The organism is Achromobacter sp. ESBL13 (assembly GCF_036668755.1).
Classification (GTDB): Bacteria; Pseudomonadota; Gammaproteobacteria; order Burkholderiales; family Burkholderiaceae_B; genus Achromobacter.
In genome coordinates, this window is record NZ_JAZEVT010000010.1 from 1 (window position 1) to 56,366 (window position 56,366).

At 64.7% G+C, this 56,366-nt stretch carries 51 protein-coding genes and 5 tRNA genes (1 of these 56 running past the window's edge); 37 read left to right on the forward strand and 19 right to left on the reverse strand.

The genetic code is table 11. The annotated features are described in order from the left end of the window. Positions 1-114: 114 nt before the first annotated feature. The 3 genes from V6F88_RS27225 to egtD all read right to left on the reverse strand — a co-directional run bounded on the left by V6F88_RS27225 (position 115) and on the right by egtD (position 2,660). Positions 115-191 (reverse strand) — tRNA-Met (locus V6F88_RS27225). A 139-nt stretch (positions 192-330) separates the two neighbouring features. Next, positions 331-1,647 carry an ergothioneine biosynthesis protein EgtB gene (gene egtB / locus V6F88_RS27230; protein WP_332613435.1) on the reverse strand — a complete coding sequence of 439 codons (1,317 nt, stop codon included), beginning with the start codon at positions 1,645-1,647 and terminating at the stop codon, positions 331-333. 35 nt (positions 1,648-1,682) lie between these two features. Next, entirely contained in the window at positions 1,683-2,660 is a 978-nt protein-coding gene (gene egtD / locus V6F88_RS27235) for an L-histidine N(alpha)-methyltransferase (RefSeq protein WP_332613436.1), read from the reverse strand. A 343-nt stretch (positions 2,661-3,003) separates the two neighbouring features. Between egtD and V6F88_RS27240 the strand changes: the two genes are divergently transcribed. Further along, positions 3,004-3,336 (forward strand): DUF883 family protein, encoded by a 333-nt coding sequence (locus V6F88_RS27240; protein ID WP_046805506.1) that lies wholly within the window; start codon positions 3,004-3,006, stop codon positions 3,334-3,336. 12 nt (positions 3,337-3,348) lie between these two features. Beyond that, positions 3,349-4,914: a phospholipase D-like domain-containing protein gene (locus V6F88_RS27245; protein ID WP_332613437.1), complete on the forward strand. Its 1,566-nt coding sequence runs from the start codon at positions 3,349-3,351 to the stop codon at positions 4,912-4,914. Between the two features lie 47 nt (positions 4,915-4,961). On the opposite strand, the gene V6F88_RS27250 is transcribed toward V6F88_RS27245, so the two are convergent. The 5 genes from V6F88_RS27250 to V6F88_RS27270 all read right to left on the reverse strand — a co-directional run bounded on the left by V6F88_RS27250 (position 4,962) and on the right by V6F88_RS27270 (position 11,276). Continuing rightward, positions 4,962-6,602 (reverse strand): FMN-binding glutamate synthase family protein, encoded by a 1,641-nt coding sequence (locus V6F88_RS27250; protein WP_332613438.1) that lies wholly within the window; start codon positions 6,600-6,602, stop codon positions 4,962-4,964. 115 nt (positions 6,603-6,717) lie between these two features. Then, entirely contained in the window at positions 6,718-7,941 is a 1,224-nt protein-coding gene (locus V6F88_RS27255) for a YeeE/YedE family protein (protein ID WP_332613439.1), read from the reverse strand. 163 nt (positions 7,942-8,104) lie between these two features. Continuing rightward, entirely contained in the window at positions 8,105-9,385 is a 1,281-nt protein-coding gene (locus tag V6F88_RS27260; protein WP_332613440.1) for an arsenic transporter, read from the reverse strand. A gap of 9 nt (positions 9,386-9,394) precedes the next feature. Then, positions 9,395-10,339: an AEC family transporter gene (locus V6F88_RS27265; protein WP_332613441.1), complete on the reverse strand. Its 945-nt coding sequence runs from the start codon at positions 10,337-10,339 to the stop codon at positions 9,395-9,397. A 40-nt stretch (positions 10,340-10,379) separates the two neighbouring features. Next, positions 10,380-11,276, reverse strand: coding sequence for a DMT family transporter (locus V6F88_RS27270; protein ID WP_332613442.1), 897 nt, complete (start codon positions 11,274-11,276; stop codon positions 10,380-10,382). A 120-nt stretch (positions 11,277-11,396) separates the two neighbouring features. Between V6F88_RS27270 and V6F88_RS27275 the strand changes: the two genes are divergently transcribed. Next, on the forward strand, positions 11,397-11,840 hold the full coding sequence (locus V6F88_RS27275) for a GNAT family N-acetyltransferase (RefSeq protein WP_046805555.1): 444 nt from the start codon (positions 11,397-11,399) through the stop codon (positions 11,838-11,840). A 124-nt stretch (positions 11,841-11,964) separates the two neighbouring features. Here V6F88_RS27275 and V6F88_RS27280 read toward each other — a convergent pair. Next, positions 11,965-12,049 (reverse strand) — tRNA-Leu (locus V6F88_RS27280). A 161-nt stretch (positions 12,050-12,210) separates the two neighbouring features. Here V6F88_RS27280 and V6F88_RS27285 point away from each other — a divergent pair. Beyond that, positions 12,211-12,822, forward strand: coding sequence for a tRNA-uridine aminocarboxypropyltransferase (locus V6F88_RS27285; protein WP_332613443.1), 612 nt, complete (start codon positions 12,211-12,213; stop codon positions 12,820-12,822). A 256-nt stretch (positions 12,823-13,078) separates the two neighbouring features. Here the strand turns inward: V6F88_RS27285 and V6F88_RS27290 are convergent. Next, positions 13,079-13,163: transfer RNA gene (locus V6F88_RS27290), tRNA-Leu, on the reverse strand. Positions 13,164-13,294: 131 nt separating this feature from the next. Next, positions 13,295-13,379: transfer RNA gene (locus tag V6F88_RS27295), tRNA-Leu, on the reverse strand. Between the two features lie 287 nt (positions 13,380-13,666). Between V6F88_RS27295 and rnr the strand changes: the two genes are divergently transcribed. From rnr to V6F88_RS27355, 12 genes are all read left to right on the forward strand, one after another. Then, on the forward strand, positions 13,667-16,132 hold the full coding sequence (rnr, locus tag V6F88_RS27300) for a ribonuclease R (protein WP_046805501.1): 2,466 nt from the start codon (positions 13,667-13,669) through the stop codon (positions 16,130-16,132). A 141-nt stretch (positions 16,133-16,273) separates the two neighbouring features. Then, on the forward strand, positions 16,274-17,011 hold the full coding sequence (gene rlmB / locus V6F88_RS27305; RefSeq protein WP_046805500.1) for a 23S rRNA (guanosine(2251)-2'-O)-methyltransferase RlmB: 738 nt from the start codon (positions 16,274-16,276) through the stop codon (positions 17,009-17,011). A 52-nt stretch (positions 17,012-17,063) separates the two neighbouring features. Continuing rightward, on the forward strand, positions 17,064-18,308 hold the full coding sequence (locus V6F88_RS27310) for a cystathionine gamma-synthase family protein (protein ID WP_332613444.1): 1,245 nt from the start codon (positions 17,064-17,066) through the stop codon (positions 18,306-18,308). A 20-nt stretch (positions 18,309-18,328) separates the two neighbouring features. Beyond that, positions 18,329-19,009 carry a Fe2+-dependent dioxygenase gene (locus V6F88_RS27315; protein WP_332613445.1) on the forward strand — a complete coding sequence of 227 codons (681 nt, stop codon included), beginning with the start codon at positions 18,329-18,331 and terminating at the stop codon, positions 19,007-19,009. A gap of 359 nt (positions 19,010-19,368) precedes the next feature. Then, positions 19,369-19,641: an HU family DNA-binding protein gene (locus V6F88_RS27320; RefSeq protein ID WP_003812968.1), complete on the forward strand. Its 273-nt coding sequence runs from the start codon at positions 19,369-19,371 to the stop codon at positions 19,639-19,641. 169 nt (positions 19,642-19,810) lie between these two features. After that, positions 19,811-19,886 (forward strand) — tRNA-Val (locus V6F88_RS27325). Between the two features lie 363 nt (positions 19,887-20,249). Beyond that, entirely contained in the window at positions 20,250-21,050 is an 801-nt protein-coding gene (locus V6F88_RS27330) for an energy transducer TonB (RefSeq protein ID WP_332613446.1), read from the forward strand. Position 21,051: 1 nt separating this feature from the next. Beyond that, complete coding sequence (locus tag V6F88_RS27335) at positions 21,052-21,990, forward strand: MotA/TolQ/ExbB proton channel family protein (RefSeq protein ID WP_332613447.1); 939 nt, start codon at positions 21,052-21,054, stop codon at positions 21,988-21,990. Next, the gene (locus V6F88_RS27340) at positions 21,990-22,487 is read left to right on the forward strand and encodes an ExbD/TolR family protein (RefSeq protein WP_332613448.1); all 498 of its coding nucleotides are present in this window, start codon (positions 21,990-21,992) and stop codon (positions 22,485-22,487) included. The genes V6F88_RS27335 and V6F88_RS27340 overlap by 1 nt, the downstream gene beginning before the upstream one ends. A 65-nt stretch (positions 22,488-22,552) precedes the next feature. Beyond that, positions 22,553-23,224, forward strand: coding sequence for a response regulator transcription factor (locus V6F88_RS27345; RefSeq protein ID WP_332613449.1), 672 nt, complete (start codon positions 22,553-22,555; stop codon positions 23,222-23,224). Positions 23,225-23,380: 156 nt separating this feature from the next. Next, positions 23,381-24,406: a sensor histidine kinase gene (locus tag V6F88_RS27350; protein WP_442880414.1), complete on the forward strand. Its 1,026-nt coding sequence runs from the start codon at positions 23,381-23,383 to the stop codon at positions 24,404-24,406. Continuing rightward, the gene (locus V6F88_RS27355) at positions 24,403-26,331 is read left to right on the forward strand and encodes a potassium transporter Kup (protein ID WP_332613451.1); all 1,929 of its coding nucleotides are present in this window, start codon (positions 24,403-24,405) and stop codon (positions 26,329-26,331) included. The genes V6F88_RS27350 and V6F88_RS27355 overlap by 4 nt, the downstream gene beginning before the upstream one ends. Before the next feature lie 73 nt (positions 26,332-26,404). On the opposite strand, the gene argG is transcribed toward V6F88_RS27355, so the two are convergent. Continuing rightward, entirely contained in the window at positions 26,405-27,745 is a 1,341-nt protein-coding gene (gene argG / locus V6F88_RS27360; RefSeq protein WP_046805493.1) for an argininosuccinate synthase, read from the reverse strand. A 123-nt stretch (positions 27,746-27,868) separates the two neighbouring features. Further along, positions 27,869-28,777 carry a LysR substrate-binding domain-containing protein gene (locus V6F88_RS27365; protein WP_332613452.1) on the reverse strand — a complete coding sequence of 303 codons (909 nt, stop codon included), beginning with the start codon at positions 28,775-28,777 and terminating at the stop codon, positions 27,869-27,871. 109 nt (positions 28,778-28,886) lie between these two features. Between V6F88_RS27365 and V6F88_RS27370 the strand changes: the two genes are divergently transcribed. Genes V6F88_RS27370 through V6F88_RS27390 form a run of 5 tightly spaced genes read left to right on the forward strand, consistent with a single transcriptional unit; the run spans position 28,887 to position 32,753 of the window. Beyond that, positions 28,887-29,753: an amidohydrolase family protein gene (locus tag V6F88_RS27370; RefSeq protein WP_332613453.1), complete on the forward strand. Its 867-nt coding sequence runs from the start codon at positions 28,887-28,889 to the stop codon at positions 29,751-29,753. Between the two features lie 52 nt (positions 29,754-29,805). Then, positions 29,806-30,759, forward strand: coding sequence for a Bug family tripartite tricarboxylate transporter substrate binding protein (locus tag V6F88_RS27375; protein ID WP_332613454.1), 954 nt, complete (start codon positions 29,806-29,808; stop codon positions 30,757-30,759). A gap of 2 nt (positions 30,760-30,761) precedes the next feature. After that, positions 30,762-31,292 (forward strand): carboxymuconolactone decarboxylase family protein, encoded by a 531-nt coding sequence (locus V6F88_RS27380; protein WP_332613455.1) that lies wholly within the window; start codon positions 30,762-30,764, stop codon positions 31,290-31,292. 11 nt (positions 31,293-31,303) lie between these two features. Beyond that, on the forward strand, positions 31,304-31,867 hold the full coding sequence (locus V6F88_RS27385) for a hypothetical protein (RefSeq protein WP_332613456.1): 564 nt from the start codon (positions 31,304-31,306) through the stop codon (positions 31,865-31,867). A gap of 34 nt (positions 31,868-31,901) precedes the next feature. Beyond that, entirely contained in the window at positions 31,902-32,753 is an 852-nt protein-coding gene (locus tag V6F88_RS27390) for an alpha/beta fold hydrolase (protein WP_332613457.1), read from the forward strand. Positions 32,754-32,890: 137 nt separating this feature from the next. Here V6F88_RS27390 and argF read toward each other — a convergent pair whose 3' ends face one another. Continuing rightward, entirely contained in the window at positions 32,891-33,832 is a 942-nt protein-coding gene (gene argF / locus V6F88_RS27395; protein WP_046805553.1) for an ornithine carbamoyltransferase, read from the reverse strand. 56 nt (positions 33,833-33,888) lie between these two features. Further along, positions 33,889-35,070: an aspartate aminotransferase family protein gene (locus V6F88_RS27400; protein ID WP_332613458.1), complete on the reverse strand. Its 1,182-nt coding sequence runs from the start codon at positions 35,068-35,070 to the stop codon at positions 33,889-33,891. A gap of 200 nt (positions 35,071-35,270) precedes the next feature. Here V6F88_RS27400 and V6F88_RS27405 point away from each other — a divergent pair, with 200 nt between their 5' ends. Then, positions 35,271-35,561: a DUF3579 domain-containing protein gene (locus V6F88_RS27405; RefSeq protein ID WP_013392635.1), complete on the forward strand. Its 291-nt coding sequence runs from the start codon at positions 35,271-35,273 to the stop codon at positions 35,559-35,561. A 116-nt stretch (positions 35,562-35,677) separates the two neighbouring features. On the opposite strand, the gene V6F88_RS27410 is transcribed toward V6F88_RS27405, so the two are convergent. Continuing rightward, complete coding sequence (locus tag V6F88_RS27410; protein ID WP_104143274.1) at positions 35,678-36,397, reverse strand: GntR family transcriptional regulator; 720 nt, start codon at positions 36,395-36,397, stop codon at positions 35,678-35,680. A 249-nt stretch (positions 36,398-36,646) separates the two neighbouring features. Here V6F88_RS27410 and V6F88_RS27415 point away from each other — a divergent pair, with 249 nt between their 5' ends. From V6F88_RS27415 to V6F88_RS27450, 8 genes are all read left to right on the forward strand, one after another. Continuing rightward, positions 36,647-37,393 (forward strand): aspartate/glutamate racemase family protein, encoded by a 747-nt coding sequence (locus tag V6F88_RS27415; protein WP_332613459.1) that lies wholly within the window; start codon positions 36,647-36,649, stop codon positions 37,391-37,393. A 94-nt stretch (positions 37,394-37,487) separates the two neighbouring features. Beyond that, on the forward strand, positions 37,488-39,065 hold the full coding sequence (locus V6F88_RS27420) for an ABC transporter substrate-binding protein (RefSeq protein WP_332613460.1): 1,578 nt from the start codon (positions 37,488-37,490) through the stop codon (positions 39,063-39,065). Positions 39,066-39,148: 83 nt separating this feature from the next. Further along, complete coding sequence (locus V6F88_RS27425) at positions 39,149-40,141, forward strand: ABC transporter permease (RefSeq protein WP_332613461.1); 993 nt, start codon at positions 39,149-39,151, stop codon at positions 40,139-40,141. Positions 40,142-40,157: 16 nt separating this feature from the next. Then, positions 40,158-41,108: an ABC transporter permease gene (locus V6F88_RS27430; protein WP_332613501.1), complete on the forward strand. Its 951-nt coding sequence runs from the start codon at positions 40,158-40,160 to the stop codon at positions 41,106-41,108. 27 nt (positions 41,109-41,135) lie between these two features. Then, positions 41,136-42,329, forward strand: coding sequence for an amidohydrolase family protein (locus V6F88_RS27435; RefSeq protein WP_332613462.1), 1,194 nt, complete (start codon positions 41,136-41,138; stop codon positions 42,327-42,329). Further along, entirely contained in the window at positions 42,326-43,834 is a 1,509-nt protein-coding gene (locus tag V6F88_RS27440) for an amidohydrolase family protein (protein ID WP_332613463.1), read from the forward strand. The genes V6F88_RS27435 and V6F88_RS27440 overlap by 4 nt, the downstream gene beginning before the upstream one ends. Then, positions 43,831-44,850, forward strand: a complete 1,020-nt coding sequence (locus tag V6F88_RS27445) for an ABC transporter ATP-binding protein (RefSeq protein WP_332613464.1) — start codon at positions 43,831-43,833, stop codon at positions 44,848-44,850. Before V6F88_RS27440 ends, V6F88_RS27445 begins: the two co-directional genes overlap by 4 nt. Beyond that, a complete protein-coding gene (locus V6F88_RS27450; protein WP_332613465.1) occupies positions 44,840-45,868 on the forward strand; it encodes an ABC transporter ATP-binding protein in 1,029 nt (342 codons plus the stop codon). Before V6F88_RS27445 ends, V6F88_RS27450 begins: the two co-directional genes overlap by 11 nt. A 60-nt stretch (positions 45,869-45,928) precedes the next feature. On the opposite strand, the gene V6F88_RS27455 is transcribed toward V6F88_RS27450, so the two are convergent. The 3 genes from V6F88_RS27455 to V6F88_RS27465 form a co-directional block, all read right to left on the reverse strand. Beyond that, positions 45,929-47,206, reverse strand: coding sequence for a TRAP transporter large permease (locus V6F88_RS27455; RefSeq protein ID WP_332613466.1), 1,278 nt, complete (start codon positions 47,204-47,206; stop codon positions 45,929-45,931). A 36-nt stretch (positions 47,207-47,242) separates the two neighbouring features. After that, entirely contained in the window at positions 47,243-47,743 is a 501-nt protein-coding gene (locus tag V6F88_RS27460) for a TRAP transporter small permease (protein ID WP_332613467.1), read from the reverse strand. A 103-nt stretch (positions 47,744-47,846) separates the two neighbouring features. Beyond that, positions 47,847-48,821, reverse strand: a complete 975-nt coding sequence (locus tag V6F88_RS27465) for a TRAP transporter substrate-binding protein (RefSeq protein ID WP_332613468.1) — start codon at positions 48,819-48,821, stop codon at positions 47,847-47,849. 101 nt (positions 48,822-48,922) lie between these two features. On the opposite strand from V6F88_RS27465, the gene V6F88_RS27470 reads away from it, so the two are divergent. The 7 genes from V6F88_RS27470 to V6F88_RS27500 form a co-directional block, all read left to right on the forward strand. Then, entirely contained in the window at positions 48,923-51,454 is a 2,532-nt protein-coding gene (locus V6F88_RS27470; protein WP_332613469.1) for an ABC transporter permease, read from the forward strand. Beyond that, positions 51,454-51,876 (forward strand): group II truncated hemoglobin, encoded by a 423-nt coding sequence (locus V6F88_RS27475; protein WP_332613470.1) that lies wholly within the window; start codon positions 51,454-51,456, stop codon positions 51,874-51,876. Before V6F88_RS27470 ends, V6F88_RS27475 begins: the two co-directional genes overlap by 1 nt. Beyond that, positions 51,866-52,597 (forward strand): 3-deoxy-D-manno-octulosonic acid kinase, encoded by a 732-nt coding sequence (locus tag V6F88_RS27480; RefSeq protein ID WP_332613471.1) that lies wholly within the window; start codon positions 51,866-51,868, stop codon positions 52,595-52,597. Before V6F88_RS27475 ends, V6F88_RS27480 begins: the two co-directional genes overlap by 11 nt. Before the next feature lie 140 nt (positions 52,598-52,737). Continuing rightward, positions 52,738-53,841 (forward strand): polyamine ABC transporter substrate-binding protein, encoded by a 1,104-nt coding sequence (locus tag V6F88_RS27485; RefSeq protein WP_104143288.1) that lies wholly within the window; start codon positions 52,738-52,740, stop codon positions 53,839-53,841. A 3-nt stretch (positions 53,842-53,844) separates the two neighbouring features. Next, positions 53,845-54,972, forward strand: coding sequence for an ABC transporter ATP-binding protein (locus tag V6F88_RS27490; protein WP_332613472.1), 1,128 nt, complete (start codon positions 53,845-53,847; stop codon positions 54,970-54,972). Next, positions 54,969-55,889: an ABC transporter permease subunit gene (locus V6F88_RS27495; RefSeq protein WP_332613473.1), complete on the forward strand. Its 921-nt coding sequence runs from the start codon at positions 54,969-54,971 to the stop codon at positions 55,887-55,889. Before V6F88_RS27490 ends, V6F88_RS27495 begins: the two co-directional genes overlap by 4 nt. Further along, a protein-coding gene (locus tag V6F88_RS27500; protein ID WP_332613474.1) for an ABC transporter permease subunit crosses the window boundary here: on the forward strand, positions 55,886-56,366 show its 5' portion. Its footprint extends 329 nt past the window's final position; the window shows 481 of its 810 coding nt (coding positions 1-481); the start codon lies at positions 55,886-55,888; the stop codon falls past the right edge of the window. Before V6F88_RS27495 ends, V6F88_RS27500 begins: the two co-directional genes overlap by 4 nt.

Here is a 56,366-nt window from a genome sequence, read left to right on the forward strand (position 1 = left end):
CCCCCGCCCCATACCCATACCCATACCCATACCCATACCCATACCCATACCCATACCCATACCCATACCCGCAATGCAAAAGGCCCTCACCGAAGTGAGGGCCTTTTTAAATTCTGGTGGCGCATCCCTGATTCGAACAGGGGACCTGCGGATTATGATTCCGTCGCTCTAACCGGCTGAGCTAATGCGCCAACTTCTTTCCTGCTTTCTTCGCTTTTCAGTGCCCGGTTTGTTTCCAAATCCGTGTCGCTGATCAACGAAGAACGAAATTCTAGCATAAAACTTTTTTCGCGTGCAAGCGGGCGGCAAGCTAAACATCAGCAACTCGCGTCACGCATCCCTCGCCAGCCGAATGCCCGAAAATTGCCAGCGTGCTTCCGGTGGAAAAAAGTTGCGGTAGCTGGCCCGGACATGGTCGCGTGGCGTCACGCACGAGCCGCCGCGCAACACGTATTGGTTGCACATGAACTTGCCGTTGTATTCGCCGACCGCGCCCGCATCGGGCTTGTAGCCGGGATAGGCGTCGTACGAACTTGCCGTCCATTCCCAGGTGTCGCCAAAGAGCTGAACCGGTCCGCCGGACGCATTGCGGGCGGGGGCGGGACGCGGGTCCAGGTGGCCGTTTTCCAGCATGTTGGCGCGGCCCGGAAATACCGGGTCGGTTTGCTGGCGCGCGGCGTGTTCCCATTCCGCTTCGCGCGGCAGGCGCACGCGGGCCCAGCGCGCATAGGCGTCGGCTTCGTAATAGCTGACGTGCGTGACGGGCGCCTGCAATTCCACTTCCCGCAGGCCGCGTAGCGTGAAGACCTGCCAGTCGTCGCGTTGGCCTTGCCAGTAAAGTGGTGCGCGCCAGCCCTCGGCGCACACGCGGTCCCAACCGGCCGATAGCCACAATTCGGGCCGCTTGTAGCCGCCGTCGCGGATGAATTCCAGGAACTCGTGTTGGGTGACCAGGCGGTCGGCCAGGTAGTAAGGCCCCAACAAGACTTCATGCGCCGGGCCTTCGTTATCAAAACCGAAACCTCGGCCGTCGTGGCCAATGCGCGTGATGCCACCGCCATAGCGTGTCCAACCGGCCGGCGTGGCCGGTGGCAGTGCGGGCGAGCCCGGCGCCACGTACGCGGGCTTGAGCGGGTTGAAGGACAGCATGTGTTTCAGGTCCGTCAGGATCAGTTCCTGATGTTGCTGTTCATGGTTCAAGCCCAGGTCAAGCAGCGCATCAAACGCCGGGTCATTGCCGCCCAGCCGCGAGATCAGGTCGTGCATGGCCGCATCGACATGCTGGCGATATTGCTGGACTTCGGACAGGCCTGGGCGCGACAGCAGCCCCCGCTGCGGTCGCGGATGCTTGGCGCCGATGGCGTTGTAGTAGGAATTGAACAGCATCCGGTACTGCGGGTGAAACACGCTGTAGGCCGGGTGGAAATGCGTTAGCAGAAAGGTCTCGAAGAACCACGTGGTATGCGCCAGGTGCCACTTGACGGGGCTACAGTCCGGCATGGACTGCACCTGGCAGTCTTCAGGGCTGAGCGGCGCCGCAAGCGCGGTGCTGGTGGACCGCACCGCGTCGTAGCGGTCATGCTGGCCGGCCTGCCCGCTTGCGTAGGGTCCGGTGGCGGGGTGAGTCAGCAGGCAGGCAGGTTCCATGGCGATCCTCCAGTGGCGTTGATGAACTGCCCGCGTCATGCACGGGCGCTGAAAACCGAAAACCAGCCGCGCGAATCCGACCAGTGGGCAATGTCGCCAAAGCCCGCGCGTTGCAGCAGGTCCGAGAACGCTTGCGGCGTGAATTTGTAGGAATTTTCGGTGTGGATGCGTTCACCCGCCCGAAATTCGCGCTGACCGCCGGGCCATGACACACGCACCGCGCGTAGCGCTTCCAGATGCATTTCCACACGGGACCGGGCGCTGTTGAACAAGGCGACGTGGCGCCAATCGGCCACGTCGAAATCGCTGTCCAGCACGCTGTTCACATGCCGCAGCAAATTAAGGTTGAACGCCGCGGTCAAGTGCAGCGCATCGTCATAAGCGGGCTCAAGCACCTGCTTGGGCTTGACCCGGTCCACGCCCACCAGCAGTCCGCCGCCGGCGCATTGCGCCCGGATGCGCTTGAGCATGGCAAGCGCATCATCGGGATTCAGGTTGCCGATGCTGGAACCGGGATAGAAGAACAGGCGCTGCGCTGCGGGAACGCCCGCCGGTAGCGCAAGAATTTGTGAAAAATCCTGGCCGACCGGGGTCACCTCCAGGTCGGGGTACGACAAGCACAGGCGTTCCACGGCGGCTTGAAGATAGTCGGCCGAGATATCGATGGGGATGTAGTGCTTGGGGCGCAAGCGCGCGAACAGGCGCTCGGCCTTGACGCAATCGCCCGCGCCCAGGTCGATCATTGATTGCACCGGCCCGATGTGGCGGGCGATGTCCTGCGCGTGATGTTGAAAAATCTCGGCTTCGCAGCGCGTCGGGTAGTACTCGGGCAGTTGGGTAATGGCCGTGAACAGCGACGAGCCCAGCGCGTCGTACAGAAACTTGGGATCGATATGCGCCGGATCGTCCAGCAGGCCGTCCCGCAGCTCTGCCTGTTCGGAACGGGTGGGCTGGGCCTCGTGCGCCACGAAAGACGGCGCTACGGGGGCAAGCATTGCGGAAGGGGAAACCATGCGTTCATTCCTTTTTTGAGGCAGTTGAAGCGCATTGCAAGGGGGTTATTGTGGCGGCCAGGGGGGCTGCGGTGTCAAGCGCTAAGCCGCTGAATGCAATGGACTTTTACGAAATCGAAGCAGCGGGCCGAATCGGGGATGCCGCATGCCCGGCGCTTCGCGGTAGCCCTACAGCAAGTTTCGGGCCGCTGAAATATCGGATTACGGCTGGTTGCGAAAGCTGGAGCGGCGACGCGAAATGATCGGCACAATGGGGACATGGTCAACGGGGTGGCGTCGTTGACGTTGCGACAACGCGGCGTAGCCTTCCACCCTTGCGACCCCAATCTTCAAAGGAGCGACTATGAATCGAAAGCACCAACGCGCCGAGATGGCTCTGCACCGTGACCGGGTCAACGATAGCTTCCGCGATCTGCTCTCTGGAACCGAGGACCTCTTGCGTTCGACGGCTTCTTATACGGGCTCCGAGATTGAATCCGCCCGTGCTCGGCTGAAGTCGCAACTTGCCGAAGCCCGCCACCATGCGGGTGACTGGGAAGGCGCTGCACGCGAACGTGCTTATCGCGCCAAGGCGTACGCCGATGAATACGTGCACGAGCACGCCTGGAAGTCGGTGGGCGTGGCGGCATTGGTAGGCGCCTTGCTGGGCTGCCTGGTGGCCAGCGGCCGGCGTTAAGCCGCGGTCGCCATGAGACCACCACCGGCCTTGGGCCGGGTAGTACGCGCGCCGGGCGCGCCTTCGTGGCTGCCCGGCGCGCGCCGTTGGGCCCACGCATTGGTGCTGGCTTGCGCGGCCACGCTGCTTGCGGCCTGCGCCCGCGTGCCGGACGCCGACGAACGCCAGGCCCGTAAAGAACAGGCTGGGCTGTCGGCCGAAGCGGCGCGCGAAAGTTATCGGCGCGGGCAGGGCATTGTTGCCGACCCCAACACGCCGAAAGACGATTTCCTGGCGCGGCACCTGGCGGTCGAGCAGGCTGTCAGCGGCGCGCCGCTGTCGCCCGGCAACCAAGTGAAATTGCTTGCCGACGGGCCCACCACCTATCAGGCGATGCTGAAGTCCATTGCACAGGCGCGCCGCTATGTGCACATGGAAACCTATATCTTTGAAGACGACGCCGAAGGCGCACGCTTCGCGCAAGCGCTGATCGCCGCGCGCAACCGCGGCGCCGAAGTGTTATTGATGGTCGACGCGGTGGGCACCATCAAGACGCCCGACGCCTTGTTTCAACGCTTGCGCGACGCGGGCGTTCAAGTGGCGGTGTTCAACCCCGTCAACCCGGTGGCCGCGCGCGCGGGGTGGTCGCCAAACCAGCGTAATCACCGCAAGGTGCTGGTGGTGGACGGCAAGGTCGGCTACCTGGGCGGCATCAACGTCAGCAGCGTCTATGAATCGTCGCCCGGGTCCGCCTCGGGCTCCAGCCCCGGGTCGGGCGGCGGGTCCGGTGCCGCTTCGGGTAGCGGATCCAATGGTGGCTCAGGCAGCGGCGCCGGCAAAAAAGAAACCGATGCCAATCCGGACGACGCAAAGCAGGACGGCCCCAAGGCCAAGGGCGACGCCAAGGCCGCGCCATGGCGCGATACGCACCTGCGCATCGAAGGGCCGGCCGTGGCTCAGTTGGAACAGGTGATTCAAGCCGGGTGGGCGTCGCAATCGGATGAACCTATCAAGGGCGGCGGCACGCATGTCGCACCGCCGATGGGATCGACCACCGTGCGCATCCTGGCGAATCAACCTGATCGCAGCGACGGCTATACCGTCTATCTGACGCTGATGTCGGCGTTTGAAAGCGCGCAGAAATCGATCCACATCACGATGGCGTACTTTGTGCCTGACCCGGCCTTCATCGAGGTGTTGTCGGCGGCCGCGCGGCGCGGTGTCGATGTGGTGTTGGTGTTGCCGGGCTTCAGTGATTCGTCGCTGGTCTTTAACGCCGGCCGCTCGCATTACACCGATCTGCTGGAAGCCGGCGTCAAACTCTACGAGCGGCGCGATGCCTTGCTGCATGCCAAGACGGCGGTGGTGGACGGCGTCTGGTCCACGGTGGGGTCCAGCAATATGGACTGGCGCAGTTTTGCGTTGAACTACGAAATCAATGCGGTCGTGCTGGGCCCGGAATTCGCCGGCGAAATGGAAGCGCTGTTCCAGCGCGATGTTGCCGATTCCGTGCCCATCACCAAAGAAACGTGGCGCCGGCGTGGCGTGGACGACCGGTTCATGGAGTTCTTTTCGCGGATGTTCGAACGCTGGCTGTAGCGCCCGCGTTCGAACACTGAGCCGCCCACGCGGTCAGCGCCGCGCGGCTACGCGCGGTGCTCGGCCAACGCCGTGGTGATGTCTTGCGTGGGTTGGAACGATTGCGCCTGGGCCATGGCCCAGCCCACGCGGAACACCTGATGCCGGAACTCGCCTCGCAGCAGTTCACCCGGCGCCAACTCCGGAAACAGTGCCGACAACAAGCGGATTTCGCTGGACGAAATGCGGCGCGCGATGTGATGCGGGCGCAGCTGGCCCGGGTGCGTCAGGCCCGCCGCTGCCAGAAGTTCGGCCAGCGCGTGCAGCGTATTGTGATGGAAGTTGGCCACGCGCTGGGCCTTGTCAGGCACTACCAGCGCACGTTGCCGCAACGGGTCTTGCGTGGTGACGCCGGTGGGGCATTTGCCGGTGTGGCATGCCTGGGCCTGGATGCAGCCAATGGCAAACATGAAGCCGCGAGCCGCATTGCACCAGTCGGCGCCCATGGCCATGACGCGTGCCATGTCGAAGGCCGTAATGATCTTTCCGGATGCGCCGATCTTGATGCGGTCGCGCAGGTTCACGCCGATCAAGGTGTTGTGCACCAGGCGCAACGCTTCGCGCAGCGGCGTGCCCACGTGGTCCACGAATTCGACCGGCGCCGCGCCCGTGCCGCCTTCCGCGCCGTCCACTACGATGAAGTCCGGCGTAATGTCGGTTTCCAGCATGGCCTTGACGATGGCGAACCATTCCCACGGGTGGCCCACGCAGAACTTGAATCCCACCGGTTTGCCGCCGGACAATTCGCGCAGCCGCGCCACGAATTTCATCAAGCCGATAGGCGTGTCGAAAGCCGAATGGCTGGCTGGGGAATTGCAGTCCTGCCACGCGGCCACGCCGCGCGCCTCGGCAATTTCCGGCGTGACCTTGCCGGCGGGCAAGATGCCGCCATGGCCCGGCTTGGCGCCCTGCGACAGCTTGATTTCAATCATCTTCACCTGCGGCGTACAGGCGTTCTTGATGAAGGCTTCTTCGGAAAACGCCCCTTGTTCGTCGCGGCATCCGAAGTAACCCGAGCCAATGTTCCACACCAGGCTGCCACCCGGCTGGCGATGGTAGCGGCTGATTCCGCCTTCGCCGGTGTCATGCGCAAAATCCCCTTGGCGCGCGCCTTCGTTCAAGGCCAGCACCGCATTCGCGGACAGGGCGCCAAAACTCATTGCCGACACGTTGAAGGCGGACATGGAATAGGGCTGCGTGCAGTCCGGGCCGCCCACTGTGACGCGAAAGTCCGTGTCATTGATGTGCGAGGGCGACATGGAATGGTTGATCCATTCGTAGCGGTCGCCGTATACGTCTTCCTGCGTGCCGAAGGGCCGCTTGTCGATTTCGCGCTTGGCGCGCTGATAAACAATGGAACGCTGCGCGCGCGAGAAAGGCGCGGCCTGCGTGTCGTCTTCCAGGAAATACTGGCGGATCTCGGGCCGGATGAACTCGAACAGAAAGCGCAGGTTACCGATCACGGGATAGTTGCGCCGGATGGCGTGGCGCGTCTGGATCAGGTCGTAGACGCCAAGCGCGCCCAGCATCGCCAGCGGAATAGCGGCCCATAGCCACCACAGCGAATCCGTAGCCGCCAGGACGGCGGTGACGGCAGCGCCGGCCAGGGTCAATAAAAAGGCCGTGTAACGGCCAAGCATCCAGCTCATGTTCTCTCCGGGGTGCGCAAGTGACGCCACCATACACCAGCCGGCGCGGCCAAAATAAGAAAAGCCCCCTGAAAAGGGGGCGATTCGTGGAACACAGTTTTTCAGCGGCGGGCTATCAGCAGCTGGATGCCGGTGGCGTTTTCTCGACGGCCAGGCCGAAGGCGGGGCGCAGGCGCACGCCCAGCGCGCTGCCCGCGAAGGCGGCCGGCAGCCACAGCCAGGCATGCAGGCTGCCCGACAGAATGCCGCTGAAGTACGCGCCGATGTTGCAGCCGAAAGCCAGGCGAGCGCCATAGCCCAGCAGCAGGCCGCCGATGATGGCGCCGGCGAGCGAGCGCGCGGGCACCTTCCAGACGGGGGCAAATTTACCGGCGGCGCTGGCGGCCGCCAAGGCGCCAAGCATCAGGCCGATGTCCATCACGGTGGTGACGTCCTGGCGCAACGGCGCGCCCAGCGACGGCTGCTTGCTCCAGTACGTCCAGCTGGCCACATCGCCGCTGACGGCATTCAAGGCTTTGGCGCCCCACAAGGCAAAGGCGGACGTGATGCCCCAGGGGCGGCCGGCCAGCGCCAGCGTGGCGAAGTTCAGCACAACCAGCGCAACGCCGCCCCAGATCAGCGGCCACGGGCCTTGCAGCAGGGAAACGGGGCGCGCGGTGCGCGAAGCGAAGGAAATCACATGGCCGTGGCGACGCTTTTCAAGCGCGGTGGCGCCCCAGGCAATCAATGCAAACACCACCAGGTTGGCCATCAACGCGGGTGCCAGGCCCCAGGTCTTGATCAGCGATGTGGGCGCCAATGCGGGCAGTGTCGACCACCAGCTGAAATTGGCCGTGGCAATGACCGAGCCCACGATGAAGAACAGCAGCGTGACCAGCATGCGCGTGTTGCCGCCGCCCACCGCGAACAGCGTGCCGGACGCACAACCGCCGCCCAGCTGCATGCCGATGCCGAACAGGAACGCGCCCAGCACCACGGACACGCCGGGGGGCGATACGAAGCCCGTGACGGGCTGGCCGAACAGTGTGCCGGCGGCCAGGAACGGGAAGAACAGCAGCACGCCCACGCCCAGCATGAACATTTGTGCGCGCAGGCCCGCGCCGCGTCGGTCGGACACGAACACGCGCCAGGCCTGCGTGAAGCCGAAAGACGCGTGATACAGCGTGACGCCCAGCAACGCGCCGATCATCCACAGCGCACCCTGGCGCCAGCTGACGGTTTGAAGCAGATAGAGCGCGCCGGCCAGCAACAGCAGCAGTGCGACCCACAAGGGCTTGCGGTTGATGTGCAGGGGCGGCAGGGCCGAGGGCAGGGGCAAGGTCGAGGCGTTGGAACTCATGGGGCATCCCGGCGGGATCGAATCGGTTCAAAGCAAACGGGCGCGTGTAGGGGCGCCCGTGGAGATGCTTGAAAGTTTACGGCGGCGCTCTAATGGCTCAAACCATCAATTTATGCTTGAATAATAACTAAAAGTTATTAAGCGCCGCGGGCAAATTTGTGCGCTATTGCAGCCGCCACACCAGCGCGGCCAGCGTGAGCAGCAGCACCGGCAACGTCAGCACAATGCCCACCTTGAAGTAATACCCCCACGTGATCCGCAGCCCTTTGCGCGCCAGCACGTGCAGCCACAGCAGCGTTGCCAGGCTGCCGATCGGGGTGATCTTCGGGCCCAGGTCGCTGCCGATGATGTTGGCGTAGATCATGGCGTCTTTCAGCGGACCCGTGGCGCTGGTGTCCGCAATGGACAGCGCGCCCACCAGCACCGTGGGCAGGTTGTTCATGACCGACGACAGGAACGCGGTGATCAGGCCCGTGCCCATTGCGGCGCCCCACAGCCCGTATTCAGCGCAGCGGTCCAGCACCTGGGCCAGGTGCGCGGTCAGGCCGGCGTTGCGCAGGCCGTACACGACCAGGTACATGCCCAACGAAAAAATCACGATGTGCCAGGGCGCCTCGCGCATGATCTTGCGCGTGCCCACGATGTGCTGGCGGCCGGCGATGACCAGCAGGCCCAGCGCACCGGCCGCAGCGATGGCGCTGACCGGGATGCCCATGGGTTCCAGCACGAAGAAGCCCGCAAGCAACAAGGCCAGCACGATCCAGCCCGCGCGAAAGGTGATGGGGTCGCGAATGGCGGACGCGGGGCTGGGCAATTGGCTGACGTCGTAGCGTGGCGGAATGCTCTTGCGGAAAAACAGCAGCAGCACCACCAGCGTGGAGCCCACGGCCATCAGGTTGACGGGCAGCATCACCGACGCATATTCGCCAAAGCCGATGCCGAAGAAGTCGGCCGACACGATGTTCACCAGATTCGACACAATGAGCGCGATGCTGCCGGTGTCGGCAATGAACCCCGCGGCCATCACAAAGGCCAGTGAGGCGCCCGGCCCGAAGCCCAGCGCAAGCAGCATTTCCATGACGATAGGCGTCAGGATCAGCGCCGCGCCGTCATTAGCGAACAGCGCGGACACCGCGGCGCCCAGCAGCACGATCAACACGAACAGCAGCCGTCCCCGCCCGCCGCCCCAACGCGCGACGTGCAAGGCCGACCATTCGAAGAAGCCGGCTTCGTCCAGGATCAGGCTGGTGACGATGATGGCGATAAAGGTGGCGGTGGCGTTCCAGACGATGCGCCAGACGTCAGCGATATCGGCCAGGTGCACTACGCCCGTGGCCAGCGCCAGGCCGGCGCCGATGACGGCGCTCCAGCCGATGGATAAGCCTTTCGGCTGCCAGATGACCAGGGTGATGGTTAGAACGAAGATGGCGGCGGCAAGCAGCATGACGATCAATCAGGAAATGGGGTGGGCGCTGATCCAGGCGACCAGCAGGCTGACGGTCAGCACGGAGGCTACGGTGGAAACCAGAATGGCGCGCGAAGTCAGGCGGGCATCGCGCCCGTACATCTTGGCCAGCATGAAGGGGCCGGTGCCGATGGGCAGCGCGCTCATCAGCACGGCCGTCCATGCCCACAGCGGCGGCATCGAAAAAACATAAAAGGCCAGCACCGCGGTGACGGCCGGTTGCAGCAGCAGCTTGCCGGTCACCAGGCGCAGCACGCCGGGGCCGGCCGTGGCAGTTTCGGTCTGCGCCAGGAACAGGCCGATGGTGACCAGCGCGCACGGACTGGCGGACGCGCCCAGCAGCGCCACGTAGCGGTCGATGCCTTCGGGCAGGGCCAGGCCGGTGGCGGCCCATGCCAGCCCGAGGATAGGCGCGGCCAGCAAGGGGTTGCGCATCAAGGCACGGCCCACCTTCAACAGCGTGGCGGCGGGGTTGGGGGCTTGTTGCCGGTCGAACTCGATCAGCGCGATGGCAAAGCCGAACAGCACGCTGGCGGTCAGCAGGGTGGTGAAGGCGGCCGGCGCCAGGCTTTCCGCGCCGAACAGCGCCACGCACAACGGAATGCCCATGTAGCCGGCATTCGCATACGACGCGGCCAGGCCTTCGATGCTGCGGTCGGTCAGTGCGCGGCGTCCGCCACGGCCAGGCAGGAAAGACACCAGGAAGGTAACGGCGATGCCGCCCGCGAAGGCGGCGACAAAACCCCAATGCGCCATGTGCGTCAGGTCCACCTGCGTCATTGCGCGAAACAGCAGCGCCGGCAACGACAGGTAGACGACATAGCGGTTCAGCGCGTCGGTGGCGCCGGGCCCCAGCACCTTGCCGCGAGCGGCAAGCCAGCCGGTCAGGATCAGCGCAAAGACCGGCAGGGCGGCGGTAATGACGGCGTTCATCGGTGGGGTGTGGGTGGCGGGGGCAGGCGCGGGAAGGCGCTCATTCTACTTGGCGCGCGCGCGGGCTGCGGGTGACCAGCAGGATGCCCAATGCGGCCAGCGCCATGCCGGGCCACGCCAATACGGGTATCGGTTCGCCCAGGGCTAGCAACGCAAAAACGGCGGTGCAGGGCGGCACCATGAAGAAAAGGGCGGACACGCGGGACGCTTCGCCGTGGCGGATCATGGTCAACAACAAGGTGATGGCGACCAGCGAATTGCCCACCACCAGATAAGCCAACGCGGCAAGCAGCGGACCGGTCCATTCGATGCGCATGGGTTCCAGCCAGAACGCCAGCGGCGCGGTCACCGCCAGGCCGACGGCGTATTGCAGCAGGTTGGACGTGACCGGATGCGTGGCCACGCCAAAACGCTTTTCGTAAAGCGTGCCGCTGGTAATGCAAAGCAGCGCGCCCACGGCGAACAGCAGCCCAAGTGGCGCCAGCACGTCGATGGACGCCTTGGCCATGATTACCAGCACCGCGCCCGCCACGCCCAGCCCCAGGCCCGCCCAGCGCCGCGCATCGACGCGCTCGTGAGCGATCAACGGGGCCAGCAGGCCGATCAAAATGGGTTGCAATGACGCGATCAGGGCCAGCCCGCCGGCCGACATGCCCAATTTCAGCGATAGATAGGTGCAGCAAAAATAGCCGGCTTGCAGCAGCAGGCCCACCATCGCCAGATGCCCCCAGGCGCGCGCCCCGCGGGGCAGCGCCGGGCGCAGCACCAGCATGAACGGAGCCAGAATCACCACCACGCAGGCGTAGCGCACGGCCAGGAACGTCAGCGGGTCGGCATAGGCCAGACCAATTTTCAACACGACGAAACCGCTGGACCACAACAACAGAAAAAGCGCGGGCGCGGCTTTCAACCAGGTCGGGGCGGCGGCGGGTGTCATGTTGGATGCGGGCAACGGGGGCAAGCCGCGATCGTACCCCTTTTCGTCCCGGTATCATCCCCTGTTGAGAATGCGGCGTAGGATATTTCCTGTTGATTGCCGCTCGCGAGGGAAATGAAGATGTCGACCCAAAAAAAATCAGCGGTGCGTATTGCGTTGGGCACCTGGGACCGGCTGCGCGAAGACGCCAGTGCGGTTCGCTACGAGGTATTTGTCGTCGAGCAAAAGGTGCCGCCCGAGGTCGAACTGGATGACGACGACGCGCTATCGGTGCACGCCGTGGCGTATGGGCCGGACGGCACGCCCATGGGCACGGGGCGCTTGTTGCCCGACGGGCACATCGGCCGCATGGCCGTGCAGAAGCGGGCGCGGGGCATGGGCGTGGGCGGGCTGTTGCTGGACGCCCTGATCGAACAGGGCCATGGCGATGGGCATCGCATGCTGGTGCTGCATGCGCAGACCCACGCCGCCGGCTTCTATCAGGCGCACGGCTTTGTCGTCGAGGGCGAAGAGTTCGTCGAAGCCGGAATTCCGCACGTGGTGATGACGCGCGAGCTGAAGTAGGGCGGTGCGTAGTGCAATGGCTGATGCGGCGATAACGGCCGCATGCAAAAGAAAAAACCCCGGTCGTTTTCACGATCGGGGTTTTTCTTGGCGCATCACGACAGGTACCTCGTGATGTAATAATTGGTGCCCAGGAGAGGACTCGAACCTCCACACCTTGCGGCACACGGACCTGAACCGTGCGCGTCTACCAATTCCGCCACCTGGGCGCTGGTGCTTCACTTGTTGCGTCGCTTGCGCGTCGTTTCTTGTTCAGCAGCAGAGAAGCGAGATTATGCACACTTTCTTTTGTGCGTGCAAGCCGGTGCCGTGCCTTTTTTTGATTTTTTCGCACGCCTTGCGCGGCCGGCTTTCGCTATAGTGTCGCCCCATGTCACGTACCCTTTGCACGCGCTGCCTGCGTCCGGAATCCCATTGCCTGTGCGCGCTGATCCCTTCCTTGTCATGCCGCACCCGCGTCGTGGTGCTTCAGCATCCAAGCGAAGCACGCCATGCCTTGAACACGGCCCGGCTGGCCGTGCTGGGCTTGACCGGAGCGCGCCGCGTGGTGGGGGAACGTTTTACCGCCAGCGATTGGGCCGAGCCCGGCTATACGCCGCGCCTATTGTTTCCGGGGCCTGCCGCAGACGTGCTGACTCCTGGTTATGGGCGTGGCCTGGACCAGCCGATTCAGTTGATCGTGCCCGACGGCACGTGGGGGCACGCGCGCAAGCTGCTGCATATCAACCCCGACCTGGCTGCGCTGCCGCGCGTGATGTTGCCCGCCGGCCTGGTGACGCGCTATCGCGTGCGCCACGCCGATATCGCCGGGGCGCTGTCCACCATCGAAGCCGTCACGCACGCCTTGAACGCCATTGAGGCGCCCATGAACGTCGACGCATTGCTGCGTCCCTTCGAGGCGTTGATCGACGGACAGATCGAGGGCATGGGTGAAGACCTGTATGCGCGCCATCACTTGCAGCGCAAGGTGCCGTGGCGCTAAGCCGGCGCGTATGAAAAGGGAAGGCGATTAATACCGCGAAGCCGGCATATCGGCGTGGCGATTAACGAGATAACCCCCGCCACGTCGACGAGCAAAGACATAAAGCCGAAACGAAAATGAAATAGCGGGCGTGCCGTTAAATCCGCAACAGGCAAATACACCGGCAGCAAAGCAAAAGCCCCGAATATCTTCCGATGTTCGGGGCTTTCTGTCTTGCTATCGAATCCGCGCAAAGCGGCTTCGTCATCTATGCGGGTGGTGCCCAGGAGAGGACTCGAACCTCCACACCTTTCGGCACACGGACCTGAACCGTGCGCGTCTACCAATTCCGCCACCTGGGCACTGTAAGAGCCATGAGCTCTAGCAGGTTTACTGCAAGTACTGCTGATACTGCTTTGGCAGTCTTTACTGCCTTTTTACTATCCGACTTGTTCGCGACCGTAGTCGGCAAGCAAGTCCGATTTAAATTCCGTGGTGCCCAGGAGAGGACTCGAACCTCCACACCTTGCGGCACACGGACCTGAACCGTGCGCGTCTACCAATTCCGCCACCTGGGCACTGAGACATGCTTGTCAGAACACTGTGATACGCTGCCGCTCTAGTTGCATTGTTTTAGCTTGAGGTTTAGGTCTAGGTCTATTAAGCGTGTACGTTGTTTTCAACATACTGACTTAACCTAAACTTAACTAAAACATGCGTCCTGAGCGCACTTGGTTTTACAATGGGTCTTTCGACCTGGGGTTAGCAACCGCTTTGGTTTTCAACCCCTTCTGACCATTTCTGCTTCAGTGTTCAGCCTTGGGCGAACCACAGAAGCTGCGCATTATATACGGAACTTTCAGCTTTGGCAAAACGATCGAATAACGAATCGAAAAACAACAGATCAACACCCTTGCCCGAAGCGCCGCCGGACTTCGATCCCGATGTCCCGTCCCGTGAAGCCATTCTGACCGCGCTGCGAGCCGCGGGTTCGCCGTTGTCTCCGGTGGAACTGGCCGAACGCATGGGCGTTGAGCGAGCCGCGACGATGGTGGGTTTCGAGCGCCGTCTTGGCGCCATGGAACGCGACGGCCAGTTGATGCCCAATCGCAAGGGCGTTTTGTTGCTGGCGACCAAATTGGATTTTGTCGCCGGCAAGGTGCTGGGTCACCGCGACGGTTTCGGTTTCCTGTTGCGTGATGACGGCGGCCCCGACCTGTTCCTGTCGCCGCGCGAAATGCTCAAGGTCCTGCATGGCGACCGCGTGCTGGTCAAGCCCACGGGCGAATACCGTGGCAAGCCGGAAGGCACCATCGTTGAAGTCATTGAACGCCGCACCAATAAGCTGGTGGGGCGTTTTCTGCACGAGCATGGCCTGTCCATCGTCGTGCCCGAAGATCAACGCATCAAGCACGACATCCTGATTCCGCCCAGCGACACCAACGGCGCCCAACATGGGCAGGTGGTTGCGGTTGAAATCATGGAACAGCCCACGCGTCATACGCAGCCGCTGGGCCGCGTGGCCGAGGTGCTGGGCGAAATCGACGACCCCGGCATGGAAATCGAGATCGCCGTGCGCAAGTTCGACGTGCCCGTCGAATTCTCGGAGGCTGCCCGCAAGCAGGCCGCGCGCATTCCCGACACGGTGCGCAAAACCGACTTGAAAGACCGCGTCGACCTGCGCGACGTGCCGCTGATCACCATCGACGGCGAAGACGCACGGGACTTTGACGATGCGGTGTACTGCGAACCCGTCGAGCTTGGCACCGGCCAGCGCAAGCGCCCGGGCTGGCGCCTGTTGGTCGCCATTGCCGACGTCAGCCATTACGTGCGTCCCGGCGATGCCCTGGACGACGATGCCATCGAACGCGGCACCAGCGTGTACTTTCCGCGCCGCGTCATCCCGATGCTGCCCGAATCGCTGTCCAACGGCCTGTGCTCGCTGAACCCCGACGTTGACCGCCTGGTGCTGGTCTGCGACATGGTCATTCCGGCCACGGGTGCCAAGGCCGGCACGGTCACCGCTTACCAGTTCTATAACGCGGTGATGCATTCGCATGCCCGCACCACGTATACGAACATCTGGGCTGCCTTGCAGCAGCCGGGCGGCCCCGCCGCCGCCGCCATGCGCAACGTGATGCCGCATGTGCAGCATCTGTATGAACTGTTCCAGCTGCTGGTGCAAGGCCGCAAGAAGCGCGGCGCGATCGATTTCGACACCGTTGAAACCAAGATCGTCTGCAACGAACTGGGCCGTATCGAACAGATCGTTCCGTCCGTGCGCAACGACGCCCACAAGCTGATCGAAGAATGCATGCTGGCCGCCAACACCTGCGCGGCCGACTTCATGACGCGCAGCAAGCATCCCGGCCTGTACCGCATCCACGAAGGGCCCACGCCGGAACGCCTGCAATCGCTGCGCGAATTCCTGCGCACGATGGGCTTGTCGCTGGGCGGGGGCGATACGCCCACGGCCAAGGACTACGGTGACTTTCTTGACACCGTGCGCGGCCGTCCCGACTACCAGCTGTTGCAGTCGATGTGCCTGCGTTCGATGCAGCAGGCCGTCTACAGCCCTGACAACATGGGCCACTTCGGTTTGGCCTACCCGGGCTACAGCCACTTTACGTCGCCCATTCGCCGCTATCCCGACCTGCTGACCCATCGCGTCATCAAGGCCTTGCTGGCCGGCCAGCGCTATGTGCCCAGCCTGGATGACCACGCGGTCGTCATCGGGCGCACGCAGAAAGAACACGAGCATGCCATCTGGGAAAAGATGGGCCTGGTGTTGTCGGCCACCGAGCGCCGCGCCGACGAAGCATCGCGCGACGTCGAGGCCTGGCTCAAGTGCTGGTTCGTCAAGGAACGCGTGGGCGAAGACTTCAGCGGCACCGTCACCGGCGTGGCCAGCTTCGGTATCTTCGTCACGCTGGATACCTTGCACGTCGAAGGCCTGGTGCACGTGTCGGAGCTGGGCGGCGAGTACTTCCAGTTCAACGATGGGCTGCATGAGTTGCGCGGTGAGCGCACCGGCATGCGCTACCGCCTGACCGACAAGGTCCAGGTGCAGGTGGCGCGCGTCGACCTCGAAGCGCGCCGCATTGAATTCCGCCTGGTGCAGGGCACAAGTTTCGACGCCTTGCGCAAGGCGGCCGCCCGTGGCCCTGACGAGCCGGTGCGCCGCGTGAAGAAGGCGGCAGCCCCCAAGCCGGCCGCGCTGAAAGGCCAGACCGCCAAGGAACGCCGCGCCGACGCCAAGAAGGCCGGCAAGCCGCCCCGTGCGTCCAAGCGCGCATCGCCCGCCAAGAAGGCGACGCATAAGCGTCATTGACACGCGCTTTGTGACGCCTTTATGGCCCGCCCGCTGTAGGGCGGCGGGGCCATAAGGGGTAACATTGCGCAGATGGCCGGCTTGGTCCGGTGGCCCGCCCCCTCTGGGGCGGGTATTCGTTTATCTAAAGGTATTGCATCTATGGCGTCGACCCAAGTTCTAGCCGGGTTTCACGCGGTTGTCGCGCGGCTGCGCCACGCGCCCGACTCAATCAAGGAAATCTACGTCGAGGCCTCGCGCCGCGACAAGCGCATGCAGACGTTCATCGAGCAGGCCGAGAAGGCGGGGCGCCGCGTGCATCCCGTGCCGATGGAACGCCTGGATGGTCTATCGCGTGGTACGCGTCACCAAGGCGTGGTTGCCCTGGCCGACGAGCGCCAGCTGGCGGTGGACGTGGACGAGGTGCTTGACGTTATCGAGGGCCCGCCGCTGCTGCTGATCCTGGACGGCGTGACCGACCCCCACAATCTGGGCGCCTGCCTGCGCACCGCCGATGCGGCGGGCGTGCATGCCGTGATTGCCCCGCGTGACCGCGCCGTCGGCTTGAACGCTACCGTGCAGCGCGTGGCGTGCGGCGCGGCGGATACCGTGCCCTATCTGATGGTCACGAACCTGGCGCGCACCATGCGCAGCCTGAAGGATCGCGGCGTGTGGCTGGTGGGTACCGACGACCAGGCCACCGACAGCATGCACAAGATTGACGCCCGCCAGCCGATGGCGTGGGTCATGGGCGCCGAAGGCGAGGGCATGCGACGCCTGACCCGCGAAACCTGCGACCAACTCGTCAACATTCCCATGTTGGGTTCGGTCGAAAGCCTGAACGTCAGCGTGGCCAGCGCGGTCTGCCTGTACGAAACCGTGCGCCAGCGCCAAGCCTGACCTTGTCCGACCCGCTTATCTTGTAGCTCTTACTTTTACGCGTCTGCCCATCATGCACCAGAACGGCTTTACCACCACGATCCTCCATTCCGACCGCCAACAATCCGTCGAGCACGGAGCGGTGCACAAGCCGATGCATCCCTCGTCGGAATTTGCCTACGACGACGCGCGCGAGCTGGCGGCGGTGTTCCAGGGCAAGGCGGGCTTCACCTACGCGCGCCAGGGCACGCCCACGACCACGGCGCTGGAAGCCAAGATCAACCATATGGAAGGCGGCAAGGGCACGGTCAGCTTCGCCACCGGCATGGCGGCGTTGTCGGCCATCTTCACGACCTTGCTGCGTCGGGGCGATCATCTTGTGTCCAGCCAGTTTGTGTTCGGCAATACCAACAGCCTGCTTGGCACGCTGCTGGAGCTGGGTGTCGAAATCACCTTCGTGGATGCGACCGATGCCGAGCAAGTGCGCGCCGCGATCCAGCCCAACACGCGCATGGTCTTTACCGAAACGATCGCCAACCCGGGCACGCAAGTGGCCGACCTGGCGGTCATCGGCGAAATCTGCCGCGAGAAAAATCTGGTCTACGTCGTCGATAACACCTTGACGTCGCCCTGGATGTTTCGCCCGTCCACCGTGCATGCATCGCTGGTGATGAATTCGCTGTCCAAGTACATCGGCGGCCACGGTAACGCGCTGGGCGGCGCCGTCACGGACACGGGCCTGTACGACTGGGCCAACTATTCCAATATCTACGACGCCTATCGCAAGGGGCCGTCCACCAGCTGGGGTCTGACCCAGATCAAGAAAAAGGGCTTGCGCGACATGGGCGGCACGCTGGCGGCCGAGCCCGCGCACCGCATCGCCGTGGGTGCCGAGACGCTGGCGCTGCGCATGGCCAAGCACTGCGCCAATGCGCTGGCGCTGGCCCGCTTTCTGGATGAGCATCCCGGCGTGGCCAAGGTTCATTACCCCGGTCTGGCCGGCCACGCCCAGCACGAGCGCGCAGCGGCGTTGTTCGGCGCGCGCTTTGGCGGCCTGTTGGGTGTGGAGCTTGCCGATGGCGTGGACTGCTTTGATTTTCTGAACCGCCTGCGCATCGTGCTGATGGCCACGCACCTGGGTGACACGCGCAGCCTGGCATTGCCCGCGGCGCACACCATCTATTACGAGATGGGTGCCGAGCGCCGCAAACAAATGGGCATCGCCGACAGCCTGATCCGTGTTTCCGTCGGCATCGAGGACGAAGCCGACCTGCTGTTTGATTTCGATCAGGCGCTTAATGGTTGCCTGAAGGGATAATCCGGCAAAGGATCAGGCACATGCTTATACAGATCGCAGATGTATTCACGCCGCAAGAAGCGGCGGATATCCGCCAGCGGCTGGACGCCTCGGAATGGGTGGATGGCAAAGTCACGGCGGGCTACCAGTCCGCCGAGGTCAAGCGCAACCGCCAGTTGCCCGAGCAGCATCCCTTGGCGCAAGAGCTGGGCAACCTGATCCTGCAACGGTTGGCCGCCAACAACCTGTTCATGTCGGCCGCCTTGCCGCGCAAGATATTCCCCCCGCTGTTCAATCGCTATGAAGGCGGCGAAGCCTTCGGCTATCACGTCGACAACGCGGTGCGCGGCATCACCGGCACGGCCGAGCGCGTGCGCACCGACCTATCGGCAACGCTGTTCTTCTCGGACCCCGAATCCTACGATGGCGGCGAGCTTGTCATCGACGACACCTACGGGCCGCGCGCCGTGAAGCTGCCTGCCGGACACATGGTGCTGTATCCCGGCACCAGCCTGCACAAGGTGAATCCGGTGACGCGTGGGGCGCGGATCAGTTCGTTTTTCTGGATGCAGAGCCTGGTGCGCGAAGACAGCCAGCGCGCATTGTTGCTTGACATGGACGTGGCCATCCAGCGTTTGAATCAGGACGTGGCGGGACATGCGTCGATCGTGCAACTGACCGGCATTTATCACAATTTGCTGCGCCGCTGGGCCGATGTTTGATTCAGGCTTGAAGTGATTTTTTCGGTGTCGCGCAAACCCCGAAATGCGCGTTTTTGTTTATTGCGAAAATGGCTAAAAGCTAGTATTGGCGCGGGTTGTAGTGAGGTTTTCGCTTGACAGCCGCTCTACGCCAAGGCCTAATACACGTCTGCGTCGCTGACGGTTTGAAGGCATTTATGCCATCGAATCCTAAGCGGCGCAGCAGTTTAAAAGTTGTGCTTTGCAGCGCAAGAAAAAAGTCCATCCACTGTCTGTTCGTCGTTTGCCGGGCCTTGCGTTTAGTTGGTGGCGTCCCCTGCATGACAGCCATGAACCGCACGGCCTCGCCAGACTCAATACCTTGTGAGGGGTACTCCTGAATGAACAAAACCGAACTCATCGATCACATCGCCAGCAAGGCCGATATCTCCAAGGCTGCCGCCGGCCGTTCGCTCGACGCCCTGATCGGTGCCGTCAAGACCACGTTGAAGAAGGGCGGTACGGTAACGCTGGTTGGCTTTGGCACGTTTGCCGTGTCGGCTCGCGCAGCTCGCACCGGCCGCAACCCGCGTACGGGCGAAACGATCAAGATCAAGAAGGCCAAGGTGCCGAAGTTCCGTCCGGGCAAGGCCCTGAAGGACGCCGTCAACTAATGGACGGCAAGGCGGTCGCGGGGCATCGGCCCGAAGCGATTTGCCGACAACGACGCGGTCCGGTATACTCCGGCCCGCGTATTGCTTTTGAGTACCCCGAGTTGGCTGCGAGTTAGTCACTGCTTCAAGCGAATCATCGTATTGAAGCGGCGCTGAAAGTGTCAGGATCGGGTGCTTAGCTCAGTTGGTAGAGCGGCGCCCTTACAAGGCGTAGGTCACAGGTTCGACCCCTGTAGCACCCACCAAAAGCCCATGCGTTGCGTTCACGAATTTGAACGTGTTTCTTGCAGATCACCCGCGAAACGCGCACACCGAAACGCGCACACCGAAACCCGCACACCGAAACCCGCACACTTCACCGTGGCGGGTTTTTTGTTTTGGTTCAGTGCGCTGCATCCTTGCGTGGGCGCAAGCCTTCTTGATGCCGTCTTGTGCTTTCTGGTTGAGCCCGGTAGGGCAGTGTTACGCTATTCCAGACGAAATAGGACGTGCGAATCATTCGCATTTAAGATATTATGATCGGCTTGTACCGGCTGGCTCACGCCGCTTTTTTTTGGCGCGCGTTTTCGTCCAGCTGGCCGGATAAGTCAATGCACCCTGGCTGATTCATGCCTAGTTTTCAACGCGGTTGGACTTCTTCTTCGCCGTCTTCATTTGGTATACGCGCCGGCGCCGGGCTGGCGGTTGTGGCCCTACACGCGGCAGTGATCGGGGCCATTTTCATGGCACCCGCGAATCGTCCTGAGCTTGAGGAGCCCGAGGCTGTCATGGTCAGCCTCATCGACGCGCCCGTGCCGCAGGTGGCCAAGGCCGAGCCCACGCCCGAACCGCCGCAACCGGTCGTGGAACCGCCGCCGCCCGAGCCCGAACCCGTGGTCGAGCCGGACCCCGAGCCCGAGCCGGAAGTGAAGCCCGAGCCTGAACCGGAACCGGAACCCGTGGTTGAAAAGCCGCCGATGCCGGCCCCCAAGCCCAAGCCGAAACCTAAACCCAAGCCGCAGCCCAAGCCGCAGCCCAAGCAGGAAGTCAAACCCGAGACGCCGCCTGTGCAGACGCCGCCCGCCGGCGCCGTGGATGGCGCGCAGGCTACGCAAAGTCCGCAGCAAGGCCCGCCGCCTGATCAACCCGTGCTGGTGTCCAGCATCGAATTCCAGGGCGCGCGCCCCATGCCCAGCTACCCCATGGCCTCGCGCCGCATGCGGGAAGAAGGGCGGGTGCTGGTGTTGGTGGAGATCAACACGCAGGGGCTGGTGGACCGCGCAACGATCGACACGTCCTCGGGCTTTCCGAGGCTGGACGAATCCGCGTTGACCGCGGCTCGCAAGGCCAAGTTCAAGCCCTATACCCGTAACGGCGTGGCCTATCCCGCCAAAGCCAAAATTCCGTTCGATTTCGTAATGAGGAACTGAGATGTCCAACGCACTGCATGGCGCCACCCTGGTGGCGCAGGCGACTACCAGCCCGGCTGCACCGGCTGCCGCCGCCGCTGCGCCCGCAGCCCAACAAGCCGCCACGACCGGCGCCGGTGTTGTCCAGCAATCGGCTGATGCGCTGCAAAGCGCCGCCGCCGCGCTGCCGCCGACCGCGCCCATCGCTACCCCCGACATGGGCTTTCTGCACTTTGTCGCGCAGAGCGACTTCGTGGGCAAGAGCCTGTTCATCATCCTGATCCTGATGTCGCTGGTGACCTGGTACCTGATCCTGGTCAAGGCCGCCAGCAACGTCAGCATGCGCAAGCGTTCGGCCGATTTCCTGAACAAGTTCTGGAACGCCAGCTCGCTGGAGCAGGTCGAGCACGAGATCAGCACGCACGGCGCGCGCGATCCGTTCTCGCATCTGGCCAGCCACGCGATGCACGCGCAGGCGCACCACAACAAGTTCGGCGCGACCAAGCTGGAAGAATCCGGCAGCAATTCCGATTTCGTCACGCGCACCATGCGCAAGGTCATCGACGAAGAAACCGCCAAGCTGGAAAACGGCCTGACGGTGCTGGCCTCGGTCGGTTCCACCGCGCCGTTCGTCGGCCTGTTCGGCACGGTGTGGGGCGTGTACCACGCGCTGGTCGGCATTGGCCTGTCCGACGGCGTGACCATCAACCGCATCGCCGGCCCCGTGGGCGAAGCCCTGATCATGACGGGTCTGGGCCTGGCCGTGGCCATTCCCGCCGTGCTGGCGTACAACACTTTCGTGCGCAACAACCGCGTGTTCCTGTCGCGCCTGGATGCCTTTGCGCACGACCTGTTCGCGTTCCTGACCACCGGCCAGCAGGTTGCGCTGTCCGACGGCAAGGTCCGCGCCTTGCGCCGCCAGAACGGTAACGGCGCCGCGGCTCAACGCGGGAGCGAATAATGGCCTTTGGCAGCTTCGAGGGAAAAGGATCCGGAAGCCACACGGTTTCCGAGATCAACATGGTGCCCCTGATCGACGTCATGCTGGTGCTGCTGGTGATCTTCATCATCACGGCGCCGCTGCTGGCGCACTCGATCAAGATCAACATGCCCCAGGTGGCGGCCGAGCAGATCGAAGAAGAACCCAAGACGGTCGACCTGGCGATTGACGCCAGCGGCGCCCTGTTCTGGGACGAAAAGCCGGTCAATATCGACGACCTGCCCAACCGCTTCAAGTCGATCGCCGGCACCAAGCCGCAACCCGAGATCCGTATTCGCGCCGATCAGAACACGCGCTACGAAACCCTGGCGAAGGTCATGGCCTCGGCGCGCCGTTCGGGCATGTCGCGCATCGGCTTCGTCACGACGCCGCCTTCGGGCGGCGCCGCAGCGGGCGGCGAGGCGCCTGCCGCGGGCGCCGCTACCCCCGCGCCCGCCGGGGCGCCGTCCGGCCGGTGAACGAATCCCACGGAAGGGGGCGCATTTCGCGCCCCTTTTTTTTCGGATCGCGCTAGAATCGCGGCATGCGAGTTCTGGTAATCGAAGACGACACCACCCTGGGCCATGCGCTCCAGGAATTCCTGGCCGACCAGGGTTATGCGGTCGACTGGCTGACGGAAGGCGACCGAGTCCTGGGCGCCCTGGCTGGCCAGCCGTATGACCTGATGCTGCTCGACCTGAACCTTCCCGGCATGAGCGGGCTTGATGTGCTGCGGCAATTGCGCCAAGACGGCAATCAGGTTCCGGTCCTGATCCTTACCGCGCGCGACGGCATCGAAGACCGCGTTGCGGGCCTGGATGCCGGCGCCGATGATTACGTCACCAAACCCTTTGAACTGCCCGAGCTGGCGGCGCGCGTGCGTGCCTTCGGCCGGCGGCGCGCGGGGCAGGCACAGCCGCTGATCGAAGTCGGCCCCCTGGTGTTCGACACGGTCGGCCGCGAAGTCCGCGCCAATGGCCAGCGCCTGTCGCTGTCGGTGCGTGAACTTTCCGTGCTTGAAATGTTGATGGTCCGCGTGGGCCGCGTCGTCACCAAGCGGCAAATCGTGAATTCGCTGTCCGCCTGGGACGCCGATTTCAGCGAGAACGCCGTCGAAGTCTATGTGTACCGCCTGCGCAAGCGCCTGGAAGGTACGGGCGCCAGCATCCAGACGGTGCGCGGCTTCGGCTACATGCTGGATGTGGAAGCGGCCTGACGGCCCGGGCGCCGCCGGTATGCGCCGGCTGCGCTTCTGCATGCACCCAAGCGAGGGTATCGCGTCATGATGCACGATCGCACTCCTTCCGCTCCTACGGCGTCCCGCCCCTTGCTCCCCTCCCGCTCGCTTGCCCGGCATCTGGTCATCCGCTTGATGCCACCCATTCTGCTGCTTGTCCTGCTGGACCTGGCGGCAACCTGGGTGATCACGCACAAGATCGATATGTCGCTGTGGATGCTGGAAGACTTCTTCTGGCTGATGGTAGTGGGGCAGGTGGCGCTGATTGCGCTGTTCACCTGGGTGGTCGTGCAGGGCGTGCGATCCGGATTGCGGTCCGTGAACCATCTGTCCGAAGAGATCCGGCAGCGTTCCATCGACGACATGCAGCCGCTTGAGGTCGCGGGCGTGCCGGTCGAAATCGAACCGCTTGTCACGCACACCAACGATCTGCTGCTGCGCCTGGACGCCTCGCTGGCCGCCCAGCGCCGATTCATCGGCCACGCGGCGCACCAGCTGCGCACCCCCTTGTCCGGCTTGCGGCTGGAATCCGAATTGATGTTGGCCCGCCCTCTGCCGGACGACGTGCGGGCGCGCGCCGAACGCATCAAGGCCGTCAGCGACCGCATGATCCGCCTGGGTCAGCAGCTGCTGGTGCTGGCGCGCGCCGACCCCAACGCCCGACCGCAAGACAGTTTTGTACGCATCGACCTGTGTGAATGGGTGCGCGTGCATGGCGCCGAATGGTTTCCCCGGGTGCGCGAGGCGCGCTACGACCTGGATCTGGTGGCGCCCGACGCGCCTATCTGGATCGACGCTGACCCCTTGCTGCTGGCCGAACTGCTGGGCAACCTGATCGACAATGCGCTGCGCTACGGCAACGAGACCGGTCGCATCACGCTGATCGTGGGCGCCAACCCGCCGTCGCTGACGGTCGAAGACGACGGCCCCGGCATTCCCTCCGAAGAACGCGACCGCGTCTTTGAAGCCTTTTACCGATCGCCCACCGCCACGGCGGGCGGCTCGGGATTGGGCCTGGCCATCGTGCGCGAGATCGCGCACGCGCATGGCGCCTGGTGGAAGCTGACCAGCCGCCCCGACTTCTCCGGAACCCGGCTTTCCGTCGTGTTCCCCGGCCCCCGCAAAGGGGCGCAACTAACTCGTCAAGAACCCACATCATGAGCCAAGCCACGGCGGGTGCCCCCCTTCCCACCGGCCCCCACGCGGGGGGCGTGCATGCACCGTCGTCGCGCGCCGCGCTGATCCTGGGCGCGTTGGGCGTGGTGTATGGCGACATCGGCACCAGCCCGCTATATACGCTGCGCGCCTGCCTGACCGGCCTTAGCGTGCACACCGACCTGGAGCCCGCGCACTTGCTGGGCGTGCTGTCCATCTTGTTCTGGATGCTGATGGTGGTGGTGTCTTTGAAGTACGTCACGCTGGTCCTGCGCGCCGATAACCGGGGCGAAGGCGGCACGCTGGCACTGTTGGAACTGGCCGTGCGCAACCGCGACGGCAAGATGCGGTGGGTGCTGATCGTGCTGGGCATCTTCGGCGCCGCGCTGTTCTATGGCGACAGCATGATCACGCCTGCCATCTCGGTGCTGTCCGCGCTGGAGGGCATCGGCATCGTGTCCCACACCCTGGACGCGTGGGTCGTGCCCATTGCACTGGTCGTGCTGGTGGGGCTGTTCGCCATCCAGTCGCACGGCACCGGCCTGATGGGCAAGCTCTTTGGCCCTGTGATGCTGGTGTGGTTCGGCACGCTGGCGGCGCTGGGCGGCTGGCAGATCTGGCAGACGCCCGAAGTGCTGGCGGCCTTGAACCCGATGTGGGGCCTGCGCTTCGTCGTTGAATTTCCCTTGATCAGTTTTGTGCTGCTGGGCGCCGTGGTGCTGGCGTTGACCGGCGCCGAGGCGCTGTACGCCGACATGGGCCACTTTGGCCGCCCCGCGATTCGCAGCGCGTGGTTCAGCATGGTGTTGCCGGCGTTGACGCTGTGCTACTTCGGCCAGGGTGCGCTGCTGCTGCGCGACCCCGAAGCCATTCGCAATCCGTTCTTCCTGATGGCGCCCGACTGGGGCCTGGTGCCGCTGGTGGCGCTGGCCACCATCGCCACCATCGTCGCGTCCCAAGCGGTTATCTCCGGCGCGTACTCCGTCACGCGCCAGGCGGTGCAGCTGGGCTTCTGGCCGCGCATGCAGATCCTGCATACCTCGGCCGTGGAAAAGGGCCAGATCTATCTGCCGCAGGTCAACGCGCTGCTGCTGTGCGCCGTGCTGGTGCTGGTGCTGCTGTTCCGCAATTCCGACAACCTGGCCGCCGCCTATGGGTTCGCGGTGACGGGCACGATGCTGACCACCTCGGTGCTGGCGTTTGCCGTCTTGCCGCGCGGGTCCACGGGTCTGAAGCGCATGCTGTGGTTCGGCGTGCTGGGCTTTTTGCTGCTGTTCGACGTGCTGCTGTTTTCGGCCAACGTGTTCAAGATCCACGAGGGTGGCTGGCTGCCCCTGCTGGTCGCCATCGTCGTGTTCACGCTGATGATGACGTGGCGCCGTGGCCGTCGCCTGCTGTCCGACATGCAGCAGCGCGACCGCCAGCCGCTCAAGGAATTCATGGAGCAGCTGGAACAATATCCGCCGTCGCGGGTGCCGGGCACGGCCATCTTCATGACGATGAATTCCGGCAACGTGCCGCCCGCGTTGCTGCATAACCTGAAGCACAACAAGGTGCTGCACGACCACGTGCTGTTCCTGACCATTCTGGTGGCGGACGTGCCCTACATTTCGCCTGAAGAACGTTTCGTGGTGAACAAGCTGTCGGCCTCCAGCTGGACCGCCACCGTGAACTACGGCTTCAAGGAAGACCCCGACGTGCCCGAGGCCTTGCGCCTGGTGGCCGAAGCGTATCCGGAGCTGGACCTGGAGCCGATGCGCACGTCGTACTTCCTGTCGCGCCAGACCGTGGTGGCGGCGCGCAAGCCGGCGCTGTGGCGTTGGCGCCGGGCGGTGTTTTCGTTCATGGCCCGGAACTCCACGCGCAGCACCAAGTTCTTCAAGATCCCGGCCAACCGCGTGGTGGAAATGGGGATGCAGGTCGAGCTTTAGGCCACGACGCGGCGCCATAAAAAAAACCCCTCGGTCATCACACCGAGGGGTTTTTTGTTGCCTGCAAGAATGCTTACTTCTTCTTCGCGGCGTCTTTCAACTGCGGCAGCGACGTGCCGCTGGAAGCCAGCAGGCCGGTCTTCACGTAGGTGAACAGCTTTTCGCGGGTGTCGACGATGTCCAGGTTGCGCATGGTCAGTTGGCCGATGCGGTCCGCCGGCGTGAACGGCGCGTTCTCGACCTTTTCCATCGACAGGCGCTCGGGGGCGTATGTCAGGTTGGCCGATTCCGTGTTCAGCAGCGAATAGTCATTGCCGCGACGCAGTTCGATGGTGACTTCGCCGGTAATGGCGCGGGCAACCCAGCGCTGGGCGGTTTCGCGCAGCATGATGGCTTGCGGGTCGAACCAGCGGCCCTGATACAGCAGGCGGCCCAGCTTGCGGCCGTTTTCGCGGTACTGCTCGATGGTGTCTTCGTTGTGAATGCCGGTGACCAGGCGTTCGTAGGCGATGAACAGCAGCGCCAGGCCCGGGGCTTCGTAGATGCCGCGGCTCTTGGCTTCGATGATGCGGTTTTCGATCTGGTCGCTCATGCCCAGGCCGTGGCGGCCGCCGATGCGGTTCGCTTCCAGCAGCAGTTCGACCGGGTCGCTGTATTCCACGCCGTTCAGGGCGACCGGCTGGCCTTCCTCGAAGCGCACGGTGACTTCTTCGGCCTTCACGGCCACGTCGTCGCGCCAGAAAGCCACGCCCATGATCGGCTTGACGATGCGGATGCCGGAGTTCAGCTGTTCCAGGTCCTTGGCTTCGTGGGTGGCGCCCAGCAGGTTGGAGTCCGTCGAGTAGGCTTTTTCGGCCGACATCTTGTAGTCGAAACCGGCTTGGCGCATGTATTCGGACATTTCCGAACGGCCGCCCAGCTCGTCGATGAAGCGCTGGTCCAGCCAGGGCTTGTAGATCTTCAGGTCGGGGTTGGTCAACAGGCCGTAGCGGTAGAAACGCTCGATGTCGTTGCCCTTGAACGTGCTGCCGTCGCCCCAGATGTTGACGTCGTCTTCTTTCATGGCGGCCACCAGCATGGTGCCGGTGACGGCGCGGCCGATGGGCGTCGTGTTGAAGTACGTGATGCCGGCGGTCGAGATATGGAACGCGCCCGATTGCAGGGCGGCGATGCCTTCAGCCACCAACTGCGCGCGGCAGTCGATCAGGCGGGCATTTTCGGCGCCGTAGGCCAGGGCCTTGCGGGGAATCTCATCGTAGTCGGACTCGTCCGGCTGGCCCAGGTTTGCCGTGTAGGCGTAGGGGATGGCGCCGTTATTGCGCATCCACAGCAGGGCTGCGCTGGTGTCGAGACCGCCGGAAAAGGCGATGCCGACCTTCTGGCCGGTAGGAAGGTTCGGGAGGATAGTGGTCATTGTTTGAGGTGAGACGCCAACAGGACTTTGACAGCAACGAGCCGCCAAACAAGAAAGGTAGCCGGCATTTTAACTCTTTTGCCCTGGGCGGCCAGACGCGGCACGTTTTTACCGCCCGGCGCATCACGGGGCGGGGGCGAAGAGTTCGGAAAGCTCCAATTGCCGGATCAATTGCGCGGTGGCGGTGGCCAGGCGCGTGGCGGGGCGGTGGCGTGCGCTGGCCAGCACCAGGTTGTTGGTGATGCGCGGCGAGCCGATATCCGATAGGGACAGCGCGTGTTCGGCGGCAGGTCCGCGCGCGGCGGAGCGCGGCAGGATGGCGTACGCGTCGCCTTGCGCCGCCAGTTCCACGATAGTCTGCACGGCGTCGACCTCGGCGGCCACCTTCAGGCGCACGCCTTGCGCGCGGCACACGCTTTCCACCAGGGTCCGGATCGCGTTGGGCAGGCTGGGCAGCACCAGCGGATAGTCGCCCAGCTGCGCGACGGTTACGCGGGCGGGCAGGGGCGGCTGATGGCCGGCGGCAGCGGCCAGCACCAGGTCTTCGCGGAACAGCGATTCATACGCAAGCTGGGGCGAGGGCGCGGGATCGTAAAGCAGGGCCAGATCGACCCGGCCGGCCAACAGCCATTCCCGGACTTGCGCGCTAAGGCCCTCGGCCACCGCAATGGACGCCTCGGGAAACCCACGCCGGAATGCCTGCACCAGCGGCGGCGTCAGCACGCGCGCAATGCGCGGTGGCAGGCCTACCACCACCTTGCCGGTTGGCGTGGCGCGCAGCGTTTGCAGGTCTTCCTTGGCGCGTTCGGCCAGCGTCAGCAGCGCGCGCGCATGTTCCAGAAAGCGCAGCCCGGCCTCGGTCGGTTCGGCACCGCGCCCGTTGCGATAGAGCAGGTGTTGGCCAAGCTCCAGCTCCAGCAAGCGTACCTGCCGGCTGAGGGTGGGCTGGGCAACGTCCAGCAACTCGGCCGCGCGCGAAAAGCTGCGCCGCTCGGCCACGCTGACGAAGTACTCGATCTGCTTTAAATCCACGATGCGCCCGCGCTGTTATGTGTATTTTCTATATCTGAAATCAAAGATATAGCATTGTTAGGCGGCTCGCAATCCGCGACGATGTCGTTTTCCCCAGCAGGAACCGACTGTGCCTGATTGCCGCCCACCGCTTGCGTCCCCGTCCCGTCCGCGCCATGCCCTGCCGCCCGGTGCGTGCGATGCGCATTGCCATGTCTTCGGGCCCAGCGACGCGTTTCCCTATGCCGAGGGCCGTTCCTATACGCCGCCCGATGCGCCCTATGCCGCCATGGCCGCGCTGCATGCGCACCTGGGCATCGAGCGCGCGGTGGTGGTGCAGGCCAATTGCCACGGCTCGGACCATAGCGCGCTGTTGGACGCATTGGCGCAAAGCGGGGGGCGCTATCGCGGCGTGGCGTTGCTGGGGGCGGATGCCACGGCGGCGCGCGTCCGGCAACTGCACGACGGCGGCGTGCGCGCCGCGCGCTTCAACTTCGTGCCGCATCTGGGCGGCGCGCCTGATCCGGCCGTGTTCGACCACGTGGTGGCGCTGATTGCGCCGCTGGGCTGGCATCTGTGCCTGCACGTGGACGGCGCGATGCTGCCCGAACTGCTGCCGCGCCTGCTGGCGTTGCCCGTGCCGTTCGTGGTGGATCACATGGGCCGCTTGAAGGCGGCCGACGGCCTGGATTCCCCCGCGATGCGCGCATTGCTGTCATTGGCCGATGTGCCGCAGGCCTGGGTCAAGGTGTCGGGCATCGACCGCATCGCGTCGGGCAAGCGCCCGTTCTCCGAAGGCATACCCTTTGTGCAGTCGCTGGTGCAGGCCATGCCGGATCGCTGCCTGTGGGGCACCGACTGGCCGCATCCCAACGTGGCGGGCGATATGCCCGATGACGGCGAACTGGTGGATACCTTCTTTCAGGCCTGCCCCGATGCCGCCATGCGCCAGCAGGTGCTGGTGGACAACCCCGCAAGACTGTACGGATTCGCGTAGGCATCCGACGTTGCGCGTCGGCTAAAAAAATTCGATTCAACGAGGAGACACCATGTTCAAGAAATTACTTTCGGCCACCGTGCTGAGTTTGTCCGCTTTCGGTGCGGCGCATGCCGACGGCCCGGTGCGCCTTATCATCGCGTTCCCGCCCGGCGGGCCGGTGGATCTGGTCGGGCGCGTGCTGGCCGAACAGCTGGGCAAAGAGCTCAAGCAGAACGTCATCGTCGAGAACAAGGCGGGCGCCAACGGCAACATCGCGGCGGCCTATGTAGCCAAGGCGCCGGGCGATGGCTCGGTGCTGTTCCTGACCAGCGTGGGCGCGGTGGCCATCAGCCCGGCGCTGTACAAAGACCTGCCGTATGACCCGGTGCGCGATTTTGCGCCGGTGTCCAAGGTAGTCAACAACGCCACGGTGTTCGTGGTGAACCCGTCCAACCCGGCTGGCGACGCGGCGGACTTCGTGAAGAAGTCGCAGGCGGCGTCGCAATCCGTGGCGATCGGCTCGTCGGGCATCGGCAGCATTCCGCACCTGACGATGGAAATGTTTGCCGACGCCAGCAAGGCCAACGTGCTGCATGTGCCGTACAAGGGCGCCGCGCCGGTCATCAACGATGTGATGGGCAACCAGGTGTCGGGCTTCTTCGGCGACGTGCCCGGCCTGATCGGCCATATCCAGGGCGGCAAGCTCAAGGCGCTGGGCATCGCCGCGCCCACGCGCCACCCGCTGCTGCCCGACGTGAAGACCTTGGCCGAACAAGGCATTGCCGGCGTGGAATCGAATAACTGGTACGGCATCGTCGCGCCTGTCTCCACGCCCGCCGCCACCATCGACAAGCTGAATCAGGCCGTGCGCGCCGCTTTGGGCAATGAAGCCGTACGCGCCAAGCTGGAGAAGTTCGGCGCGCAGGCAGCGCCCAGCTCGCCGCAGGAACTGGCCGCGCTGATCGCGTCCGACCGCGACAAGTGGACCGCGCTGATCCAGCGCAAGAACATCCGTCCGGAGTAAGCATGAGCGCCAGCCGAGTCACGCCCGTCGTACCGGGCACCCGCCAGGAACTGGCCGCGATCGAGGCACGCATCAGCGCCGCGCGCGGTCGCATTTCGCCGCTGTACCAGGTGCTGCTGAACAGCCCCGCCGTGGTGGATGGCTGGGAGGCCATGCTGACCGCGATCCGCCAGAAGACGTCGTTGTCGCCGCGCCTGCGCGAACTCATCATCTTGCGCGTGGCGACCTTGAATAATGCGCCTTATGAATTTGATGCGCATGTGCCGCACGCCCTGGCGGGTGGCATGCCGCAGGAAGTGATCGACGCCTTGCGGTCCAACCCGGCGCCTGAAGCCGTGCAAGGGCTGGCCCCCGGCGAAGCCGAGGTGCTGGCGTTGACCGACGCCATGACGCGCGACATCGAGGTGCCCGACGCCGTGTTCGCGCCCGTGCGCGCACGCTACGATGACACGCAATTGGTCGAACTGGCCGCCACCGTGGGCGCCTACAACATGGTGTCGCGCTTTCTGGTGGCGCTACGCGTCGGACATTGAAGGAGATGACAGTGCAGGAATCCGTATTGCTGGTGTCGCTGGGCGAACGCTTTGACAACGACCGCGCGGCCGACATGGCAGAGCGTCTGACGGCCGGGCTGGACAAGGTTGAGGTCAGCGCGTTTGCCGCGGTTGAAGAGCCGGACACGTATGTGTACCTGCGCGGCACGAGCCACGCGTTGGCTGAAATCCAGGCGCGTCTGGCCGAGAGCTTTCCTGGCGCCCGCGCCCGCGTGTTGCATCAAACGCTGGACCTGCCGGGGGCTTCGGCGGGCCAGGACGCGCCATGGCACTACATCGTTGAAACCGATGTGCTGCCCGAGGCCGAGCAAGACCTGAACGCCTGGTATGACCAGGAACATCTGCCGGGGCTGGCGTCCGTGCCCGGCACGGTGCGCGCGATGCGCTTTGAATGTCGCGATGAATCGCCGCGATACCTGGCCTGCTACGACCTGCACACCCGCGAAACCTTCGGCAGCCCGCCGTGGTTGGCCGTGCGCGCTACCGACTGGAGCAGCCGCGTGCGGCCCTCGTTTCGCAACACCCGCCGCACGATGTTCAAGAAAATCCTGTGATCGCGCGCCGGTGGCTGGCCGGCAAGGAGGCATGATGACGATGAAGCAACTGCTGACCGGGCTGACGATCACGTGCGCCGTCGCGGCGTCGGCGCCGGTGCTGGCGGATGCGCCCAAGCGCGTCAACGTGCTGGTGGGCAACGGCGCCTCGATCGAAGTGCTGGACCAGGGGCAGGGCCCCGCGCTGGTGCTGCTGCCATCCAGGGGGCGCGGCGCGCAGGATTTCGACGAACTGGCCGAACGCTTCGTGCAAGCCGGCTATCGCGTGCTGCGTCCGCAGCCACGCGGCATCGGCGGTAGTACCGGGCCGATGTCGGGCATCACGCTGCATGATCTGGCGGACGACCAGGCCGCCGTGATCCGCAACGTGGCTCGCCAGCCGGTCGTGATGGTGGGCCATGCATTTGGCAACTGGGTGGCGCGCGCCACCGGCGTCGACCACCCCGAGCTCGTGCGCGGCGTGGTGATCGTGGCGGCCGCGGCCAAGCAATATCCCAAGGGCCTGAGCGAACACGTGGACCGCAGCGCCGAACTGTCCTTGCCCGATGCCGAACGCTTGAAGTCGATCCAGTACGCGTTCTTTGCGCCCGGCAACGACGCGCGCGTCTGGTTGCACGGCTGGTACCCGGACGTCAGCGAAAGCCAGCGCCTGGCCGGCAAGGCCACGCGCCAGTCTGATTGGTGGTCGGGCGGAGCCAAGCCCTTGCTGGACTTGCAAGCGGAACTGGATCTGTTCAAGCCGCCCGCCACGCGCAACGAAATCCGTGATGAATTCGGTGACCGCGTGTCCGTTGTCGTGATCCCCGGCGCGGGACACGCGTTGGTGCCCGAAAAGCCGCAGGCGGTCGTGGACGCCATCGCGGCGTGGGAACGTACGCTGCGTTGATTGCGGTGTATTGAATGCTGCGCGGGCCGGTCGCAGTACCCAAGCCGTACACAAGCCGTACACAAGCATTCGAAGCAGCCCCAATGAAAAGGCCCGGATATCCCAAGATATCCAGGCCTTTTGCGCTTCCGGCAAGCTTAGTTGATCTGGCCCAGCAGCAGGAATTCCATCAATGCCTTTTGCACGTGCAGGCGGTTTTCGGCTTCGTCCCAGACCACGCTTTGCGGCCCGTCGATGACTTCGCCGGTGACCTCTTCGCCACGGTGGGCGGGCAGGCAGTGCATGAAGACGGCTTCGGGGTCGGCGGCGGCCATCATTTCGGCGTCAACGCACCAGTCGGCAAACGCCGCGCGGCGCTCTTCGTTCTCGGCTTCGTAGCCCATGCTGGTCCACACGTCGGTGGTGACCAGGTGCGCGCCCTGGCACGCCTGCATGGGGTCCTTGAATTGGCGCAGCACCTTGTCCGACGGCGAGCCGATGCGCGACGCTTCAAGTTCGTAGCCGGCGGGCGTGGACACGTGCAGCGTGAAGCCCAGCATTTCGGCCGCGTGCAGCCACGTGTACGCCATGTTGTTGGCGTCGCCCACCCAGGCCACTGTCTTGCCCGCGATGGGGCCGCGATGTTCGATGTAGGTGAAGATGTCGGCCAGGATCTGGCAGGGGTGGAATTCGTTGGTCAGGCCGTTGATGACCGGCACGCGCGAATGCGACGCAAAGCGCTCGATGCGGGTCTGCTCGAATGTACGGATCATGACGATGTCGACCATGCGCGAAATGACGCGCGCGGTGTCTTCGATGGGCTCGGAGCGGCCCAGCTGCGAATCGTTGGAGGTCAGGTTGATGACCGAGCCGCCCATCTGGTACATGCCGGCCTCGAACGAGACGCGGGTGCGGGTGCTGGCCTTTTCAAACACCATTGCCAGCGTGCGGTCGTGCAGCGGCATATGGGGTTCGTAGCGCTTGAACTTTTCCTTGATCAGGCGCGCGCGGTCCAGTACGTAAGCGATTTCAGCGGAAGAGAAATCCTTGAACTGGAGAAAATGCCGCAACGGGCCGTTTTGAGTCGTGGGAGGAGTCATGGTGTTGTCGCAGGTCATTGAGCCCGGCCGGGCTGGTGGCCCGGGCGGTACGTTGATTATGGTTTTTCGGACAGGAAGCGTTGGATAAGCGGGACCAGGGTGGCGACGATCTGGTCCGCCTCTTGTTGGGTAAGGATCAGGGGCGGCAGCATGCGGATGACGCGGTCGCGCGTGACGTTGATGAGCAGGCCGGCCTCAAGGGCGTGCCGCACCAGCACGCCGCAGGGGCGTGCCAGTTCTATTCCCAGCATCAGGCCACGGCCGCGCACTTCGGTAACGCCCGCCGTGTCTGCCAGGGCTTGCGCCAGGGCGTCCTTCAGGTAGGTGCCCACCGCGTGGGCGTTGTCCAGCAGCTTGTCGTCTTCCAGCGTGTCCAGCACGGCCAGCCCGGCGGCGCAGACCAGCGGCCCGCCGCCGAACGTGGTGCCGTGGCTGCCGGGCGTGAACACCCCGGCGGCTGGCCCTGCGGCCAGCATGGCGCCAATTGGCACGCCGCCCGCCAGCCCCTTGGCCAGCGTCATGACGTCAGGCTTGATGTCGGCCCATTGATGCGCGAACCACTTGCCGGTGCGGCCGATGCCGGACTGCACTTCGTCAATCATCAGCAACCAGCCGCGCTCGGTGCACAGGGCGCGCACCGCTTGCAGGTACGAGATGTCGGATGGGCGGATGCCGCCTTCGCCTTGCAGCACTTCAAGCAGCACGGCGGTGGTGCGCGGTTCGGCGTCGCCGGCGGCGCGCACGGCGTCCAGGTCGTTGTAGGGCACCTGGATGAAGCCGCTGGGCAGCGGCTCGAAGCCCTTGCGCGCCTTGTCGCTGCCCGTGGCCGCCAGCGTGGCCAGCGTGCGGCCATGCCAGGACGAATCCATGGTGATGATGTGGGCGTGTTTGTTGCCGCGCTGGTAGGCGTAGTAGCGGGCCAGCTTGATGGCCGCCTCGTTCGCTTCCGAGCCGCTGTTGCAAAACAGCGCTTCCTGCATGCCGGACAGGGCCGTCAGGCGGGCGGCCAGGGCAGCTTGCTGCGGAATGTCGTAGATGTTCGATGTGTGGATGACGCGGGCCGCCTGCTCGCTGATGGCCGCCACCAATTTCGGATGGGCGTGCCCCAGGCACGACACGCCGATGCCGGCCAGTGCGTCCAGGTACTTGCGCCCTTGGGCATCCCACAACCATACGCCCTGGCCGTGCGTGAACGCGACCGGCAGGCGGGCATAGATATTGGCCAGAGGCGAGGTCATTGCGGATCCTCCTGGGGGATTACCAAAAAGCCGCCTTCAAAAAGCCGCCTTCAATTCGATGGACCCCGGGCGTAAACAGGGCGGAATCGGCTTTTGGAAGAGGGCAAAGGATCAATCATATACAATTCGCGGCGCAGGGCGCATGTTTGATCACGCCGAAGATCCGGCTTTCGTGAAAGGCGCGCTGTAGTGAAGAACTCATGGCAACTCGCGTCAGACAATTCGTAATTCATGGCGTTACCGAAAGCGGTAGCCGATTCCGCCCCAGCGATTGGGCGGAGCGGCTCGCTGGCGTAATGGCACAGTTCCGGCCCGCCGGCTGTGCTGGTAACCACCTCACTTATTCGCCCTATGTGCTGCCTGTCGTGATCGACGGCGTGCGCGGAATCGTGGTCGACCTGCGTTTGCGCGACCTGGAACCGCTGGCGTACAAGTTCGTGGTGGATTTCGCTCGCGACAACAACCTCAAGACGGAAGAACGCGAAATTTAAGTCCCCGAACGAAAAGCGCCCTGACCGGGCGCTTTTCTCATTCGTGCGGGACCGGCACGCCCAACGGGCGGGCCAACGCCTACGCCGCGCTTGCGCGCTGCGGGCAGCCGGATCGCTCAGGTGCCGTAGCGGTCAAGAATCTTGCGGATGTCGCGCACACCTGAACCGTCCGTACTGAGCAGCGCGCGCGCCGTCACGGATTCCAGGTGGTGTTCAAGCAGATGCAGGACGTGCTTTTCGTCGCGCGCGCGCAGCCCTTCCACTATGTCCATGTGTTCGCTGACCGCGCATTCGCTGGAATGCGGTCGCCCGTAAAGCGCCAGGATCAGCGAACAGCGCGACACGATCTCGTTCACGTAGCGGGCATAGACCGCGTTGCCGGATAGCTCGGCCATCAGGATGTGGAATTCGCCCGACAGCCGGATGGATTCATTCGTGCTGTTGCGCTTGCGGGCCGCTTCCTCTTCTTCGACATGACGCGCCAGGCGCGTCAGCCCGGCTTCGGTGATGTGTTGCAGCAGCCGGCGGGCCACGTCGCGTTCCAGGCAGCGCCGGGCCTCGAAGATATCGTGCGCTTCTTCCAGGCTGGGGCGCGCCACCGCCGCGCCGCGGTTGGGGCGCAGATCCACCAGCCCTTCGCTGAACAGCCGCGTCAACACGCCGCGCACAATTGTGCGGCTGACCCCGAAACGCTCTCCGATAATGTCTTCGGGCAGCTTGTCGCCCGGCAGCAAGGCCTGCTCGATAATGGCGCGGCGCAAATTTATGTATACGATTTCGCTGCGGTTTACGTCTTTCTTGGCGGGCTCGTTGGCCGGCGGCGCGAGAGGTTTCATCGTCTTCTTTGGCTCCTGGGCGTGCGCGTTTTCATTGTATTGGGATAGGCCGCGGCACCTGCCGCCGCTGCGCACTGCGGATGTGGGCAAGCATACTACAACGCCCGCTAAGGGTTAGCGATAGCTTGAAGCCAGACTTCAAGCGCGTACATTGTCGGCATAAATCGTATACAAACATTTATACAGAACGGCCAGCATATCGGCGTTTGGCGAAATCTGTTTGTATACATACCGACCGAGACCCGCTTCATGCCCGCCAAGCCTGCCTTGCCCGACGTTCTTGCCACCGACCGGCCCACCTTCACCCCTTACCGCCTGCTGGTGGTCAACGGCAACACCACGTCCGACCTGACCCTTAGCCTGGCCGCCCAGGCGCGCACGTTTTTCGATGGCGCCGCCCACATCCACGCCGTCACCGCCGTGTTTGGACCCGCCTATATCGCCAGTCGGGTCGAAGCCGTCGTGGCCGCGCACGCCGTGCTGGAAACGGTGGAGCAGGAAGTGGCCCGGGCGGAAGCGCCGTTCGATGCCTGCCTGTTGGCCTGTTTCGGCGAACCCGGCATCGGCGCCGTGCGCGAATGCCTGTCCGTGCCCGTCGTGGGCATGGCCGAAGCGTCGATCATGGCCGCCATGCAGCGCGGCGACCGCTACGCCATCGTCACGGTGGGGCAGCGCTGGCCCGGCATGTTGCGCGAACAGATTCGCCAGTTGGGGCTGGACACCCGCTGCGCGGCCATCATCGCCTTGCCCGGCAATGCGCTGGATTACGTGTCGCGCTCGCCCGAATCGGCCGCCCAGGTCAGCCAAGCGCTGGACGCCGCCGTGGCGCAGGGCGCCGACGTGGTCATCGTGGCGGGAGCCGCGCTGGCCGGTTACCTGCCGGTGCTGCCGCGCCGACCCGTCGTTCCGATCATCGATTCCTATCGCGCCGCGCTGGCCCAAATGCTGGCGCTGGCTTCGCTGGACCGCGCGCAGCGTTTGTGCGCATTGACCTGACCCGCCGGGTCTGATCGCCATGCTTACCGCGCCGGGCCCGACCCGGCGACATCAAACCGGGTATCAGCCCGATAGACAAGGGAGAGTTGCAGCCATGAAGACGTTGCTTAAATGGACCGCCGGCGCGGTGATCGCGCTGTCGGCCATCACGGGGGCTTCGGCCGCCAACACGCTCAAGTGGGGCGCCGCGCGGGACCTGGATTCGCTGGACCCGTATTCCTACGGCAGCACCTTCAACCTGGCGTTCCTGAACCATGTGTACGAAGCGTTGATCCGCTACGACGACAAGTTCAACATCACGCCCGCGCTGGCCGAATCCTGGGAAGCCGTGTCGCCCACGGTGCTGCGCTTCAAACTGCGCCCGGGCGTCAAGTTTCACAACGGCGCGCCCTTTTCGGCGGACGACGTCGTGGCTTCGCTGACCCGCGTGTCGGACGAGGCCTCGCCGCTAAAGGGCAACCTGCCGGCGTTCAAGGCCGTGCGTCGTGTTGACGACCTGACCGTTGACATTGAAATGACGCATCCGTACCCGTTGATGCTCAATGACCTGACCAACATCTTCATCTTCAACCGCCAGTGGCTGGTCGATCACAACAGCACGCGTCCGACCGATGCCGCCAAGAAGATCGAAGGCTACGCCACGCACAACGCCAACGGCACAGGCCCCTTCAAGGTGGAGTCGTACCGGCCCGATACCCGCACCGTCCTGGTGGTGAACAAAGACTGGTGGGACAAGCCCCGCCACAATCTGGACCGCATCGAATTCACGCCCATCGCGTCGGCGCCCACGCGCGTGGCAGCGCTGCTTTCCGGCGACATCAACTTCACCGAGAACGCGCCGCTGCAAGACCTGGACCGCCTGCGCGCCGCGTCCAACGTGAAGGTGCTGGCGGCGACGGAATTGCGCACGCTGTACTTCGGCATGAACCTGGGCGACAAGCTGGTCGGTTCGAACATCACCGACAAGAACCCGCTGAAAGACCTGCGCGTGCGCCAGGCGCTGTATATGGCGCTGTCGCCCGACCTGCTGCAAAAGCGCGTCATGCGCGGCCTGTCGCGCACCACCGGCGCGCTGGTGGCCCCGTCCATCCCCGGCTACGACATCAAGCAGGAAGAGCGCCTGCCGTTCGATGCGGCCAAGGCCAAGAAGTTGTTGGCCGATGCCGGCTACCCCGATGGCTTCACCTTGTCGCTGCTGTGTTCGAACGACATGTTCGTGAACGAAGAAGAACTGTGCCAGGCCGCCGCGTCAATGTGGGCGCGCATCGGTGTCAAGGCGTCGCTGGCCAGCGGGCCGCGTTCGTTGCAGAACCCCAAGCGCTCGCGTGGCGAGTTCGACATCACCATCCACGGCTGGGCCAACGAGCCGCAGATTGATGCGCTGTCGATCCTGCTGCAAGTGATGCATAGCCGCACCGGCCCGGCGGGCGTCTTCAACTGGGGCCAGTGGGGAGACCCGGCGCTGGACGCGAAGATCGACGCGGCTGCCGCCGAGATGGACCGCGACAAGCGCATCAAGATGATGGCCGAGGTGTTGCAGACGCTGCATGACGACGTTCGCTTCCTGCCGCTGCACCAGCAGCCCATGGCCTGGGCCGTGGGCAACAACGTGGGCGACGTGCTGCAAATGCCGGACAACAAGGCGCGGCTGTGGACGGTGCGCATGCAGTAGCACGCGCGGTTCAGGCGGCTGCCGCGCCCCGGTCGGGGGCGGCGGTCGCGACAGTCCGACATCGGGTCTGAAGGAGGCCGCACATGCTGGCATTCATAGTTAGACGGGTCTTTAACGCAGTCGGCGTGATGCTGGCGGTGGCGTTGCTGGCCTTCGTGATATTTCGTTTTGTCGGCGATCCCGTCGACATGATGCTTAACGAGCAGGCTTCGCAAACGCAGCGCGACGAGCTGCGCGAACGCCTGGGCCTGAACGCGTCGGTGGGCATGCAGTTCGTGCACTTCGTCACCAACGCCGCGCAGGGCGAATTCGGCATTTCGTACCGCAACCAGCAGGACGTGTTCGCACTGGTGGCCGAACGTTTCCCCGCCACGTTCGAGCTGGTGATGATGGCCACGCTGCTGTCGCTGGTGATCGGCGTGCCGCTGGGCGTGCTGACGGCCATCTATCGCAAGTCCCGCATGGCGCAGGCCTTGCAGTTCGTGTCCATCCTGGGTATCTCCCTGCCCAGCTTCGTCGTGGGCATCATGCTGATCCTGATTTTTTCGGTGCAGCTAGGCTGGCTGCCGGGCTTCGGGCGCGGCGACACGGTGAAGATCGGCTGGTGGTCAACGGGCTTGCTGACGCCGTCCGGCCGCGCCGCGCTGGTGCTGCCGTCTATCACCCTGGCGCTGTTCCAGATCACGCTGATCATGCGGTTGGTTCGGGCCGAAATGCTGGAAACCCTGCGCACGGAATTCATCAAGTTCGCGCGCGCTCGCGGCCTGCCGGATCGCATCGTGCATTTTCGGCTGGCGCTGCGCAACTGCCTGATGCCGGTCATTACTGTTACCGGCATGCAGATCGGCAACCTGATCGCCTTCGCGTTGATTACCGAAACCGTGTTCCAGTGGCCGGGCATGGGCCTGCTGTTCATCCAATCGGTCATGTTCGTGGACATCCCCGTCATGGCCGCCTATCTGGTGATCGTGTCCTTCATCTTCGTGGCGCTGAACACGTTGGTGGACATGATGTACGGCGTGGTCGATCCGCGCCTGCGCAGCCAGCACGTCAAAGGAGGCGCCAGTGGCCACTAAACCTCTCAATAAACCCCTGACCAAGCCCCTCGCTACGCCGTATTCGGGCGGCGCGCGCAGCCGGCTGTCGCGCTTCTTGCAAAGCGATTTGTGGTGGAGCCTGCGGCACGATTATGTGGCAATGGGCGCGGGCATCGTGCTGTTGGTGGTGGTGTTGCTGGCGGTGTTCGCGCCGTGGATCGCGCCGCAAAATCCTTATGACCTGGCGCAGCTGGATCTGTTGAACGCCGAGCTGCCGCCATTCTGGGTGGAAGGGGCCGACCCGCAGTTCCTGTTGGGCACCGACACGCAGGGCCGCGATGTGTGGTCGGCCATTCTGTATGGCTCGCGCATGTCGCTGGCGATCGGGCTGGCTACGGTGGTGCTGTCGCTGGCCATCGGCTTGCTCGTGGGCCTGGCGGCCGGCTATTTCGGCGGCTGGGTGGATAACGCCCTGATGCGCGTGGGCGACACGCTGCTCAGCATCCCCACCATCCTGGTTGCCATCCTGGTGACGGCGGTGTTCCGGCAATTGCTGCCCCCAGGCCTGCGCGAAACCTTGTCGGCCGTGATCCTGATCCTGGCCATCTCCATGACCAACTGGGTGCAGTACGCGCGCACCGTGCGGGCGTCGGCGCTGGTCGAGCGTGGCAAGGAATACGTGCAGGCGGCGCGGCTGATCCGGGTCAGCTCACTGCGCATCATGCTGACGCACATTCTGCCCAACACGCTAACCCCCGTAATGGTGACGGCCACGCTGAACCTGGGGCTGGCCGTGCTGATCGAGGCCACGCTGAGCTTTTTGGGCGTGGGCATGCCGCCCACCGAACCGTCGCTGGGCACGCTGATCCGGCTGGGCAACCAGTTCCTGTTTTCGGGGCAGTGGTGGGTGGTGGTGTTTCCCGCGCTGTATCTGAGCCTGATCGTGCTGGTGGTGAACCTGCTGGGCGATTGGCTGCGCGATGCGCTCAACCCACGTCTGCGCTGACGGCGCAATCTTCAATAGAGGTCAAGCATGGAAAACGCAACGTTGTACACCCACGTTCGCCCGGCGGGTGGCGAGCCCACCACGGTGCTGGTCAAAGACGGCCGCATCCACGCGCTGGGGGGCGAGGCGCCCGCGGGCGTGCCGGTGGTGGACGGGGGTGGCGCGCTGATGCTGCCGGGGCTGATCGACGCCCACGCGCACCTGGACAAGACGATGTACGGCATGCCCTGGTATCGCAACGAGGTCGGCCCGCGCCTGATCGACAAGATCGAGAACGAGCGCGCCGAAAAGAAACGCCTGGGCATCGACCCGTATCGGCAATCGGCGCGGCAGCTGGTGATGTCGGTTGCCGACGGCACCAGCCACATCCGCACCCATGTGGACGTGGACACCGACATCGGCCTGGGCGCCATCGAAGGTGTGATGCGCGCGCGCGAGCAATACCGCGACCAGATCGACGTGGAACTGGTGGCCTTTCCGCAAAGCGGGCTGCTGATCCGGCCCGGCACGCTGGAGCTGATGGACGAGGCGCTGCGCATGGGCGCGGAGGTGGTGGGCGGGCTGGATCCGGCCGGCATGGACCGCGATCCCAAGGGCCACCTGGACGCCATCTTCGGGCTGGCCGACAAGCATGGCAAGCCGATCGACATCCACCTGCACGAGGCCGGCGAGCTGGGCGCGTTTTCGATGCAGATGACGATCGATCGCGTGTTGGCGCTGGGCATGCAGGGCAAGGTCACCTTATCGCATTCGTTCTGCCTGGGCATGCCCGATACGCAGGCGGTGCAAGCACTGACGGAAGGGCTGCTTGCCGCCGGCATCCACATCATGACCACCGGGTCCGCGTCGCGGCCGGTGCCCAACGTGGCGCGGCTGCGCCAGGCCGGCGTCACCGTCTGTACCGGCAACGATGGCATGCGCGATACCTGGGGCCCCTATGGCAAGCCCGACATGCTGGAACGCACCATGCTGGTGGGCCTGCGCAACAACTTCCGGCGCGACGACGAACTGGCGATGGCGCTGGACGTGGCCACATACGGCAATGCGCGCGTGATGCAGTTGCAGGACTATGGCCTGGCGCCGGGCTGCCACGCCGACTTTGTGCTGGTGGATGCCGAGACCGTGGCCGAGGCCATCGTGGCCCGGCCCGTACGCCAGTTGGTCGTCAAGCGCGGCAACGTGGTGGCGCGGGACGGGCGTGCCTTGGCGAGCGCGCCGTGACGCCCGTGATGATGCCCAACATGGAAGGCCCGATCCTCCTCACCGCGCGCTGGGTGGTGGGCCATGAAAACGGCCGTCACTGCCTCTACGAGAACGGCGAAGTCGTGTTCGATGGCGACCGCATCGTGTACGTGGGCCATCGCTATCCGGGCACCGTTGCGCGCCGCCACGACTACGGCCGCGCGGTGATCGGCCCCGGCTTCGTGGACCTGGATGCCTTGTCGGACCTGGACACGACCATCCTGGGTTTCGACAATTCGCCCGCCTGGCGCAAGGGCCGCATCTGGCCCGAGACGTACATGCACAAGGGCCCGTACGAGATGTACACGCCCGCCGAACTGGCCTTTCAAAAGCGCTACGCCTTTGCGCAGCTGATCCGCAACGGCATCACCACCGCCTTGCCGATTGCGTCGCTGTTCTACCGCGTGTGGGGCGAAACCCACGACGAATTCCTGTCGGCCGCGAACGCGGCGGGCGAACTGGGCCTGCGCGTGTATCTGGGGCCCGCCTACCGCAGCGGTCATACCTATGTGGACGCAGACGGCAAGATCCGCTGCCATTACGACGAGGCGCGCGGCATGGCGGGACTGGCCGATGCCGTCGCGTTCTGCGATGAGATCGACGGCCGTCACAACGGCCGGGTGCGCGCCATGTTGGCGCCTGATCGCATCGAAACCTGCACGCCGGATCTGCTGCGTGCCTCGGCCCAGGCCGCGCACGAACGCGATATCCCCATCCGGCTGCATTGCTGCCAGTCACGCCTGGAATACGACCTGGTGCTGGAACAGCACGGCATGAGCCCGCCGGAATGGCTGCAAAGCCTGGGCTTTCTGTCGCCGCGCGCCTTGCTGCCGCATGGCACCTATGTGTCCGGTTCGCGCCACATCGCTCGCCCGGGGCATGACCTGGACATCATCCGCGATGCCGGCGCCAGCATCGTGCACTGTCCGCTGGTGTCGGCGCGGCACGGCGCCACGCTGGACTCGTTTGCGCGCTATCGCAAGCTGGGCATCAATATCGGCATGGGCACCGACACCTGGCCGCCGGACATGGTGCAGAACATGCAGGTGGGCTTGCTGCTGTGCCGCGTGGTCGAAGGGTCCACGGAGGCCGTGCGCGCCGAAGACTATTACGACGCGGCCACCGTCGGCGGCGCGGATGCCCTGGGCCGCCCGGATCTGGGCCGCCTGGCCGTGGGCGCCAAGGCGGACATCGTCGTCTTCGATTTTTCGCACGACCGCAACGGCCAGATGATCGATCCGATCCAGACGCTGATGATCAGCGGCAGCGGCCGCGACGTGTCGCAAGTCATCATTGACGGGCGTTTCGTCATGGTGGACGGACGCATCCCCGGTTTTGATGCCCGCCTGGCGCAAGAGCAGGCGCAGCGGCAATTCGATGGCCTGGTTGCGCGCTACCCCGACCGTACCTGGGGCCATCCCCCGGTGCAGCAGATTTTCTCTTCCAGCTATCCGCGTCCCACAAGGAGCAGGAGCCCGTCATGATCGCAATCGACCTTAACGCCGCGCCGGCCGGCGTGCCGACCCTGTCGGTGCGTGGCCTGTCGGTGGAATTTCCCACGCGCCACGGCACGCTGGTGGCCACGCGCGACATCAGCTTTGACATTCAGCCGGGCGAAATTCTGGGCATGGTGGGCGAGTCCGGCGCGGGCAAGTCCTTGACCGGCATGGCGGTGATCGGCCTGCTGGAGCCGCCCGGCCGCCTGGGCGCAGGGGAAATCCTGTTGGCGGGCAAGCGCATCGACAACCTGCCGCCCAAGGCGCGGCAGCGTTTGCGCGGCAAAGAGATCGGCGCGATTTTCCAAGACCCGCTGACCAGCCTGCACCCGCTGTTCACGGTGGGTGATCAACTGGTTGAAACCATCCGCCACCACGACAAGGCGTCGGCCCCGGCCGCCCGCGCTCGCGCGCTGGAGCTGCTGCTGGCGGTGGGCATCCCGGCGGCCGACAAACGCATCGATCACTATCCGCATCAGTTCTCGGGCGGCATGCGCCAGCGCGTGGTGATTGCGCTGGCCCTGGCCGCGCGCCCCAAGCTCATCATCGCGGATGAGCCGACCACCGCGCTTGATGTCTCGGTGCAGGCGCAGATCACCGCGCTGCTGCGCCGGCTATGCCGCGAGCAGGGTACGGCCGTGCTGCTGGTTACGCACGACATGGGCGTGATTGCTGAAACCGCCGACCGCGTGGCGGTGATGTATGCCGGCCGCATTGTCGAGATCGGGCCGGTGCTGGACGTGCTGCGTCGGCCGGGGCACCCCTATACCCAGGGCTTGATGAACGCCATTCCGGGCCTGCGCCATCGCGCCGCTCGCTTGAATCAGATCGACGGCGCCATGCCGCGCCTGCACGCCATGCCCGATGGCTGTGCCTTTCACCCGCGTTGTGCGCTGGCCGGTCCACGCTGCGCCCAAACCCGGCCGCCCTTGGCCGCCTCGCCCTCGGGCGCCACGGTCAGCGCCTGCTGGCTGCATCAGGAAGGAGTAGCCCATGCCGCGTAACGATGATGTGCTGTTGCGGGCCGACGACCTGGCCTGCTGGTTTGACGTATCGCCGCCCTGGCTGGAACGCACGTTGTCGCGCCAGCCCATGCAGACGCTGAAAGCGGTGGATGGCGTGTCGCTGGCCGTGCCGCGCGGCTCGACCTTGAGCATCGTCGGGGAATCGGGCTGCGGCAAATCCACCTTGGCCAAGCTGCTGGTCGGCTTGGTGGCGCCCACGCGCGGCACGCTGCAATACGGCCGCAACCGGACGGGCGGCGTGCTGTATCCGCAAATGATTTTTCAGGACCCCTACGCCAGCCTGAACCCGCGGTGGCGCGTCGGCAACATCGTGGCCGAGCCGATCATCACCCTGGGCCTGCGCCAGAGCCTTCCCGACACGCGCCGCCGCGTGGACGAATTGCTGGAGCTGGTGGGCCTGTCCGCCAGTGACGCCAGCCGTTTTCCGCACGAATTCTCGGGCGGGCAGCGCCAACGCATTTCAATTGCGCGCGCGTTGGCGACGCAGGCCGAATTCCTGGTGTGCGACGAGCCCACGTCGGCGCTGGACGTGTCGGTGCAGGCGCAGATCCTGAACCTGATGGGCGACCTGCAGAAGGAATTCGGGCTGACGTATGTGTTCATCAGCCACAACCTGTCGGTGGTGCGGCACGTGTCCGACAGCGTGGCGGTGATGTACCTGGGCAGATTCGTGGAGCAGGCGCCGGCCGATCAATTGTTCGAGTCCCCGCAGCACCCCTACACGCGGATGCTGCTGGACACGATTCCCGACCTTGAGAACCCCCGCCGCGACCGCGAACCCATGGGTGGCGAAGTGCCCAACCCGATCCAGCCGCCGTCGGGCTGCACGTTTCACCCGCGTTGCCCCGAGGCGCGCGACGAATGCCGCGACGAAGCGCCGCAGGTCACACATACGGGCGGCATGCAGACGAGTGGCGCGCAGACGGGTGGCGCGCAGACGAATGGAAGGCAATTGCGCTGCCACGCCGTGCGCTGGGAACGCGCGGTGGCGGCTTGAAAAAACCGCCCATCACGCACGCGCGGTGATGGGCGGTGATGGGCCGTAGTTCCGCCGTTTTTACTTCGCGTAGACCAGATCGCGCAGGCCCAGCGACAGGCCCGGCCAGTACGTAATCACCAGCAAGCAGACGATCACCACACCCACGAACGGGATCAGCGGCTTGACGATCCGCTCCAGCGGCAACTTGGCCACCGCGCAAGCGGCGAACAGGTTCACGCCAAACGGCGGGGTGATCATGCCCAGCGCCAGGTTCACCACCATGATGATGCCGAAGTGCACCGGTTCCACGCCAAACTTCAGCGCCACGGGCAGCAGCAACGGGGCCAGCACCACGATGGACGCGGACGTTTCGATGAACATCCCGATCAGGAACAGCGCGGCATTCACGCCCATCAGGAACGAGAATTTCGTTTCGAAAATCTGCGACAGCCACGTGCCCAGCGCGTCCGGGATGCCGGCGCGATTGAGCAGGAAGCTGAACACGCCCGCGTTGGCGATCACGAACATGATCACCGCCGTGGACACCACGGACTTGTGCAGCGTGGCGGACAACTGCTTGAAGCTCAGGCGGCGGTAGATGAACTTGCCGATCACCACCGCGTACATCACGGCCACCACCGACGCTTCGGTCGGCGTGAACACGCCGCCGTAGATGCCGCCCAGGATAATGACGGGCATAAGCAAGGCCAGCCAGGCGCTCTTGAATGCCGGCCACAGCGGCAAGCGACCTTCGCCGTCACGCTTGCCCAGGTTGTTGCGCTTGGCGTAGAACCACACGTAGAACATCAGCGCCAGGCCGATCAGGATGCCGGGCATCACCCCGGCAATGAAGAGTTCGCCCGTCGACGTGTCGGTGGACACGGCGTACAGAATCATCGGGATCGACGGCGGAATGATCACGCCCAATTCCGCCGCGCTGGCCTGTAGCGACGCGGCAAAGGGCGCCGGATAGCCGTGCCGGATCATGGCGGGGATCAGGATGGCGCCCACCGCGAACGTGGTGGCCACGCTGGAGCCGGCCACCGCCGCGAAGATCATGCAGGTCAGCACGCAGGTGCAGGCCAGGCCGCCCTGGATGCCGCCCACCACGCTCTTGGCGAATTCCACCATGCGTTCGGAAATGCCACCGGCTTCCATCAGGTTGCCGGCCAGGATGAAGAAGGGGATGGCGACCAGCGGGTACTTGTCCAGCGCGGCGTACAGCTGCTGGGCAACCACCACCCAGGGCAAGCCGGAGCTGCCGACGCCCGCCAGGCTGGCCAGGCCGATCGACACGGCGACCGGTACGGACAGCCCGAAGAAGATCAGCATCGAGACAATCATTAATTGGGACATGGCGATATCTGCTGCGTAGGTTCGATGGGGGCGGCTTCAGCCTTGTGCGTCGTTGCGCACGGGCACGTCGTCTTCTTCGCCGGCGCACCAGCGGGCCAGCACGGCAATGGCGGCCAGCGTGGCGCCCACGGGAATCGCCAGGTAGATCCAGGAAATCGAGATGTCCAGACTGGGCACCGTCTGGAAGCGCACGCGGTAGGTCATGTTGCCGCCGATCCAGGCCAGAAAGCCCAGGAAGCCGGCGCAGATCAGGCCGATCACGGTTTCCAGCACGCGGCGCTTGGCGCCACCCAGCAGATTGCGCAGCAGTTCAACGCTGATCATCGCGCCATGGCGAAAGGCCAGCGCCACGCCCAGCAGCACGGTCCAGATCAGGAGGGCGCGGGTCAGCACCTCGCTCCAGTCGGCGGGCGAATGCAGCACGAAGCGGGCAATGACCTGGTAGAAGGCGGCAGCCGCGGCGGCTACCAGCAGAAGTTGGGCAAGAACCGAGACCAGCTTGAACAGGCCGCGGTCGAAAGCGCAGAGCAAACGCATGATGAATCCCGATGGCGTGAAACGCACAGGGTGGAAAACGGCAGGCGGCGGGACCCGAATCCCGCCGCCTGATGGCGCGGCGCCCGCACGGGGCGCCCGCCGCTTACTTGGTGTCGCGGATCGAGTCGATCAGCTTCTTGTCGAACTTCTTGTAGTACTCGGGGTAGGCCGGCTCGACAGCGGCGGCAAAGGCGGCGCGGTCCACTTCGGACACCTGCATGCCTTCTTTCTTCAGCTGTTCAACGCCGGTCTTCTCGATGTTGTCCACATAGGCGCGCATGGCCATGGCGGATTCCTTGCCGGCCTTGTCGAAGTTGGCCTTGTCGGCGGCCGACAGGCCTTCATAGACGTTGGCCGACATCAACACCAGCGCCGGGCCGTACACGTGGCCGGTCAGCGACAGGTACTTCTGCATTTGCGACAGTTTGGCCGAGGTGATGACCGACAACGGGTTTTCCTGGCCGTCGATGGTGCCTTGCTGCAAGGCGGTGGCCACTTCGGGCCAGGCCATGGGCGTGGGCAGGATGCCGATCTGGCGGAAAGCCGTGATGTGGATCGGGTTTTCCGTGGTGCGGATCTTCAGGCCCTTGGCGTCGGCCGGCGTCTTGACCGGGCGCACGTTGTTGGTCAGGTGGCGAAAGCCCTGCTCGCCCCAGGCCAGGGCGATGATGCCGCGGCTGGGAAACTTGGCCAGCATGTCCTGGCCGATCTTGCTGTCCAGCACGGCGCGCGCGTGTGGCAGGTCGCGCAGCAGGAAGGGGATATCGAAAACCCCCGTCTCGGGAACAAAGTTCAGGGTGGCGCCGGTCGAAACGATGGCCAGGTCGATGGTGCCGATCTGCAAGCCTTCGATCACTTCGCGTTCGCCGCCCAGCGCGCTGTTGGCGAATTGCTGTACCTTGTATTTGCCGTTCGACGAGGCTTCGATGGACTTGGCCATGGCGTCGGCGCCCGCGCCGTAGTGCGACGAGGTCGACAGGGCGTAGGCCATCTTCAGGGTGGTCTGGGCTGCCGAGGGCAGGGAGGTGGCGGCCGCGCAGGCGGCCAGAATCGTGGCCGCAAGCCAGGATTTACGCATTGTCTTCTCCGGTATTAGGTATCTTTATGGGCGGCGTTGCCGCCCGCCCCGGGATGATATCGGGATTCGGACGGCCAATAAGCGGTTTTTAACATTGATGAATGATGGATTTCCCTGATATGTCACAGGCCAAGCGCCCCGGTTTCTGGTCCACCCTGCGCCTGGGCGCCAGGATGATGATGCGCGACGCCCGGGCGGGCGAACTGCGCTTGTTGGTGCTGGCCTTGGTGGTGGCCGTGGCCGCCGTCACCAGCGTGGGCTTTCTGGCAGACCGCGTCGGCCGGGCGCTGGAACGCGATGCGGGCCAGATGCTGGGCGCCGACCTGGTGCTGGACGCCGACGAGCCCGTGCCTGCCGCGTTTCTGGACCAGGCCCGCGAACGGGGCCTGACCCTGTCCAGCACCTGGCAGTTTCCGTCCATGGTGGGCGCGGGCGACGGCGCCCAACTGGCCGCGCTCAAGGCCGTGGAACCCGGCTACCCGCTACGCGGCGCGTTGCGCGTGGCCGACGCCCCGTTCGCGCCGGACGCGCCCACCCGCGACATCCCGCCCCAGGGCGCGGTGTGGGTAGACGCCCAGTTGCTGTCGCTGTTGAACCTGAAAGTGGGCGACACGCTGAACGTGGGAGACGCCCATCTGCGCGTGGACCGCGTCATCACGTACGAGCCGGATCGCGGCATGCAGTTCGTCAACGTAGCGCCGCGCGTGCTGCTGCGCGCCAGCGACCTGCCCGCCACCGGCCTGATCGCGCCCGGCAGCCGCATCGGCTACGCCATGCTGGTGGCCGGCCAGCCGGACGCCGTGGCGGGGTATGCCACCTGGCTGAACCAGAACCTGAAGCGGGGCCAGAAAGTGGCCACGCTGGAATCGGGCCGGCCCGAAGTGCGCCGCACGCTGGACCGCGCGCAGCGCTTCCTGTCGCTGGTCGCCTTGCTGGCGGTGCTGATTTCCGCCGTGGCGGTCGCGCTGGCGGCCGGCCGCTACATGACGCGGCACCGCGACGGCATCGCCGTCATGCGCTGCCTGGGGGCGGTGCAATCGCAGGTGTCGCGCATGTTGACGCTGGAATTCGCGCTGGTTGGCCTGTTTGCCTCGGCGGCGGGGTGCCTGCTGGGCTTTGCCGTGCACCAGGTGCTGGTGATGCTGCTGGGCTCGCTGATCGATACCCGCCTGCCCGCGCCGTCCGCGATACCCGCGTTGCAAGGGGTGCTGACCGGCCTGTTGCTGCTGCTGGGCTTTGCCTTGCCTGCGTTGGCGCAGCTGCGCCATGTGCCGCCCGCCCGGGTGCTGCGCCGCGACGCGGACACGCTCAGCGCCCGCAGCGCCGTTGGCTACGCGGTGGGGGCGGTCGGCTTCGCCTTGCTGATCTGGTGGTTTGCCGGCGACGCCAAACTGGGCGCCGTGGTGGCGGGCGGCTTCCTGGGCGCTTTTGCCGTGTTCGCGCTGGTGGCCTGGTTGTGCATCCTGGGCCTGGCGCGCGTGCGCGGCCTGGCATCGGGCCTGCCCGCGTTGCGCTTTGCGCTGGCGGGCGTGGTGCGCCGCCGCGCGGCGACGATCACGCAGGTGTGCGCGCTGGCGGTGGGCTTGATGGCGCTGCTGCTGTTGACCATGACGCGCACCGACCTGATCCAGGGCTGGCAGCGCACGATGCCGGCGGATGCACCCAATCGTTTCCTGATCAACGTGCAGCCCGACCAGCGCCAGCCCGTCACCGACGCGCTGACCCGCGAAGGCCTGGGGGGCATCACGCTGTCGCCGATGGTGCGCGGGCGGCTGATTGCCATCAACGGCAAGCCGGTCGGCCCGGACGACTACGAAGAACCGCGCGCCAAGCGCCTGGTGGACCGCGAATTCAACCTGTCCTACGGCGACGAGATGCCGTCGTCCAACAAGATCGAGCAAGGCCGCTGGCTGACGCCCGGCGCTTCCGAGGTGTCGCTGGAATCCGGCCTGGCCAAGTCGCTGGGCCTGAAACTGGGCGACAAGATGACCTTTGACGTGGCCGGCCAGCAGGTCGAAGCCGCCGTCACCAGCACCCGCCGGGTGGATTGGGATACGATGCGCGTCAACTTTTTCGCCATCCTGACCCCCTCGGCGCTGGCCGACATGCCCCAAAGCTGGATCACCTCTTTTTACCTGCCGCCTGAAAAAGCGGCCGTGCTGCCCGCGCTGGTGCGCCAGTTTCCCAACCTGACCGTGTTCGACGTGGGCGCCATCCTGCAACAGCTGCAATCCGTGCTGAACGAAGTGGGCAAGGCGGTGCAGCTGCTGTTTTTGTTCACGCTGGCCGCGGGCGTGCTGGTGCTGTCGGCCGCGCTGACGGCCACGCGCGACGAGCGCATGCGCGAAGCCGCGGTGCTGCGCGCGCTGGGCGCCACCCGCTCGCAGCTGGCCCGGTCGCAGCGTATCGAGCTCTGGGCCGTGGGCGGGCTGGCGGGGCTGCTGGCGGCTGCCGGCGCCACCGCCATCGCCTGGGCGCTATCTACCCAGGTGTTCGACTTCACCATTACCCTGAGCCTGTGGCCGTGGCTGGCCGGCATCGGGGCGGGCATGCTGGGCGCCTGGGCCGGCGGCGCCATGGCGCTGCGCGGCGTGTTGCGCACGCCGCCGCTGGTCACCCTTCGAGAAACCTGATGACAACCCGAGTCCATACCATTAGCGAACCCGTGGAAAATTCCCGCAGTATCTTTGACCTTCTGGGCGGCGAACCCGGCGTGCGCGCGCTGGTCGACCGCTTCTATGACCTGATGGACATGGAGCCTGACCTGAAAGAACTGCGCGCCGCGCACGGCCCCAATCTGGACGAGGCCCGCAACAAGCTGTTCTGGTTTCTGTGCGGCTACTTCGGCGGCCCCGACCATTACATCGAACGCTTCGGCCACCCGCGCCTGCGCGCGCGCCACCTGCCGTTTTCCATCGGCCAGGTCGAACGCGACCAGTGGGTGACGTGCATCGGGCGCGCCATGGAAGACCAGGGCATCGACCCCGCGCTGGTGGAGCGGCTGCTGGAATCGTTCTACGGCGTGGCTGACTGGATGCGCAATCGTGAAGGCTGACGACGCACGCTCGGGCGCGGTGCGCCAGGCCTGGCCCGCGCCGCTGGCCGGCGCCATGCTCAGCGATGCGCGCCTGGGCAACGCCGGCCCCGACATCTTCAACCCCGGCCACTATGGCGACCGGGCTCGGCCCGTGGACGCGGGCGGCCGCCAGGCAGCCTGGTTTGTGCAAGGGCAGGGTTGGCAGGGCGTGCTGCGGCGCTACCGACGCGGCGGCATGATCGCCCGCATCAGCCGCGACGCCTACCTCTGGAACGGCGAAGACCGCACCCGCAGCTTCCGCGAATTCCGCCTGCTGGCGGCGATGCGCGCCCAGGGTCTGGCCGTGCCCGCGCCGCTTGCCGCCGCCTACTGGCGCCAGGGCCCCATCTACCGCGCGGCCATCATCGTGGAACGCATCCCCGGCGTGCGGCCCCTGGCCCATGCGCTGGCCGAGCCGCTATGGGGCGCCGTCGGGCAGGCCATCGTGCGCATGCATCGCGCGGGCGTCTGGCACGCCGACCTTAATGCGTTCAACATCCTGATCGGCGCCGACAACCAGGTCTGGCTGATCGACTTCGACCGTGGCACGCAGGGCGCGCTGTCCGAACGCCAGCGCCAGGACAACCTGGATCGCCTGCGCCGATCACTGGTCAAGGTGGCGGGCGAAGAGGGCGACCGCTACTGGATGAAATTGCGCGACAGCTACTGGACCGCCTGGGGCGTGGGCGTGCAGCCCTGACGCTGGGGCCGGCCCCGCCCGCGGTCGGCCGCTAATTGCGCGAACTCGCCGGTAAAGTTGGGCAGGTCATCGCTAAAAAGCTTTATCATTTCGCCTTTTGGTAGTCCTGACATACACGGCATACGGCAAGGGGGCACGCAATGGAACTAAGGGCGGGAATGCGCTGGGCGCTTGGGGCGGTGTTGGTCGCGGCATCGGCATCGTCGGCGGTCGCGCAGAACAAGGTCGTCAACGTCTACAACTGGGCCGAATACACGGCGCCGGACACGATTCCGGGTTTCGAAAAAGAAACCGGCATCAAGGTCCGCTATGACGTCTACGACAGCAACGACACGCTGCAAGCCAAGCTGCTGGCCGGCAAGTCCGGCTACGACGTCGTTGTACCGTCCACCCATTACGCCTCGCGCCAGATCGAGGCCGGGCTGTTCCAGAAGCTGGACAAGTCCAAGATCCCCAACTGGAAATACCTGGACCCCGAAGTGATGGCATTGGTCGCCTCCGTCGATCCCGGCAACCAGTACGCCATTCCGTGGGGCTACGGCACCAATGGCCTGGGCTACAACGTCACCAAGGTCAAGCAGATCATGGGCGACAACGTCGACCTGGCCAACTGGGACATGATCTTCAAGCCCGAGAACGCCGCCAAGCTGAAAGAGTGCGGCATCTCGATGCTGGACGAAGCCGCGCAGGTATTCCCCGCCGTGCTCAAGTACCTGGGCAAAGACCCCAACAGCACCAACGCGGATGACTACAAGGCCGCGCTGGACGTGCTCAAGCAGATCCGCCCTTACATCCGCCAGTTCAGTTCGTCGGGCTATATCGACGAACTTGCCGTGGGCGACCTGTGCATGGTCTACGGGTTTTCGGGCGACGTGATGATTTCCCGCAAACGCGCGCAAGAAGCCAAGAAGTCGTATGAAGTGAACTACTTCATCCCGAAGGGCGGCGCGCCCGCGTGGTTCGACCTGATGGTCATCCCCAAGGATGCGCCGCATCCCGAGGAAGCCCTGGCATTCATCAACTACATCGAAACGCCGAAGGTGCACGCCGCCATCACCAACACCATGTTCTACCCCAACGCCAATAAAGAGGCGCGGCAGTACGTGGTGAAAGACGTGGCGGACAACCCCATGATCTATCCGCCGGCCGAGGTCTCCAAGACCTTGTATGTGATCAAGGCGCTGCCCTTGAACATTCAACGCCTGCAAAACCGGATGTGGTCCGAGCTGAAGTCTGGAAGATAAGTCATGAGCGATAGCCGTTACTCGGCGCCGCATACGGTGGACCCGGACGAATTCGTCCGGGTGTCCGATGTGGTCAAGATTTTTGGCGATGTGGTCGCCGTGCGTTCCGTCAACCTGTCCGTCAAGCGCAACGAGATCTTCGCGCTGCTGGGAAGCTCCGGCAGCGGCAAGTCCACCTTGCTGCGCATGCTGGCCGGTTTCGAGGACGCCACCTCGGGTCAGATCCTGCTGGACGGCGAGGACATCACCAGCGTGCCGCCGTACCGCCGGCCCGTGAACATGATGTTCCAGTCGTACGCGCTGTTCCCGCACATGACGGTCGAGGCCAACGTGGCCTTCGGCTTGAAGCAGGAAGGCGTGGACCGCGCCGAAATCCACGACCGCGTCTTCGAAGCGCTGGACCTGGTCCAGATGGCCGGCTATTCGCGCCGCAAGCCGCACCAGTTGTCGGGCGGCCAGCAGCAGCGCGTGGCGCTGGCGCGCAGCCTGGTCAAGCGCCCCAAGCTGTTGCTGCTGGACGAACCGATGTCTGCGCTGGACAAGCAGATCCGCCAGAAGACGCAGATCGAACTGGTGAAGATCCTTGAACAGGTGGGCGTGACCTGCATCATGGTTACGCACGACCAGGAAGAAGCCATGACCATGGCCCACCGCCTGGCCGTCATGACCGAAGGCCAGATCGTCCAGTGCGGCACGCCGCAGGACGTCTACGCCTTTCCGAATTCGCGTTTCGTGGCCAGCTTCATCGGTTCGACCAATATGTTCACCGGCACCATCGTGGTGGACGAACCCGACCACGTCGCCATCGAATGCGCGGAACTGACGCGGCCCCTGTTCGTGAACCACGGCGTCAGCGAACCGCTGGGCATGGAAGTGCACGTGTCCATCCGGCCCGAGCGCCTGCTGGTGTCGCGCGACCAACCCGAAGGCGAATACAACTGGGCCCACGGCATGGTCAGCCACATGGCCTGGATGGGCAGCTATGCCCTGTATCAGATCCGTCTGGATTCGGGCAAGACGGTTGAGGCCAGCGTCCCCAGCCTGCTGCTGGCCCAAATGGACGCGCCGGGCATCGACGAAGAAATCTTCGTCAGCTGGGGCGCCGACAGCGCGACGGTGCTGGCGTCATGATTCGTTTTTCGCCCCGCGACTGGTTGCCGTCCGGCCGGGCGCTGGCGGTGGTGCCGCCGTTTGCCTGGCTGGTGCTGTTCCTGCTGCTGCCCTTCCTGCTGGTATTGAAGATCAGCTTTGCCGAAGTCAAATTCGGCATTCCGCCGTATACGTCGCTGGCCGAATTTCAGGACGAGGCCGTGCAGTTCAGCCTGCACCTGCGCGGCTACATCCTGTTGTTCACCGACAGCCTGTATTTCAAGACCTACCTCAGCTCGGTGAAGATCGCCGGCATCACCACGCTTATCTGCGTGCTGATCGGCTACCCCATCGCCTACTACATCGCGCGCTCTTCGCCTCGGGTGCGCAACCTGCTGCTGCTAGGCGTGATTCTGCCGTTCTGGACGTCGCTGCTGCTGCGCGTGTATGCGTGGGTCGGCATCCTGCGCAACGACGGGCTCTTGAACAACCTGCTGCAAAGCCTGGGCATTATTTCCAGCCCGCTGGAAATCTATCGCACCGACGTGGCCGTGTATATCGGCATGGTCTACGCGTATCTGCCGTTCTTCATCCTGCCGCTGTACGCCACGCTGGTGAAAATGGACTTGCGCCTGCTGGAAGCCGCCTACGACCTGGGCGCCAAGCCGTGGCAGGCGTTCTGGCAAATCACCGTGCCGCTGTCGCGCCAGGGTGTCATCGCGGGCGCCATGCTGGTGTTCATCCCGGCGGTGGGGGAATACGTCATTCCTGAAATGCTGGGTGGCGCCAATACGCTGATGATGGGCCGCGTCATGTGGAACGAATTCTTCAATAACGCCGATTGGCCGATGGCGTCCGCCGTCACCTGCGTGATGGTGCTGCTCTTGCTCGTGCCGCTTGTCGTCTTCCAGTACAACCAGGTCAAGCAGCAGGAACAAGCCAACGGAGGCCGCAAATGAAGGGCCCCAACAAGACATTGCGCGCCGTGGTGCTGGGGCTGGGATATTTCTTCCTGTATGTGCCCATCATCAGCCTGATGGTGTTCTCGTTCAACGAGTCGCCCACCGTGACGTCGTGGGCGGGCTTTTCCTTGCGCTGGTATCACGCGCTGGCCAACGACGATGCGCTGCTGCGCGCGGCGTGGCTGTCGTTTCGCATCGCCGCGATGACGGCCACCGCCGCCGTCATCATCGGCACGTGGGCGGGGTACGTGCTGGGTCGCATGGGGCGGTTTCGCGGGTTTGCGCTGTACGTGGGCATGTTGAGCGCGCCGCTGGTCATACCCGAAGTCGTGCTGGGCATTTCGCTGCTGTTGATGTTCGTGGAACTGCGCGGCAGCCTGGGCTGGCCGTCGGAAAACGGGGTGTTCACGATCTGGGTCGGGCACGTGACGCTGTGCATGGCGTTCGTGGCCGTGGTCATTCAGACCCGTATCC

Excerpts from the sequence above, each read along its gene's own strand:
- egtB (WP_332613435.1), bottom strand. The coding sequence starts at position 1,647 with ATGGAACCTGCCTGCCTGCTGACTCACCCCGCCACCGGACCCTACGCA.
- egtD (WP_332613436.1), bottom strand. The coding sequence starts at position 2,660 with ATGGTTTCCCCTTCCGCAATGCTTGCCCCCGTAGCGCCGTCTTTCGTG.
- V6F88_RS27240 (WP_046805506.1), top strand. The coding sequence starts at position 3,004 with ATGAATCGAAAGCACCAACGCGCCGAGATGGCTCTGCACCGTGACCGG.
- V6F88_RS27245 (WP_332613437.1), top strand. The coding sequence starts at position 3,349 with ATGAGACCACCACCGGCCTTGGGCCGGGTAGTACGCGCGCCGGGCGCG.
- V6F88_RS27250 (WP_332613438.1), bottom strand. The coding sequence starts at position 6,602 with ATGAGCTGGATGCTTGGCCGTTACACGGCCTTTTTATTGACCCTGGCC.
- V6F88_RS27255 (WP_332613439.1), bottom strand. The coding sequence starts at position 7,941 with ATGAGTTCCAACGCCTCGACCTTGCCCCTGCCCTCGGCCCTGCCGCCC.
- V6F88_RS27260 (WP_332613440.1), bottom strand. The coding sequence starts at position 9,385 with ATGCTGCTTGCCGCCGCCATCTTCGTTCTAACCATCACCCTGGTCATC.
- V6F88_RS27265 (WP_332613441.1), bottom strand. The coding sequence starts at position 10,339 with ATGAACGCCGTCATTACCGCCGCCCTGCCGGTCTTTGCGCTGATCCTG.
- V6F88_RS27270 (WP_332613442.1), bottom strand. The coding sequence starts at position 11,276 with ATGACACCCGCCGCCGCCCCGACCTGGTTGAAAGCCGCGCCCGCGCTT.
- V6F88_RS27275 (WP_046805555.1), top strand. The coding sequence starts at position 11,397 with ATGTCGACCCAAAAAAAATCAGCGGTGCGTATTGCGTTGGGCACCTGG.
- V6F88_RS27285 (WP_332613443.1), top strand. The coding sequence starts at position 12,211 with ATGTCACGTACCCTTTGCACGCGCTGCCTGCGTCCGGAATCCCATTGC.
- rlmB (WP_046805500.1), top strand. The coding sequence starts at position 16,274 with ATGGCGTCGACCCAAGTTCTAGCCGGGTTTCACGCGGTTGTCGCGCGG.
- V6F88_RS27310 (WP_332613444.1), top strand. The coding sequence starts at position 17,064 with ATGCACCAGAACGGCTTTACCACCACGATCCTCCATTCCGACCGCCAA.
- V6F88_RS27315 (WP_332613445.1), top strand. The coding sequence starts at position 18,329 with ATGCTTATACAGATCGCAGATGTATTCACGCCGCAAGAAGCGGCGGAT.
- V6F88_RS27320 (WP_003812968.1), top strand. The coding sequence starts at position 19,369 with ATGAACAAAACCGAACTCATCGATCACATCGCCAGCAAGGCCGATATC.
- V6F88_RS27330 (WP_332613446.1), top strand. The coding sequence starts at position 20,250 with ATGCCTAGTTTTCAACGCGGTTGGACTTCTTCTTCGCCGTCTTCATTT.
- V6F88_RS27335 (WP_332613447.1), top strand. The coding sequence starts at position 21,052 with ATGTCCAACGCACTGCATGGCGCCACCCTGGTGGCGCAGGCGACTACC.
- V6F88_RS27340 (WP_332613448.1), top strand. The coding sequence starts at position 21,990 with ATGGCCTTTGGCAGCTTCGAGGGAAAAGGATCCGGAAGCCACACGGTT.
- V6F88_RS27345 (WP_332613449.1), top strand. The coding sequence starts at position 22,553 with ATGCGAGTTCTGGTAATCGAAGACGACACCACCCTGGGCCATGCGCTC.
- V6F88_RS27350 (WP_442880414.1), top strand. The coding sequence starts at position 23,381 with ATGCCACCCATTCTGCTGCTTGTCCTGCTGGACCTGGCGGCAACCTGG.
- V6F88_RS27355 (WP_332613451.1), top strand. The coding sequence starts at position 24,403 with ATGAGCCAAGCCACGGCGGGTGCCCCCCTTCCCACCGGCCCCCACGCG.
- argG (WP_046805493.1), bottom strand. The coding sequence starts at position 27,745 with ATGACCACTATCCTCCCGAACCTTCCTACCGGCCAGAAGGTCGGCATC.
- V6F88_RS27375 (WP_332613454.1), top strand. The coding sequence starts at position 29,806 with ATGTTCAAGAAATTACTTTCGGCCACCGTGCTGAGTTTGTCCGCTTTC.
- V6F88_RS27380 (WP_332613455.1), top strand. The coding sequence starts at position 30,762 with ATGAGCGCCAGCCGAGTCACGCCCGTCGTACCGGGCACCCGCCAGGAA.
- V6F88_RS27390 (WP_332613457.1), top strand. The coding sequence starts at position 31,902 with ATGACGATGAAGCAACTGCTGACCGGGCTGACGATCACGTGCGCCGTC.
- argF (WP_046805553.1), bottom strand. The coding sequence starts at position 33,832 with ATGACTCCTCCCACGACTCAAAACGGCCCGTTGCGGCATTTTCTCCAG.
- V6F88_RS27400 (WP_332613458.1), bottom strand. The coding sequence starts at position 35,070 with ATGACCTCGCCTCTGGCCAATATCTATGCCCGCCTGCCGGTCGCGTTC.
- V6F88_RS27405 (WP_013392635.1), top strand. The coding sequence starts at position 35,271 with ATGGCAACTCGCGTCAGACAATTCGTAATTCATGGCGTTACCGAAAGC.
- V6F88_RS27410 (WP_104143274.1), bottom strand. The coding sequence starts at position 36,397 with ATGAAACCTCTCGCGCCGCCGGCCAACGAGCCCGCCAAGAAAGACGTA.
- V6F88_RS27415 (WP_332613459.1), top strand. The coding sequence starts at position 36,647 with ATGCCCGCCAAGCCTGCCTTGCCCGACGTTCTTGCCACCGACCGGCCC.
- V6F88_RS27420 (WP_332613460.1), top strand. The coding sequence starts at position 37,488 with ATGAAGACGTTGCTTAAATGGACCGCCGGCGCGGTGATCGCGCTGTCG.
- V6F88_RS27425 (WP_332613461.1), top strand. The coding sequence starts at position 39,149 with ATGCTGGCATTCATAGTTAGACGGGTCTTTAACGCAGTCGGCGTGATG.
- V6F88_RS27435 (WP_332613462.1), top strand. The coding sequence starts at position 41,136 with ATGGAAAACGCAACGTTGTACACCCACGTTCGCCCGGCGGGTGGCGAG.
- V6F88_RS27445 (WP_332613464.1), top strand. The coding sequence starts at position 43,831 with ATGATCGCAATCGACCTTAACGCCGCGCCGGCCGGCGTGCCGACCCTG.
- V6F88_RS27450 (WP_332613465.1), top strand. The coding sequence starts at position 44,840 with ATGCCGCGTAACGATGATGTGCTGTTGCGGGCCGACGACCTGGCCTGC.
- V6F88_RS27455 (WP_332613466.1), bottom strand. The coding sequence starts at position 47,206 with ATGTCCCAATTAATGATTGTCTCGATGCTGATCTTCTTCGGGCTGTCC.
- V6F88_RS27460 (WP_332613467.1), bottom strand. The coding sequence starts at position 47,743 with ATGCGTTTGCTCTGCGCTTTCGACCGCGGCCTGTTCAAGCTGGTCTCG.
- V6F88_RS27465 (WP_332613468.1), bottom strand. The coding sequence starts at position 48,821 with ATGCGTAAATCCTGGCTTGCGGCCACGATTCTGGCCGCCTGCGCGGCC.
- V6F88_RS27470 (WP_332613469.1), top strand. The coding sequence starts at position 48,923 with ATGATGGATTTCCCTGATATGTCACAGGCCAAGCGCCCCGGTTTCTGG.
- V6F88_RS27475 (WP_332613470.1), top strand. The coding sequence starts at position 51,454 with ATGACAACCCGAGTCCATACCATTAGCGAACCCGTGGAAAATTCCCGC.
- V6F88_RS27485 (WP_104143288.1), top strand. The coding sequence starts at position 52,738 with ATGGAACTAAGGGCGGGAATGCGCTGGGCGCTTGGGGCGGTGTTGGTC.
- V6F88_RS27490 (WP_332613472.1), top strand. The coding sequence starts at position 53,845 with ATGAGCGATAGCCGTTACTCGGCGCCGCATACGGTGGACCCGGACGAA.
- V6F88_RS27495 (WP_332613473.1), top strand. The coding sequence starts at position 54,969 with ATGATTCGTTTTTCGCCCCGCGACTGGTTGCCGTCCGGCCGGGCGCTG.